The 56,882-nt window shown below is 65.7% G+C and carries 53 protein-coding genes (1 of these 53 cut by a window edge); 38 read left to right on the forward strand and 15 right to left on the reverse strand.

What is annotated here, in order from left to right; translation table 11 throughout:
• Positions 1–69 precede the first annotated feature (69 nt).
• From ACTJK0_RS10710 to ACTJK0_RS10745, 8 genes are all read left to right on the forward strand, one after another.
• Positions 70–759 (forward strand): GntR family transcriptional regulator, encoded by a 690-nt coding sequence (locus ACTJK0_RS10710; RefSeq protein ID WP_440745139.1) that lies wholly within the window; start codon positions 70–72, stop codon positions 757–759.
• A 132-nt stretch (positions 760–891) separates the two neighbouring features.
• Entirely contained in the window at positions 892–1,890 is a 999-nt protein-coding gene (locus ACTJK0_RS10715; protein WP_440745140.1) for a sugar phosphate isomerase/epimerase family protein, read from the forward strand.
• Between the two features lie 35 nt (positions 1,891–1,925).
• Positions 1,926–3,647, forward strand: coding sequence for a dihydroxyacetone kinase subunit DhaL (gene dhaL / locus ACTJK0_RS10720; RefSeq protein ID WP_440745141.1), 1,722 nt, complete (start codon positions 1,926–1,928; stop codon positions 3,645–3,647).
• 10 nt (positions 3,648–3,657) lie between these two features.
• A complete protein-coding gene (locus ACTJK0_RS10725; RefSeq protein WP_440745142.1) occupies positions 3,658–4,152 on the forward strand; it encodes a ribose-5-phosphate isomerase in 495 nt (164 codons plus the stop codon).
• The gene (locus ACTJK0_RS10730; RefSeq protein ID WP_440745143.1) at positions 4,149–5,102 is read left to right on the forward strand and encodes a 3-hydroxyacyl-CoA dehydrogenase family protein; all 954 of its coding nucleotides are present in this window, start codon (positions 4,149–4,151) and stop codon (positions 5,100–5,102) included. The genes ACTJK0_RS10725 and ACTJK0_RS10730 overlap by 4 nt, the downstream gene beginning before the upstream one ends.
• Positions 5,103–5,139: 37 nt before the next feature.
• Entirely contained in the window at positions 5,140–5,907 is a 768-nt protein-coding gene (locus tag ACTJK0_RS10735) for an SDR family NAD(P)-dependent oxidoreductase (RefSeq protein WP_440745144.1), read from the forward strand.
• Positions 5,908–6,008: 101 nt separating this feature from the next.
• Positions 6,009–7,355 carry an MFS transporter gene (locus ACTJK0_RS10740; protein ID WP_440745145.1) on the forward strand — a complete coding sequence of 449 codons (1,347 nt, stop codon included), beginning with the start codon at positions 6,009–6,011 and terminating at the stop codon, positions 7,353–7,355.
• Between the two features lie 29 nt (positions 7,356–7,384).
• The gene (locus tag ACTJK0_RS10745; RefSeq protein ID WP_440745146.1) at positions 7,385–8,194 is read left to right on the forward strand and encodes a triose-phosphate isomerase family protein; all 810 of its coding nucleotides are present in this window, start codon (positions 7,385–7,387) and stop codon (positions 8,192–8,194) included.
• On the opposite strand, the gene ACTJK0_RS10750 is transcribed toward ACTJK0_RS10745, so the two are convergent.
• Entirely contained in the window at positions 8,152–8,634 is a 483-nt protein-coding gene (locus ACTJK0_RS10750) for an SRPBCC family protein (protein WP_440745147.1), read from the reverse strand. The genes ACTJK0_RS10745 and ACTJK0_RS10750 overlap by 43 nt on opposite strands.
• The gene (locus tag ACTJK0_RS10755; protein ID WP_110543909.1) at positions 8,631–8,987 is read right to left on the reverse strand and encodes a metalloregulator ArsR/SmtB family transcription factor; all 357 of its coding nucleotides are present in this window, start codon (positions 8,985–8,987) and stop codon (positions 8,631–8,633) included. Before ACTJK0_RS10755 ends, ACTJK0_RS10750 begins: the two co-directional genes overlap by 4 nt.
• Positions 8,988–9,131: 144 nt before the next feature.
• Here ACTJK0_RS10755 and ACTJK0_RS10760 point away from each other — a divergent pair, with 144 nt between their 5' ends.
• The 9 genes from ACTJK0_RS10760 to ACTJK0_RS10800 all read left to right on the forward strand — a co-directional run bounded on the left by ACTJK0_RS10760 (position 9,132) and on the right by ACTJK0_RS10800 (position 19,701).
• A complete protein-coding gene (locus ACTJK0_RS10760; protein ID WP_440745148.1) occupies positions 9,132–9,536 on the forward strand; it encodes a tautomerase family protein in 405 nt (134 codons plus the stop codon).
• 186 nt (positions 9,537–9,722) lie between these two features.
• On the forward strand, positions 9,723–10,748 hold the full coding sequence (gene iolC, locus ACTJK0_RS10765) for a 5-dehydro-2-deoxygluconokinase (RefSeq protein WP_440745149.1): 1,026 nt from the start codon (positions 9,723–9,725) through the stop codon (positions 10,746–10,748).
• Complete coding sequence (locus ACTJK0_RS10770) at positions 10,745–11,683, forward strand: Cgl0159 family (beta/alpha)8-fold protein (RefSeq protein ID WP_440745150.1); 939 nt, start codon at positions 10,745–10,747, stop codon at positions 11,681–11,683. Before iolC ends, ACTJK0_RS10770 begins: the two co-directional genes overlap by 4 nt.
• A gap of 29 nt (positions 11,684–11,712) precedes the next feature.
• Positions 11,713–13,671, forward strand: coding sequence for a 3D-(3,5/4)-trihydroxycyclohexane-1,2-dione acylhydrolase (decyclizing) (gene iolD / locus ACTJK0_RS10775; protein WP_440745151.1), 1,959 nt, complete (start codon positions 11,713–11,715; stop codon positions 13,669–13,671).
• Between the two features lie 34 nt (positions 13,672–13,705).
• Positions 13,706–15,217: a CoA-acylating methylmalonate-semialdehyde dehydrogenase gene (locus tag ACTJK0_RS10780; RefSeq protein WP_440745152.1), complete on the forward strand. Its 1,512-nt coding sequence runs from the start codon at positions 13,706–13,708 to the stop codon at positions 15,215–15,217.
• 144 nt (positions 15,218–15,361) lie between these two features.
• Positions 15,362–16,273: a sugar phosphate isomerase/epimerase family protein gene (locus ACTJK0_RS10785; protein ID WP_440745153.1), complete on the forward strand. Its 912-nt coding sequence runs from the start codon at positions 15,362–15,364 to the stop codon at positions 16,271–16,273.
• 32 nt (positions 16,274–16,305) lie between these two features.
• Positions 16,306–17,319: a Gfo/Idh/MocA family protein gene (locus tag ACTJK0_RS10790; protein ID WP_440745154.1), complete on the forward strand. Its 1,014-nt coding sequence runs from the start codon at positions 16,306–16,308 to the stop codon at positions 17,317–17,319.
• 73 nt (positions 17,320–17,392) lie between these two features.
• Positions 17,393–18,268, forward strand: coding sequence for a sugar phosphate isomerase/epimerase family protein (locus ACTJK0_RS10795; RefSeq protein WP_440745155.1), 876 nt, complete (start codon positions 17,393–17,395; stop codon positions 18,266–18,268).
• Positions 18,265–19,701, forward strand: coding sequence for a sugar porter family MFS transporter (locus ACTJK0_RS10800; protein WP_440745156.1), 1,437 nt, complete (start codon positions 18,265–18,267; stop codon positions 19,699–19,701). The genes ACTJK0_RS10795 and ACTJK0_RS10800 overlap by 4 nt, the downstream gene beginning before the upstream one ends.
• Before the next feature lie 79 nt (positions 19,702–19,780).
• Here ACTJK0_RS10800 and ACTJK0_RS10805 read toward each other — a convergent pair whose 3' ends face one another.
• A complete protein-coding gene (locus ACTJK0_RS10805) occupies positions 19,781–20,230 on the reverse strand; it encodes a MarR family winged helix-turn-helix transcriptional regulator (RefSeq protein ID WP_440745157.1) in 450 nt (149 codons plus the stop codon).
• Positions 20,231–20,398: 168 nt separating this feature from the next.
• Here ACTJK0_RS10805 and ACTJK0_RS10810 point away from each other — a divergent pair, with 168 nt between their 5' ends.
• Entirely contained in the window at positions 20,399–21,619 is a 1,221-nt protein-coding gene (locus ACTJK0_RS10810; RefSeq protein WP_440745158.1) for an MFS transporter, read from the forward strand.
• On the opposite strand, the gene ACTJK0_RS10815 is transcribed toward ACTJK0_RS10810, so the two are convergent.
• Genes ACTJK0_RS10815 through ACTJK0_RS10825 form a run of 3 tightly spaced genes read right to left on the reverse strand, consistent with a single transcriptional unit; the run spans position 21,616 to position 24,331 of the window.
• Entirely contained in the window at positions 21,616–22,632 is a 1,017-nt protein-coding gene (locus ACTJK0_RS10815; protein ID WP_440745159.1) for a LacI family DNA-binding transcriptional regulator, read from the reverse strand. The two genes, ACTJK0_RS10810 and ACTJK0_RS10815, sit on opposite strands and share 4 nt — an antisense overlap.
• Positions 22,633–22,679: 47 nt before the next feature.
• The gene (gene iolB, locus ACTJK0_RS10820) at positions 22,680–23,573 is read right to left on the reverse strand and encodes a 5-deoxy-glucuronate isomerase (RefSeq protein WP_440745160.1); all 894 of its coding nucleotides are present in this window, start codon (positions 23,571–23,573) and stop codon (positions 22,680–22,682) included.
• 17 nt (positions 23,574–23,590) lie between these two features.
• Complete coding sequence (locus ACTJK0_RS10825) at positions 23,591–24,331, reverse strand: GntR family transcriptional regulator (RefSeq protein WP_440745161.1); 741 nt, start codon at positions 24,329–24,331, stop codon at positions 23,591–23,593.
• 296 nt (positions 24,332–24,627) lie between these two features.
• Here ACTJK0_RS10825 and ACTJK0_RS10830 point away from each other — a divergent pair, with 296 nt between their 5' ends.
• Positions 24,628–26,046, forward strand: a complete 1,419-nt coding sequence (locus tag ACTJK0_RS10830) for a sugar porter family MFS transporter (RefSeq protein ID WP_440745162.1) — start codon at positions 24,628–24,630, stop codon at positions 26,044–26,046.
• A gap of 129 nt (positions 26,047–26,175) precedes the next feature.
• Positions 26,176–27,312 (forward strand): LOG family protein, encoded by a 1,137-nt coding sequence (locus ACTJK0_RS10835; RefSeq protein ID WP_440745163.1) that lies wholly within the window; start codon positions 26,176–26,178, stop codon positions 27,310–27,312.
• Between the two features lie 36 nt (positions 27,313–27,348).
• Here ACTJK0_RS10835 and ACTJK0_RS10840 read toward each other — a convergent pair whose 3' ends face one another.
• Positions 27,349–28,488 carry a VIT1/CCC1 transporter family protein gene (locus tag ACTJK0_RS10840; RefSeq protein WP_440745164.1) on the reverse strand — a complete coding sequence of 380 codons (1,140 nt, stop codon included), beginning with the start codon at positions 28,486–28,488 and terminating at the stop codon, positions 27,349–27,351.
• Positions 28,489–28,752: 264 nt separating this feature from the next.
• On the opposite strand from ACTJK0_RS10840, the gene ACTJK0_RS10845 reads away from it, so the two are divergent.
• Positions 28,753–28,980 carry a hypothetical protein gene (locus ACTJK0_RS10845; protein ID WP_440745165.1) on the forward strand — a complete coding sequence of 76 codons (228 nt, stop codon included), beginning with the start codon at positions 28,753–28,755 and terminating at the stop codon, positions 28,978–28,980.
• Between the two features lie 104 nt (positions 28,981–29,084).
• On the opposite strand, the gene ACTJK0_RS10850 is transcribed toward ACTJK0_RS10845, so the two are convergent.
• Positions 29,085–30,593, reverse strand: a complete 1,509-nt coding sequence (locus tag ACTJK0_RS10850) for a sodium:solute symporter (protein WP_440745166.1) — start codon at positions 30,591–30,593, stop codon at positions 29,085–29,087.
• A 273-nt stretch (positions 30,594–30,866) separates the two neighbouring features.
• Here ACTJK0_RS10850 and ACTJK0_RS10855 point away from each other — a divergent pair, with 273 nt between their 5' ends.
• From ACTJK0_RS10855 to ACTJK0_RS10905, 11 genes are all read left to right on the forward strand, one after another.
• Positions 30,867–31,442: a helix-turn-helix domain-containing protein gene (locus ACTJK0_RS10855; RefSeq protein ID WP_440745167.1), complete on the forward strand. Its 576-nt coding sequence runs from the start codon at positions 30,867–30,869 to the stop codon at positions 31,440–31,442.
• Between the two features lie 253 nt (positions 31,443–31,695).
• On the forward strand, positions 31,696–32,760 hold the full coding sequence (gene speB / locus ACTJK0_RS10860; RefSeq protein ID WP_110543882.1) for an agmatinase: 1,065 nt from the start codon (positions 31,696–31,698) through the stop codon (positions 32,758–32,760).
• 3 nt (positions 32,761–32,763) lie between these two features.
• Positions 32,764–34,464, forward strand: coding sequence for a thiamine pyrophosphate-binding protein (locus tag ACTJK0_RS10865; protein ID WP_440745168.1), 1,701 nt, complete (start codon positions 32,764–32,766; stop codon positions 34,462–34,464).
• A gap of 157 nt (positions 34,465–34,621) precedes the next feature.
• Positions 34,622–35,116 carry a MarR family winged helix-turn-helix transcriptional regulator gene (locus ACTJK0_RS10870; protein WP_440745169.1) on the forward strand — a complete coding sequence of 165 codons (495 nt, stop codon included), beginning with the start codon at positions 34,622–34,624 and terminating at the stop codon, positions 35,114–35,116.
• Positions 35,109–37,334: an MDR family MFS transporter gene (locus ACTJK0_RS10875; protein WP_440745170.1), complete on the forward strand. Its 2,226-nt coding sequence runs from the start codon at positions 35,109–35,111 to the stop codon at positions 37,332–37,334. Before ACTJK0_RS10870 ends, ACTJK0_RS10875 begins: the two co-directional genes overlap by 8 nt.
• Before the next feature lie 148 nt (positions 37,335–37,482).
• A complete protein-coding gene (locus tag ACTJK0_RS10880; RefSeq protein ID WP_110543875.1) occupies positions 37,483–39,216 on the forward strand; it encodes an ABC transporter ATP-binding protein in 1,734 nt (577 codons plus the stop codon).
• Entirely contained in the window at positions 39,213–41,273 is a 2,061-nt protein-coding gene (locus tag ACTJK0_RS10885) for an ABC transporter ATP-binding protein (RefSeq protein ID WP_110543873.1), read from the forward strand. The genes ACTJK0_RS10880 and ACTJK0_RS10885 overlap by 4 nt, the downstream gene beginning before the upstream one ends.
• 38 nt (positions 41,274–41,311) lie before the next feature.
• Positions 41,312–41,728: a thioesterase family protein gene (locus ACTJK0_RS10890; protein ID WP_110543871.1), complete on the forward strand. Its 417-nt coding sequence runs from the start codon at positions 41,312–41,314 to the stop codon at positions 41,726–41,728.
• Between the two features lie 65 nt (positions 41,729–41,793).
• On the forward strand, positions 41,794–42,075 hold the full coding sequence (locus tag ACTJK0_RS10895; RefSeq protein ID WP_440745171.1) for a hypothetical protein: 282 nt from the start codon (positions 41,794–41,796) through the stop codon (positions 42,073–42,075).
• 71 nt (positions 42,076–42,146) lie between these two features.
• Complete coding sequence (locus ACTJK0_RS10900) at positions 42,147–44,378, forward strand: AAA family ATPase (protein WP_110543870.1); 2,232 nt, start codon at positions 42,147–42,149, stop codon at positions 44,376–44,378.
• Between the two features lie 28 nt (positions 44,379–44,406).
• Entirely contained in the window at positions 44,407–45,609 is a 1,203-nt protein-coding gene (locus tag ACTJK0_RS10905) for a 5-methylcytosine restriction system specificity protein McrC (RefSeq protein ID WP_110544044.1), read from the forward strand.
• Here ACTJK0_RS10905 and ACTJK0_RS10910 read toward each other — a convergent pair.
• Positions 45,587–47,242: a sensor histidine kinase gene (locus ACTJK0_RS10910; protein ID WP_440745172.1), complete on the reverse strand. Its 1,656-nt coding sequence runs from the start codon at positions 47,240–47,242 to the stop codon at positions 45,587–45,589. The genes ACTJK0_RS10905 and ACTJK0_RS10910 overlap by 23 nt on opposite strands.
• A gap of 94 nt (positions 47,243–47,336) precedes the next feature.
• Between ACTJK0_RS10910 and ACTJK0_RS10915 the strand changes: the two genes are divergently transcribed.
• A complete protein-coding gene (locus tag ACTJK0_RS10915) occupies positions 47,337–48,101 on the forward strand; it encodes a response regulator transcription factor (RefSeq protein ID WP_181422467.1) in 765 nt (254 codons plus the stop codon).
• On the opposite strand, the gene ACTJK0_RS10920 is transcribed toward ACTJK0_RS10915, so the two are convergent.
• The 5 genes from ACTJK0_RS10920 to bioB form a co-directional block, all read right to left on the reverse strand.
• Entirely contained in the window at positions 48,074–48,484 is a 411-nt protein-coding gene (locus ACTJK0_RS10920; RefSeq protein WP_440745173.1) for an Hpt domain-containing protein, read from the reverse strand. The genes ACTJK0_RS10915 and ACTJK0_RS10920 overlap by 28 nt on opposite strands.
• Before the next feature lie 200 nt (positions 48,485–48,684).
• Positions 48,685–49,143 carry a very short patch repair endonuclease gene (locus ACTJK0_RS10925; RefSeq protein ID WP_440745174.1) on the reverse strand — a complete coding sequence of 153 codons (459 nt, stop codon included), beginning with the start codon at positions 49,141–49,143 and terminating at the stop codon, positions 48,685–48,687.
• Positions 49,144–49,162: 19 nt separating this feature from the next.
• Positions 49,163–49,597, reverse strand: coding sequence for a pyridoxamine 5'-phosphate oxidase family protein (locus tag ACTJK0_RS10930; protein WP_110543863.1), 435 nt, complete (start codon positions 49,595–49,597; stop codon positions 49,163–49,165).
• Between the two features lie 52 nt (positions 49,598–49,649).
• Positions 49,650–49,925: a biotin synthase auxiliary protein BsaP gene (gene bsaP, locus ACTJK0_RS10935; protein ID WP_440745175.1), complete on the reverse strand. Its 276-nt coding sequence runs from the start codon at positions 49,923–49,925 to the stop codon at positions 49,650–49,652.
• Positions 49,922–50,941, reverse strand: coding sequence for a biotin synthase BioB (bioB, locus tag ACTJK0_RS10940; RefSeq protein WP_110543860.1), 1,020 nt, complete (start codon positions 50,939–50,941; stop codon positions 49,922–49,924). Before bioB ends, bsaP begins: the two co-directional genes overlap by 4 nt.
• 214 nt (positions 50,942–51,155) lie before the next feature.
• Here bioB and ACTJK0_RS10945 point away from each other — a divergent pair, with 214 nt between their 5' ends.
• The 4 genes from ACTJK0_RS10945 to ACTJK0_RS10960 all read left to right on the forward strand — a co-directional run bounded on the left by ACTJK0_RS10945 (position 51,156) and on the right by ACTJK0_RS10960 (position 55,875).
• A complete protein-coding gene (locus tag ACTJK0_RS10945) occupies positions 51,156–52,883 on the forward strand; it encodes a purine-cytosine permease family protein (protein WP_440745176.1) in 1,728 nt (575 codons plus the stop codon).
• Positions 52,884–53,094: 211 nt separating this feature from the next.
• Positions 53,095–53,760, forward strand: a complete 666-nt coding sequence (locus ACTJK0_RS10950; RefSeq protein ID WP_440745177.1) for a DUF6318 family protein — start codon at positions 53,095–53,097, stop codon at positions 53,758–53,760.
• Positions 53,761–53,891: 131 nt separating this feature from the next.
• A complete protein-coding gene (locus ACTJK0_RS10955) occupies positions 53,892–54,686 on the forward strand; it encodes a PKD domain-containing protein (protein ID WP_440745178.1) in 795 nt (264 codons plus the stop codon).
• Positions 54,687–54,804: 118 nt separating this feature from the next.
• On the forward strand, positions 54,805–55,875 hold the full coding sequence (locus ACTJK0_RS10960; RefSeq protein ID WP_440745179.1) for an alkene reductase: 1,071 nt from the start codon (positions 54,805–54,807) through the stop codon (positions 55,873–55,875).
• A 234-nt stretch (positions 55,876–56,109) separates the two neighbouring features.
• Here ACTJK0_RS10960 and ACTJK0_RS10965 read toward each other — a convergent pair whose 3' ends face one another.
• Entirely contained in the window at positions 56,110–56,427 is a 318-nt protein-coding gene (locus ACTJK0_RS10965) for a hypothetical protein (RefSeq protein ID WP_110543852.1), read from the reverse strand.
• Positions 56,428–56,555: 128 nt separating this feature from the next.
• On the opposite strand from ACTJK0_RS10965, the gene ACTJK0_RS10970 reads away from it, so the two are divergent.
• Positions 56,556–56,882: the beginning of a Tex-like N-terminal domain-containing protein gene (locus ACTJK0_RS10970; RefSeq protein WP_440745180.1), read on the forward strand. The gene runs 2,151 nt beyond the window's last position; the window shows 327 of its 2,478 coding nt (coding positions 1–327); its start codon is at positions 56,556–56,558; its stop codon lies off the right edge, out of view.

Genomic DNA, 56,882 nt, shown 5'->3' on the forward strand with positions numbered 1-56,882 from the left:
CCGGCGCGGGTGTGCCCGGACCAACCGACCCCGGCATTCCTGCACCTTTACCGGCTATAGGATTTCTACATGGCAACCAAGAACCCCGCCTCCGGCGGCGTGAGCAGGCAGGTCCTTGCCGACCACGTCTATGAAGCGCTCCTGGTTGCCCTGATGGATGGCCGGCTGGAGGCCGGCACGCCGGTCAGTATCGACGGCATGGCACGCGAGCTGGACGTTTCCCCGACGCCCGTTCGCGAGGCGCTCGCCCGGCTGGAAGCCACCGGCATGGTCCGCAGGATGGCCCTGCGCGGCTACCGGGTAGCGCCGCTGTTCACCCCCGATGAGTTGGCAGACCTGATGGACGCCCGGCTGGTGATCGAACCGGCCAACGCCTTCATGGCCTGCAAGCACGCAGGCCAGAAACTCACCGGGCAGCTCCAGCAGGCCATCGAGGATTTGAAAGCCGCGCCGCGCGGGCCGTCGTTCGCCGAATTCCGCTCGTATTGGGAAGCAGACGAACGTTTCCACCGGCTTATCGCCGAATCGGCAGACAACCAGTTCCTGCTGTCCGCCTACAATGCGCTGGGTGGCCAGGTGCAGCGTTTCCGCTTCTTTGGCGGCCTGGGCGTGACCGACGCCGATTACGCCATCGCGGAACATTCCGAGATTCTCCAGGCTTTTGAGGCCGGCGACGCTGAGCTGGCCCGACGGAAGATGATCGCCCACATCGAAGGCGTCAAGCAGCGCTCGCAGCACGACAGCGAAGTTCGCAGCTAGCCGTACCCCCTGGCGCTGCCCCTCGCGCCGCAATATCCTTGGCCTCCCAGTGAGGCCGCCACCAAGACCCTTGACAGGCCCACCTACAAGCATAGATCCTATAGGAAATGCGATTCTAGATCTGGAGTGACAATGCCGTACACCGCCGAAAACTGGCCCATCGCCGCCGCCCTGCTGCAGTTCCCCGGAACCCGGCCGGACGGAACCACTGTCCAGGAGGCCCCCGCCAGCGACTGGCAGCAGGTCTTCGAGGAAGTGGCCGACGCCGGTTTCACCAATGCCGACCTCACCGACAGCTGGGTCCGCCCCGGCGATCTTTCCAGTGCCCGGCTGGATGAACTGAAGGCCGCTGCCACCGCGGCAGGCCTGGGTCTTCCCTCCATCTCAGCCATCCGCCGCAGCGTGATCGAGGAAGGGAAGTGGGAGGAAAACCTGGCCTACACCCACCGCACCCTCGAAGCCGCTGCCCATCTCGGCTGCGAAGTTGTCTCCATCGGCCTGCACCAGGCCATTACCCGCGAGCAGCAGAAGCAGCTGTGGTTCTGGACCGTCGAAGGCCACAAGGACCCGGTGGGGGACAAGGAAATCTGGAACAACGCCGTCACCCGCATCCGCGAAGTGGGCAAGCACGCCGCCGAACTCGGCCTGTTGGTTTCGCTGGAAATGTACGAGGACACCTACCTGGGCACCGGAGATTCCTCCGTGCAGCTGGTCCAGGACATCGACCTGCCCAACGTCGGCCTGAACCCGGACCTCGGCAACCTGATCCGCCTGCACCGACCCGTCGAAGACTGGCGCGAATTGGTGCACAAGACGCTGCCGTACTCCAATTACTGGCACGTCAAGAACTACATCCGCGATGAGGACCAGGCCCGGGACTACTACGTCGCCATGCCGGCCCCCATGGAATCAGGCCTCATCAGCTACCGCGAAGCCTTCCAGTTCGCCCTGTCTGTCGGTTTCCAGGGCATCATCTGCACGGAGCACTACGGCGGGGACGGCCTGAGCGTCACCGCCGCCAACCAGGACTACCTGCGCCGCCAGGTCCTGCCCAAGCGGGACAGCTACGCACTGGGAACCAGCCTGGTGGCCCAGGGCAGGCAAACCCCGGCTGCCGTCCCGGCACACTAAGTCCCGCAATCACCCAAGCGGTTCAACGAGGAATCATGACAAAGATATTTGACGATCCAGCGCAGTTTGCCGACGACGCCCTCGACGGCTTCGTCGCAGCAAACGGCCAGTACGTTGCGCGTGTTGACGGCGGCGTGGTCCGCTCCACGGAATCTCCGGCGGGCCAGGTGGCACTGGTCATCGGCGGGGGCTCCGGCCATTACCCGGCCTTCGCGGGCCTTGTCGGCGCCGGACTCGCAGCCGGAAGCGCCTGCGGCAACATGTTTGCATCCCCCTCGGCAGGCCAGGTCTACCGCGTGGCCAAGGCAGCCCAAACCGGCGGCGGCGTCCTCCTCAGCTACGGCAACTACGCCGGTGACGTCCTCCATTTCGGCCAGGCACAGGACAAACTGAATGCCGAAGGCATCGAAACCCGGACCATCCTGGTCACTGATGACATCGCCAGCGCTCCCCTCGAAGAGATCGGCAAGCGCCGCGGCATCGCCGGCGACCTGACAGTCTTCAAGGTGGCCGGCGCGGCAGCAGAGGCGGGGCTGCCCCTGGACGAGGTGGAGCGCCTCGCCGTCAAGACCAACCACCACACCCGGTCGCTCGGCGTGGCCTTCGCCGGTTGCACCCTTCCCGGAGCAGCCGAGCCCCTCTTCACGGTTCCTGAGGGCATGATGTCGGTTGGGCTGGGGATCCATGGCGAACCGGGCATCTCCGAGCAGCCGCTGCCCACCGCACGTGAGCTTGCGCGGCTCCTGGTGGACGGCCTGCTCAAGGACAAGCCGGATGCGGCCGGGACCAGGGTGGTGCCCATCCTCAACGGTCTGGGAACGGTCAAGTATGACGAACTGTTCCTGCTGTTCGGCAGGATCGAGGCGCTGTTGACCGCTGCCGGACTGGGCATCGTTGAACCGGAATGCGGTGAACTGGTGACCAGCCTGGACATGTCCGGCCTGTCGCTGACCCTGTTCTGGCTGGACGACGAACTGGAGAAGTTCTGGTCGGCACCGGCTGACACGCCCGCCTTCCGCAAGGGCAACCTCGCTCCCCGCCGGGCACGGTCGGTCGAATCGCTGGCCGACGCGGATACCGCACCGGCATTGGCAGCCACAGCCGCCTCCACCGCCCTGGCCGCCACGGCCGTGGACGCGCTGAAGGAGGTGCGGGCCGTCGTCGTCGAACACGAGGAAGCGCTCGGAAAGCTGGACGCCATCGCCGGTGACGGCGACCACGGCATCGGTATGCGTCGCGGCGTTGACGCCGCCGTTGCGGCGGCCGAAAAGTCGCACGCCGCCGGAGCCGGACTCGAGGAACTCCTCGCCGAGGCGGGGGAGCAGTGGGCCGAACGCGCCGGCGGTACCTCGGGGGCCCTCTGGGGTGCGGCAGTGACCGCCGTCGGCAGGACCCTCGGCAGCAAGGACGCCTACACTGCCGCAGACGCCGCTGCAGCGGTCAACGCCCTCCGCGACGCCATCGTCACGTTGGGCAAGGCTGAAGCAGGGGACAAGACCATGGTGGACGCGCTCCTGCCGTTCGCCGACACCTTCAGCAAGGCCATTGACGACGGCGGCAGCCTGGCCGCGAGCCTTCGAACGGCAGCGGAGGCTGCGGCGCAGGCCGCTGACGCCACTGCCGCACTGAGCCCGAAGAAGGGCCGCGCCCGGCCCCTGGCCGAGAAGAGCCTGGGCCACCCCGACCCCGGCGCCGTCTCTTTCGGCCTCATCGCCCGCAGGGTGGCCGAGTACGCCGCCACTGTCGAAAGCCACTAAGGAGAATCACATGAGCGAGAACACCCAGCCAGGCTGGCGCATCGTCGTCGGCAACGATGAAGCCGGCGTGGAATACAAGAATGCCCTCCGCGCACTGCTCGAAGCGGACCCCCGCGTTGCTTCGGTAGAGGATGTCGGCGTCGGCGCCGACGACAGCACCGCCTATCCGCACCTCGCCGTCGCTGCCGCCCGCAAGGTGGCAGCTGGGGAGGCGGACCGTGCCCTCCTGATCTGCGGAACCGGATTGGGCGTCGCCATTTCCGCCAACAAGGTCCCGGGCATCCGGGCGGTCACGGCCCACGACAGCTATTCGGTGGAACGGTCAGTACTGTCCAACAACGCCCAGGTGCTAACCCTGGGCCAGCGCGTGATCGGCCTGGAACTGGCCAAGAAGCTCGTGGGCGAGTGGCTGGACCACCGCTTCGATGAAAACTCCGCATCCGCGGCCAAAGTAGACGCCATCTCCTCCTACGAGGACGCGTCGGAAGGACTTGAGGACAAATGAGCACACGCAACATCGCCGTCGTCGGCTCGGGCTACATGGGCGGCGGAATCGCCCAGGTCCTGGCGCTCGCCGGAGCACGCGTCGCACTGGCCGACGTTTCCGCCGAAATCGCCCAAAGCAATTACGCACGGCTGCTGAAGGAATCCGACGAGTTCGTCGCAGCAGGCCTCTTCCCGGCCAACGCCACCGACCTGCTCAAGGAAAACCTCTGGGCAGCCAAGGACATTGAAGAAGCGGTGGCGAACGCCGAGTACATCGAGGAAGCCGTGCCGGAGGTCCTGGAGATCAAGCACGCCACCCTTACCCGCATCAGCGCCGCAGCCCGGCCGGACGCCATCATCGGCTCCAACACGTCCACCATCTCCATTGCCAAACTGGCCGAAGTGGTGGATCATCCGGAGCGTTTCCTGGGTGTCCACTTCTCCAACCCCGCCCCGTTCATCCCGGGTGTGGAAGTCATCCCGCATGAAGGCACCTCTGAAGCCACCGTCCAGGCTGCACGCACGATCGTGGGGGAGACCGGCAAGGAGACGGCGACCGTGAAGGACGTCACCGGCTTCGTCCTCAACCGGCTTCAGTACGCCCTCTTCCACGAGGCCGCCCAGGTGGTGGAGGAAGGCATCGCCACCGCGGAAGACGTGGACACCCTGGTCCGCACCACCTTCGGCTTCCGGCTGCCGTTCTTCGGCCCGTTCGCAATCGCGGACATGGCCGGGCTGGACGTCTACGCCTTCTGCTACAAGTCCCTGCAGACCGGCTTCCCGGAGCGGTTCGCCACCCCGCGGATCCTCCAGGAGAAGGTGGACGCCGGCCAGCTTGGCACCAAGACCGGTTCCGGGTTCCTCGACGTTCCCGCCGAGCGGACCGCAGCCCTGGTTGCCTACCGGAACAAGGCATACGTGGCCATGCAGAAGCTCATCGAGGAACTGGGACCGGCTCCGCTGTCCTAGGCAACGCTGCCCAGATCCCTCCATGCAAAGGAAATCCATGACCTCATTTCCCACCGACCGCACGGTGATCGTTACCGGTGCCGTGTCCGAGCGCGGCATCGGCCGGGCCACCGCCGAATACCTTGCCGAGCGCGGCTGGAACATCGGCGTGATCGACCTGGACGACGCCGCCAGCAAGAACCTGGCCAAGGAACTTGCGGACAGGCACGGTGTCCAGGCCCACGGTGCCGGCGCCAATATAGGCGACGAGGCTTCCGTGCGCGCCGCCATCGACGAGATCGAGGCCGAGCTTCCCCAGCTGGTGGCCCTGGCAAACATCGCAGGCGTCAGCTCACCCGTTCCCTACCTGGAGCTCGATGGAGCCGAATGGGACCGCGTGGTCAACATCAACATGAACGGCGTCCACTACGCCACCCGCCGGGCGGCCGAATCGATGGCCAGGAACCGGCTGGGGCGGATCGTGAACATTTCGTCTGTGTCCGCGCAGCGCGGCGGCGGAACGTTCAGCAAGACGCCGTACTCCGTGGCCAAGGCCGGCGTCATCGGCCTGACCCGTGCCACCGCCCGGGAACTGGGCGAGTACGACATCACCGTCAATGCCATCTCGCCTGGCCCGATCGACACGGACATTATGGGCGGCACCCTCAGCGAGGAACGCAAGGATGAGCTCGTCAAGGACCTGGTGGTAAACCGGGTGGGCACCACGCGCGACGTCGCCGCGGCCATCTGCTTCCTCATCGGCGAAGACGCCGGGTACATCTCCGGACAGACGCTGAACGTCGACGGCGGGCTGTACATGCACTGACGGCGCCCACCTCCCGGCACCACAAGGCCGGGCGCCACAACAAACCCGCAGGCCGCCGGCCCGCCGGGCAACACCAACGTCACCACTCGAAGGAGAGTGTTGTGTCCGAAACCACTGCAACATCCAGGGAGCTTCTGGCCCGCCCGGTCCTGAAGTCCGCCATCTTCAAGGCGGCCCGCCGGCTGATGCCGATGCTGGTCATCCTCTACGTCGTTTCGTTCCTGGACCGCACCAACGTCGGCTTCGCCGAGGCGGCCCTTGGTGCGGACAAGGGGGTGTCCGCCGCGGCCTTCGCCCTGGGCGCGGGTATCTTCTTCATTGGCTATGCCATCTTCGAGATCCCCAGCAACCTGCTGCTCAAGAAGGTCGGCGCCAAGATCTGGCTGGCGCGCATCGCCATCACCTGGGGCATCGTCTCGGCATGCTTCGCCTTTGTGCAGGGTGAGACCTCGTTTGTGATCCTGCGTTTCCTCCTCGGCGTGACCGAAGCCGGACTGTTCCCCGGGGTGATCATGTACCTGGCCGAATGGTTCCCGAACAAGGTGCGCGTGCAGATGTTCGCCATCTTCTACTTGGCCCAGCCGTTCTCCCAGATGATCGGCAATCCACTCTCCGGCTGGCTGATCAACATTGGTGACCAGGTACCGGGCCTGCGCGGCTGGCAGGTCATGTTCTTCGTTGAAGGCATGCTCGCTGTCCTGGCAGGAATCGCGGCCTTCTTCTTCCTGATCAATGGGCCCGGGAAGGCCAAGTTCCTCAACCCTGAGGAAAAGTACGCCCTGAAGGAAGTCATGGCGCTGGAGGACACCATCAAGGACGAAACGGGGCCACGCGGCATCCTGGCCGCCATGCGCAACGGCCGCGTCTGGTACTTCACGGCCATCTACTTCTGCCTGCAGATCGCCGTCTACGGCGTGACGTTCTTCCTGCCGCAGCAGGTGTCCTCGCTGACCGGGCAGAAGGTTGGACTCGCCGTCGGCCTCCTGATCGCCGTGCCGTGGTTCTTCGGCATTTTCGCCTGCTACTTCATCGGCAAGGCCGCAGACACCGTGGCCAAGCGCCGCAAGTTCGGCACCATCCTGTTCCTCTCGACGGGCCTGTGCATCTTCGGCTCGGCCTGGGCAGGAACCAACCACCAGCCGGTCCTGGGCATGATCTTCATAACCTTGGCGGTCTGCAGCTTCCTGGCCGTCGGTCCCGTTGTCTGGTCCTATCCCACCGCATTCCTGGCCGGCTCGGCTGCTGCCGCAGGCATCGGCCTGATCAACTCGCTGGGCAACCTGGGTGGCTTCGTGGCGCCGATCCTCCGGACAGCCGTCAACGAGGCAACGCACTCGCCCACCGGATCCATGGGCGTCTACGCCCTGGGTGTCCTGCCCTTCGTGGCGGCGGCAATGATGTTCGCCACCAGACGGTTCAAGAACAAGGCCGACGACCTCCTCGACTGAGCCGGTCCCGGCATTTACCCAAGGAAATGATGAGCACCTCCGGCAGCAACACAGGCAACCGCCCCCTTTACATCGGTGTCAGCACCAAGATGTACATGGGCTACCAGGCGAGCCTGCGCTGGCTGTCGGAGGTTCGCTCTTTTGTCGATGACAGGCCCGGACTGGCCGCAAAGGATTCCCCGGTCCGGGTCTTTGTCATCCCGTCCTTCCCGGTCCTGGAACCCGCCGGGCGGATCCTGGCAGGCTCGCCCGTACTCCTCGGCGCGCAGAACTGCGCATGGGGTGACGGGCCGCTGACGGGTGAGGTCAGCCCCGGCATGCTGGCCGAACTCGGCGTCTCACTCGTCGAGATCGGCCATGCCGAACGCCGACGGCTTTTCGCTGAAGACGATGCCGTGGTGGCACGCAAGGTGCGTGCCGCCGTCGGCCATTCCCTTACCCCGCTGCTGTGCATCGGCGAGCCGGACAAGCTCGACGCCGGGGCTGCCGCGGACTTCTGCGTGGGGCAGGTCCTCGCTGCCACGGAAGGCGACTCCGCCCTGGCGGCGCGCCTTGTCCTGGCCTATGAACCGGTGTGGGCCATCGGCGCGCAGGAACCGGCGCCGCCGCAGCACGTCAACGCTGTCCTCACCCGGATCCGGGCTGCCCTGGGCCCGGGCTGCCCCATCATTTACGGCGGCAGCGCCGGACCCGGACTGCTCCCGCAACTGCCCGCCGCGGATGGGCTGTTCCTGGGCCGCTTCGCCCACGACGCAGCGAACCTGGCCCGCGTGCTTGACGAGGCCCTTCTCCTGCGTCAGACCGACGCGCCCGCCAACAGTTCGTCCAGCCGCTCATAGCCCTCGGACATGCCGCCCTCCATGCCTGAGTGCAGCATGCCGTTCCGCGCCTCCATGCTCTGGTACATGGCGTGCCCCCGCAACCGGCACCGGCCGCCGTCGAGCGCTTCAAAGGTCATGGATTCCAGGCTGACGGAGTCCGGATATCCGCCGAACTCGAAGGTCTGCAGGGCGAAGTCGTTCTCGCGCACTGTGTGGAAGATGCCGCGGAACTCGTACGGCACCCCGTCCGGGCCGGTGTGGATGTACCGGTAGCTCCCGCCGGTGCGGAAATCGTAATGGTCCATCTCCATCTTCATGCCCCGCGGGCCCAGCCACTGGGCCACCAGCTCCGGGTCCTTGTGCGCGCGGAACACATCCGCTACCGGAAAGTCGAACTCCCGCTCGAAGTCGATGTAGGGGAGACCCTCCGGTGCCGTAATTTTCAGTGGATTGCTCATTTCTCTTCCTTTGCCGTTGGCGCCGCTTGCCCGGCGCTGGATTCAAGCACGGCCTCCAGGCTGCGGAACTGCTCCTCACGGACCAGCCGGTATTGGCCAATCCAGGCAGTGAGCGCCTCCAGCCGTGCGGGGTTCAGGTGGACGGGCCTGCGCTGGGCATCCCGGGTACGGGTCACCAGCTGCGCCTGCTCGAGTACCTGGATGTGCTTCGAGACTGCCTGCTTGGAAATCTCGAACGGTTCCGCCAGCTCGTTCACCGTGGCCGGGCCCCGGCTCAAACGGGCAATGATGCTTCGCCGTACGGGGTCGGCCAGGGCGAGGAATGCGGAGTCCAATCCCGCGTCATCGGTCATGTCCGACCTCTAATCAACTGTCTTGTTTATCAACCTATCGGTTGATTAATACTAATCCTGTTCCTGTCAGTCTTCAAGGGTCTTGTTTCGGGAAAAGGCAGTTTGTTAGTATGTCAGGACAAACTATTCGAGGGAGAGACTTTCATGCCGCTGGTTCGTATCGACGTCAACGAGGGCCGCCCAGCGGAGGATCTGCAGAAGCTGAGCCGCGGGATCCATGACGCCATCCTTTCCGAGTATGGAATTCCGGAACGGGACTACTTCCACATCCTGACCGAGCACCCGCAGGGGCAGATTTTCGCCCAGGACGCCGGGCTGGGCTTCGAGCGCACCGGGGGTGTGGTCATGATCCAGATCTTCACCCAGGAGGGGCGTACGCAGGAGGCGAAGCAGCGGCTTTTTGCGGCAGTGGCCGAGAAGCTTGCCGCTATTGGCGTGGCAGGCGAGGACGTCTTTATCGGCTACGTCGAAAACAGTGCCGGCGACTGGTCCTTCGGCTTCGGCCGGGCCCAGTATATTACTGGCGAATTGGCGGTCCCGAAGAAGTAGTCGTACGCCCAACCATGGGGGATGGGCGGACGGAAAACCATGTTGTAAGTATGTCAGTACAAACCTTTGACAGGACATTAGATCTAGGGCAAAGTAGTGCCTGTGGCCCACACCACGGCCTGCCAGTTCCGGAGCTCCTGCCCCTCAAAGGATTCGAGTTCCACACCAGAAAGGTCCACGATTACCGTGACCCACGAGCTTCTTACGATCGGGCGCATCAGCGTTGATATCTACCCGAACGACATCGGCGTTGGCCTGGAGGACGTTGAGTCCTTCGGCAAATACCTTGGTGGTTCGCCGTCCAACGTCGCCGTCGCCGCCGCCCGCCACGGCCGGCGGACCGGCGTGATCACCCGTACCGGGGACGATCCTTTCGGCGCGTACCTGCATCGTGAACTCCACAAGTTCAACGTGGACGACGCCTTCGTCAGCCCGGTCAAGGACTGGCCCACGGCGGTCACGTTCTGTGCCATCAAACCCGCGACGGACGAGTTCCCGCTCTACTTCTATGGCCGCTTTCCCACCGCCCCGGACCTGCAGATAGCCGCGGAAGAGCTGGACCTGGACGCCATCCGCGGCGCCGGGATTTTCTGGTCCACGGTAACCGGCCTGTGCCAGGAACCCAGCCGCAGTGCCCACATCGCCGCGCACGAAGCCCGGCCCCGCACCGGCCTCGCCGAGGGACAGTTCACCATCCTGGACCTGGACTACCGGCCCATGTTCTGGACTTCCGAGCAGGAAGCCCGCGCGGAGGTCGCAAAGATCCTGCCGCACGTTACCGTTGCCATCGGCAATGACAAGGAATGCGCGGTTGCGGTCGGCGAGGGCACCCCGGACGAGCAGGCGGACCGGCTGCTGGCCGCCGGGGTCGAAATCGCCGTCGTCAAGCTCGGCCCCGAAGGCGTGATGGCCAAGACCCGCACCGAACGGGTGGTCTCCGCCCCCGTCCCGGTGGAAACCCTGAACGGCCTGGGTGCCGGTGACTCCTTTGGCGGCGCCTTCTGCCATGGCCTGCTCTCTGGCTGGCCCCTGGAACAGGTCCTGGATTACGCCAACGCCGCCGGTGCGATCGTTGCCTCCCGCCTGTCCTGCGCCGATGCGATGCCGACGCCGGAGGAGGTCACCTCGCTGCTGGCAGAACGGGGCCGGCCAGTTCCCGGCACCGGTGTTTCCGGCGCTTCGCAGCTTGCCACCGAAGGAGCAGCACTGTGACCCTCACACCCCTTGCCTCGAACAATGCCGTGGATGATGACCCGCGCCGTTATGAACACCTGAGCACCATCCGCCTCGAAGACCCGGACGCGGTGGCCCGCGCCGCCCAGTCCCGGCGCCGCCACCCAGGTCTGAAGTCCGGCCGGCAGAACTTCATCGTCGCCGCGGACCACCCGGCCCGCGGTGCCCTCGCCGTGGGCAACGATCCCGTGGCCATGGCCGACCGCCGGCAACTGCTGGACCGGCTCCAGGTCGCGCTGGCCAACCCGGCCGTGGACGGTGTCCTGGCCTCCCCGGACATCATGGACGACCTGCTGCTGCTGGGTGCCCTGGACGGCAAGCTGGTGTTTGGTTCCATGAACCGCGGCGGCCTGTCCGGGCTGGTCAACGAGTTCGATGACCGGTTCACCGGCCACACCGCCGCCGCTTTGGAAGCACTCGGCGCTGACGGCGGGAAGATGCTGACGCGGATCTGCCTGGGAGACCCCGACACGGTCGTGACGCTGGAAGCGGCCGCGAAGGCGATTGACTCGCTGGCGGAGCGGAAGCTGATCGCCATGGTGGAGCCGTTCCTGTCCGTCCGCGAAAACGGCCGTGTCCGCAACGATCTCTCCCCAAATGCCGTCATCAAGTCCGTCGCGATTGCCGAGGGCCTGGGTTCCACCAGCGCCTACACGTGGATGAAGCTTCCCGTGGTGGCGGAGATGGAACGCGTCATGGCCGCCACCACCATGCCCACCGTCCTGCTGGGCGGTGACCCAGACGGCTCCCAGGATGAAGTCTTCGCCACCTGGGGTGCCGCGCTGGCACTGCCCGGCGTGCAGGGGCTTACCGTTGGCCGCACCCTGCTTTACCCCTCCGACGGGGACGTCGCGGGCGCCGTCGCAGCGGCTGCCTCGCTCCTGCATCACACCACTGAAATCCCGGAGAACTAGCAATGGGCGCAACAACAGGAACGCGGAGAATGACGGTGGCACAGGCCGTCGTCGAATACCTTTCCCGGCAGTACACCGTCGACAACGTGGGTGGCGTTGACTACCGCGAACGGCTGATCCCGGGCACGTTTGGTATCTTCGGGCACGGCAACGTGGCCGGCGTGGGCCAGGCGCTGAAGCAGTACCAGCAGCAGGACCCCACCCTGATGCCGTACTACCAGGGCCGGAACGAGCAGGCCCAAGTCCACCAGGCCGTCGGATACGCCCGGCACACCCGCCGCCGCCAGACCTACGCGATCAGCACCTCCATAGGCCCGGGCTCGTCCAATCTGTTGACCGGCGCCGCGCTGGCCACCACCAACCGGCTACCGGTGCTGCTGCTGCCCTCGGACACGTTCGCCACCCGCGCCGCAGACCCCGTGCTGCAGCAGCTTGAGCAGCCCTACGCCTACGACATCACGGTCAATGATGCGTTCCGGCCGCTGTCCAAGTTCTTTGACCGGGTCAACCGGCCCGAGCAGCTGTTCTCCGCGTTCCACCACGGCCTGCGCATCCTCACCGACCCGGCCGAGACCGGCGCGGTGACCATCTCCCTGCCGCAGGACGTCCAGGCCGAGGCCTTCGACGTCCCCGAAGAATTCCTTGCCGAGCGGGAGTGGCGGATCCGCCGCCCCGACGCCGACGACGAGGACATCGCCCGCGCCGCCGCAGCGATCCGCGCTGCAAAGCGTCCGCTGATCATCGCCGGGGGCGGCGTCCTCTACGCCTACGCCAACGACGAACTCGCCAAACTGGCCGAGCTGACCGGGATTCCGGTAGGCAACACGCAGGCCGGCGTCGGCGTCCTGCCCTGGGACCACCAGTTCTCCCTCGGCGCCATTGGCTCCACCGGCACGACGGCGGCCAACGCCATTGCCGCCGAGGCGGACCTGATCATTGGCATCGGCACCCGCTACGAGGACTTCACCACCGCGTCCCGGACGGCATTCCAGAACCCGGACGTGAAGTTCGTGAACATCAACGTCGCCCCGATCGACGCCTACAAGCACGGCACCACGCTGCCGATCGTCGCCGACGCGCGCAAGGCCCTGGTCAAGCTCAACGCCGCCCTCGGCGGGTACCGCGTCGGTGCCGACCTGGAGCAGAAGATCGAGGCGGAGAAGAAGCGCTGGAACGCCACGGTCGACGAGGCCTTCGACACGAGGTTCACCCCGTTGCCGGCGCAGAACGAGATCATCGGCGCGACCAACCGGGCCATGGACGCCCGCGACGTGGTCATCTGCGCGGCGGGTTCGCTACCGGGTGACCTGCACAAGATGTGGCGCGTCCGGGACCCGTTCGGTTACCACGTGGAATACGCCTACTCCTGCATGGGCTACGAAATCCCCGGCGGCCTGGGCGTCAAGCGGGCAGCGATCGCCGAAGCAGCAAGCACGACGGCGTCAGGCGCCGTCGGTGGGGAAGCGGCCCAGGTGCGGGACGTCGTCGTGATGGTGGGGGACGGTTCCTACCTGATGATGCACACCGAACTGGTCACCGCCGTCGCCGAACGCATCAAGCTGATCGTGGTCCTGATCCAGAACCACGGTTACGCCTCCATCGGATCCCTCTCCGAGATGCTCGGTTCGCAGCGGTTCGGCACCCAGTACCGTGCCCTCGACGAGGAACAGCACAGCTTCGACGAGGGCGAGACCTTGCCCGTGGACCTGGCCCTGAACGCCCAGTCCCTGGGCGTGAAGGTCATCCGGATCGAACCCGGCGAGAAGGTCATCGCCGAACTCGAGCAGGCCATCCGCGACGCCAAGGCCGCACCTGAAAACAGTGGACCGATCCTGATCCACGTCGAGTCCGACCCGCTCCTGGACGCACCGTCCTCCGAGTCCTGGTGGGACGTCCCCGTCTCTCAGGTCTCCGAACTGGAGTCAACGAAACAGGCCTTCCAGACCTACGTCGACCACAAGAACCGCCAGCGCAAACTGCTCGGCTAAGCACCTCTCTTTTTACTACTCAAGGAAGAGTCCCATGACTGCCATCACCACCGAAACTGTCATCAACCACTTCATCAACGGCGCAGAAACTGCCGGCGAAGGTGACCGCACCACGAACGTGTACAACCCGGCCACCGGTGCCGTGTCCGCCACTCTGCGGCTGGCCAACCGCGCCGACCTCGAAACCGCTGTCGCAGCCGCCCGCAAAGCCGCCGACACCTGGGGCGACATCTCCCTGGCCAAGCGCACCGCGGTGTTGTTCAAGTTCCGCGAACTCGTCGCCGCGTACGTCGAAGAGCTGGCACAGTTGGTCACGGCCGAACACGGCAAGGTCATCTCCGACGCCAAGGGCGAGATCGGCCGCGGGCTGGAAGTCATCGAATACGCCTGCGGCATCCCCACCCTGCTCAAGGGCGACTACTCGGACCAGGTCTCCACCGGCATCGACGTCTTCAACTTCCGCGAGCCCCTCGGCGTGGTTGCAGGCATCACGCCGTTCAACTTCCCCGTGATGGTGCCGCTGTGGATGGCGCCGATGGCGATCGCCACCGGCAACGCCTTCATCCTCAAGCCCTCCGAGCGGGATCCCTCAGCCTCCCTGCTGCTGGCCAAGCTGTGGAAGGAAGCCGGCCTGCCGGACGGTGTGTTCCAGGTCCTGCACGGTGACAAGGAAACCGTGGACGGGCTGCTGACCCACCCGGACGTGGACGGCATCTCCTTCGTCGGCTCCACCCCGATCGCCCAGTACGTCCACGAAACCGCCACCAGGCACGGCAAGCGCGTCCAGGCCCTGGGCGGGGCGAAGAACCACGCCATCATCCTGCCCGACGCCGACCTGGACAACGCCGCCGACCACCTCGCCGCTGCCGCCTTTGGCTCCGCCGGCGAACGCTGCATGGCCATCTCCGTGGCCGTCGCCGTCGGAGAGGCCGCGGACCTGCTGGTCAAGAAGGTCGAAGAGCGGGCCCTGGCCGTGAAGGTCAACAACGGCACCGCACCCGACGCCGAAATGGGCCCTGTCATCACGCCGGCCTCCAAGGAACGCATCGTGCGGATCGTCACCGAAGCCGAAGCTGCGGGCGCCGCCATGGTGGTGGACGGACGCGATCTGGTGGTCCCCGGCCATGAGGACGGCTTCTGGGTCGGCCCCACCGTGATCGACCACGTCAAGACCGAAATGACTGCCTACACAGAGGAAATCTTCGGACCCGTCCTGGTGGTGGTCCGTGTGGACACCCTGGAAGAGGGCATCAAGCTGATCAACGCCAACCCCTACGGCAACGGCACCGCCATCTTCACCTCCTCCGGCGCCGCAGCCCGCAAATTCCAGCGCTCCGTCACGGTCGGCATGATCGGCATCAACGTGCCCCTGCCCGTCCCGGTGGCCTACCACTCCTTCGGAGGCTGGAAAGCCTCCCTCTTCGGTGACAAGCACATCTACGGCCCTGAAGGCGTCAGCTTCTACACCCGCGGCAAGGTTGTCACCTCCCGCTGGCCCGAAACCCACCACGCCTCCGGCGCCTCCTACAACTTCCCCTCCAACTAGTCCCCACCGCCTCCCTTACCTCGCAAGCTCGGCAAGGGAACCCGGGCGGCGTGGGCCCACCAACCCCCGTCGATTGCTCCGTAAACGTCGTTTTGAGCGTCCAAAACGACAACGACGGAGCAATCGATGCAAAGGAAAAGACAAATGACTGAGAACAAGCTGATCATCGGCACGGCACCGGACTCCTGGGGCGTTTGGTTCGCGGATGACCCCAAGCAGACCCCGTGGGAACGCTTCCTCGACGAGGTGGCCGAGTCCGGCTACAAGTGGATCGAGCTGGGACCCTACGGCTACCTTCCCACCGACCCCACCCGCCTGGCGGAAGAGCTGAAGCAGCGCGACCTGCAGATCTCCGCGGGAACCGTCTTCACCGCGTTCCACCGGGGCCTGGACCAGTGGGAATCCGCGTGGGAGCCGGCCCGCAAAGTCGCCGAACTGACCGCAGCCATGGGCGGCGAGCACATCGTCGTCATCCCCGCCATGTGGCGCGACGACGTCACCGGCGAAGCCGTGGAAAGCGGCACGCTCAGTGATAAATCCTGGAGCGACCTGTTCGCCGGTCACAACCGCCTGGGGAAAACACTGTTGGAGGACTTCGGCCTGAAGCAGCAGTTCCACTCCCACGCAGACTCCCACGTAGGCGCCCAGGAAGACATCGAGACATTGCTTGGCGCCACGGATCCGCAGTACCTGAACCTCTGCCTGGACACCGGACACGCCGAATACTGCGGCGCCTCCAGTCTTGACCTGATCAAGAACTACCCGGACCGCATCGGCTACCTGCACCTGAAGCAGATCAACCCGGAGATCCTGAAGAAGGTCAACGAGGAAAACATGACCTGGGCGGCAGCCAACCTGGCCGGCGTCATGACCGAACCCCCGAACGGCCTGCCGAACCTCCGCGCGGTCATCGAAGCGGTTGAGGCCCTGGACCGTCCCATCTTCGGCATCGTGGAACAGGACATGTACCCCGTGGCCTTCGACGTTCCCATGCCGATCGCCAAGCGCACCCGCAACTACCTGTTGTCCTGCGGATCCCGCACCGCCGTCAGCTAATCCCAGCCCACAGACACTAGAAGGACAGAACAATGACTGAAACCCTCCGCGTTGCCGTCATCGGTGCAGGCCGCATGGGCGCCGACCACATCCAGCGCCTCAACAAGCGCATCCACGGAGCCGAGGTTGCCGCCGTCGTCGACGTCGACCTCGCCCGCGCCCAGGCCGCCATCGAAGGCATCCCGGGCGCAGTGGCCCTTGCCGACGCCGACGAGGCCCTCAACAACGGCGACGTCAACGCCGTCCTGATCGCCACCCCTGGCTTCCTGCACGAAGACATCCTGCTCAAGGCCCTCGCCAAGGACATCCCGATCCTCTGCGAAAAGCCGCTTACCCCCGACGCCGAGTCCTCCTGGAAGATCGTCGAGTCCGAGGTGGCCCTGGGACACAAGCGCATCCAGGTGGGCTTCATGCGACGCTTCGACGCCGAGTACGCGGCACTGGGCTCGATCATCCGCAACCACGAACTGGGCGAACTGCTGATGCTGCATCACCAGCACCGCAACCCCAGCACCCCCGAGGGCTTCACCAACGAGATGCTCATCAACGACTCCGTGGTCCACGAGTTCGACGCCATCCGCTACTTCACGGGCGAGGAAATCACCAGCGTCCAGGTGCGCCTGGGCAAGGCCACCAGGAACGCCCCCTCCGGCCAGCACGACCCCCAGCACGTCCTGCTCGAGACCGAGTCCGGCGTCCTGGCCGACGTCGAAATCTACGTCAACGCCAAGTTCGGCTACGAGGTGGCCACGCAGGCCTCCTTCGAGGACGGCGTCGTCAGCATCGGCGGCGACAAGGGACCCTACACCCGCAGCGCTGGCCACTGGGGCGGCAACGTCACGCCCGGCTTCGAAGAGCGCTTTGGTGCCGCGTACGACGTCGAAATCCAGTCGTGGGTGGACGCGGCGCTTAAGGGCGAAATCGGCGGCCCCTCCGCCTGGGACGGGTACGCCACCGCTGCGTGCTGCGAAGCAGGCGTTGAAGCACAGAAGAACGGCGAGAAGGTCGCCGTGAAGCTGGCGGCAAAGCCCGACCTCTACAAGTAGGACCGGAAAGGGGGCGGAGCCATCCGTCCCCTTTCGTGTCCCCACCGTTCCTGATCCACAATGGAGTGTTTACGTGAAAATCGCACTTGACCCTACCCCGTTCCACCACTCGCACACCCTGATGGAGTTCCCCCGGGTGGTGGCGGACCTCGGCTACAAGTACATGCAGATGACCCCGCACGCGGACTTCATCCCGTTCTACAACCACCCCAAAGCGGACGATGAACTGGTAAGCCAACTGGGCAAGGCCTGCAAGGACGCCGGAATTGAAATCGCCTCCATCCTCCCTGTCCTCCGCTGGTCAGGCCCGGACGAGGACGCCCGCGAAGCTGCGGTTCGCTATTGGAAGCGTGCCATCCAGATCGCCGTGGACCTGGGCGTCAGCACCATGAACACCGAGTTCAGCGGCCGGCCGGAGAAGGCGGAGGAGTCCGAGCGGGCGTTCTACCGTTCCATGGAGGAACTGCTGCCGATCATCGAGCGTGAAGGCATCGATCTCCTGATCGATCCGCACCCTGACGACTTCGTGGAGGAGGGCCTCGCTGCCATCCGCGTGATCCGCGGCGTGAACTCCGAGAACGTGGGCATGGTCTACGTGGCCTCACACAGCTTCCACATGAAGAACAGCCCTTTGGACATTATGCGGGCGGCGGGGGATAAGCTCCGCCTGGTCCACGTGGCCGACACCATGGACCACCATGCATCCCACGGGCTGCGCTACATCACCAACCCGCCCGGCAACCCCGTCCGAGTGCACCAGCACCTTAAAGTCGGCGACGGCGACGTGAACTGGGACGAGTTCTTCGGCGGCCTGAAGGAAATCGGCTTCCTGGACCGGGACGACACCGTGATGGTGTCCAGCGTCTTCGCCGAGGACGAGAACGCCGAAGAGGTCTCCCGCTACCAGTTGGACACCATAAAGCAGTACGTCCAGAAGGTCAGCCTATGAGTTCGCCTGCCCCTGTGACCAAGGCCCCGCGGCCCGCCAACCACCAGCGGGCCCTGCGGACCGTCACCATCATCTCCACCTTCGGCGGCCTGCTGTTTGGCTACGACACCGGCGTGATCAATGGCGCCCTGCCCTACATGCAGGAAGACCTGGGCCTGACCCCGCTCACCGAAGGGCTGGTCACCTCGTCCCTCCTGTTCGGTGCCGCCTTCGGCGCCCTGTTCGGCGGACGCCTGGCGGACCGCAACGGCCGGCGCAGGATGATCATGGTGCTGGCTGTCGTGTTCCTGCTGGGCACCCTGGGCTGCACCTTCGCACCTAACACCGAAGTGATGATCGCCGCCCGGTTCATCCTGGGCCTGGCCGTGGGCGGTGCCTCAGTGACCGTCCCGGTATACCTGGCCGAGGTATCACCGAGCAGCCGGCGCGGCCGGATCGTCACCCAGAACGAACTCATGATCGTCACCGGGCAGCTGCTGGCGTTTATCTTCAACGCCTACCTGGGCAACTCCTTTGGCGAATCGCACGGCATCTGGCGCTGGATGCTGGTGATCGCCACGCTTCCGGCCATTGCCCTGTGGATCGGGATGAACTTCATGCCCGAAAGCCCCCGGTGGCTGGCCTCCATCGGCAGCTTCGGCGAGACGCTCAGCGTGCTGCAGCGGATCAGGTCGCAGGAGGAGGCGCGCAGGGAGTTCGAAGAAGTCAAAGCCATGGCCGTGGAGGACTACAAGTCCAAGATGGGCTCCTGGAAGGACCTGGGCATTCCATGGCTCCGGCGCATCTTTTTCGTCGGCCTGGGCCTTGCGGTGATCCAGCAGATCACCGGCGTGAACTCGATCATGTATTACGGCACGCAGATCCTGTCCCAGTCCGGCTTCGGCCGCGAAGCGGCACTCACAGCCAACATCGCCAACGGCGTCATTTCGGTCCTCGCCACGTTCGTGGGGATCTGGCTGCTGGGCAAGGTGGGACGGCGCAGGATGCTGATCACCGGCCAGGTGGGGACGACGACGGCGCTGCTGCTGATCGGACTGTTCTCCCTGATCCTGCCGGAAGGATCGGCCCGCGGCTTCACCATCCTGGCGTTGACCGTGACGTTCCTGGCGTTCCAGCAGGGCGCTATTTCGCCGGTGACCTGGCTGATGCTCTCGGAAATCTTCCCGTTGAAGATCCGCGGCCTGGGCATGGGGGCGTCGGCCTTCCTGCTGTGGATCGTGAACTTCCTGATTGGTTTCGGGTTCCCGCAGCTGCTGGCCGCCATCGGCATCTCCAACACGTTCTTCGTGTTTGCCGTCCTTGGCGTGGGGGCCATTGCCTTCGCCGCCAAGTACGTGCCCGAGACCAAGGACAAGAGCCTGGAGGATTTGGAGCACTACTTCAAGAACGTGGCCGGAAACCAAGCCCAGGCTGCCGAAGCCAAGGTCCCCTGACCGCACCAGCCCACAGCCCTGCAGGCAATGCCCCCGTGAAGATCCTTACGGGGGCATTGCCTGCTTACGGGCTGGTGGCCTACGTGCGGGCGTGCAGCCGCGGGAGGGCGTCCACCAGCGGTGCCAGCTCGGGGATGGCCATGGCCTCCTGGAGGGCACGCTCCAGCGTGGCGTCGTGGACCGGGCGCGCCTTTGCCAGCAGGCTGCTGCCGCTGGCGGTGAGCTCGGTGTAGATGCCGCGGCGGTCGTCGTCGCAGAGGATCCTGGTCAGGAGGCCGCGATCCTCCAGGCGGTTGACCAGGCGGGTGGTGGCGCTGGGGCTCAATGCCGTGGCGCGGGCCAGCTGCTGCATCCGCATGTGCCAGCCGTCCTGCCGGCTGAGGGCGTCGAGCACCGTGTACTCCACAACCGACAGCTTGGATTCGGCCTGGAGGGCGCGTTCGAGCTCATTCTCGATCAGCCCGTGCAGGGCAGCCAGGGTCCGCCAGCCCTGGGCGCGGACCTCGACGGCGTCGTCCTTAATGCCCATGCGTACTCCTTCGGGGCGGTCTCCATTAATGAAGGGCCGCTCGTTAGACAAAGATAGTTGCTTGCGCGCTATATTTGCATGTGCAACAATAAATACCGCGTCTGCAACTATCTTAGGCGCCTTCCCGCCACGGGGACAACCACACCTACAGCTCAAAGGAGCATTCGCATGCCTGTTGGCCTGATAGCACTCGCCCTGGGCGGGTTTGGCATCGGACTTACCGAATTCGTCATCGCCGGGCTCCTCCCGCAGGTCGCCGCGGACTTCGCCGTCAGTGAGGCCTCTGCCGGCTGGTTCATCTCCGGGTACGCGCTCTCCGTGGTGGTGGGGGCGCTAGGCCTCACGGCAGCCGTCACGCGGTTCCATCGCAAGCCGGTGCTCGGCGCCCTGCTGGTCCTGTTCATCGCCGGGAACCTGCTGTCCGCAACGGCGGACGGCTACTGGGCCATGATGGCCGGGCGCGTCATCGCCGCCCTCTCGCACGGCGCGTTCTTCGGTATCGGGGCCGTGGTGGCAGCCGGCATGGTTCCGGCCACTAAGAAGGCGGGGGCCATCGCGCTCATGTTCACCGGGCTCACTGCGGCCAACGTCCTGGGCGTACCCTTTGGGACTCTGCTGGGCCAGGCCGCCGGCTGGCGCGCAACCTTCTGGGCCATCACGGTCATCGGCGTCGCCGCGCTCGCCGGCATCCTGGCGCTCGTGCCCAAATCCGCAGGCGACACCGAAGGGGCGGCCAGCCTCCGTTCCGAGCTGCGTGCATTCCGCTCCGGACAGGTCTGGCTCTCGATCGTGGTGACCATCCTGGGCTTCGGCGGCATGTTCGGTGCCTTCACCTACATCGCCTATACCCTTACCGAGGTCTCCGGATTCGCTGCCTCCACCGTGCCATGGCTGCTCATCGTCTTCGGCGTGGGCCTCTTCGCCGGCAACACGCTGGGCGGCAAAGCTGCGGACAGGAATGTTGACCGCACTCTGCTGGTGGTGCTCGGTGCGCTGACAGTGGTCCTGGCGGGATTTGCCCTGGCGGCCACGAACCCCGTGCTGACAGTTATTTCCCTGGTCCTCATGGGCGGCTTCGGCTTTGCCACGGTGCCGGGTCTGCAGATGCGCGTCATGAAGTACGCCTCCGGTGCTCCCACCCTCGCCTCCGGCGCCAACATCGGTGCGTTCAATGTGGGCAACGCCCTTGGCGCCTGGCTGGGCGGCGTCACCATCACCGCCGGACTTGGCTACACCTCTCCGATCTGGGCCGGTGCGGCCATCACTCTGGCGGGCCTTGCCGTGATGGCCTTCGCAGCGGCAGGCGCAAAAAAGACCGGGCGTGGAAGCCGCAATACGGCTCGGGCAACACCGAAGGAACCAGCCCTGCGCCAGCCGACCCTCCGCTAAGCAGCGGGATCGGAGGAGCCGCGCACCATGAGGGCCGGCTCGAGCTTGCGGGTTACGGCCGGGCCGGCCGTGCCCGCAATCCGGTCCAGCATTGCCTGCGCCCCCACCCGTCCAAGCTCCCTGGCGTGCTGGTCGATGGAGGTCAGGCCGATCAGCGGGGAAGCGCCCACCTCGATGTTGTCGCAGCCGACGATCGCCACATCGCCCGGAACCGACAGGTCGCGGGCTTTCAACGCCTCCATGATGCCGATGGCGGTGAGATCATTGTGCGCAAAGACCGCCGTGGGGAGCGTGGCGCCCGAGTCCAGGAACTGCTCCATCACCGCCCGCCCGCCGCGTTCCGTCATATCGCTGTGGACCAGCTGGGGCTCCAGGCCGAACCGCCTCATCGCCTCCAGGTAGCCTTCCCGCCGGGCGGTGTAGGGGAGCCAATCGGAAATATCCACGTGCGCAATCCGCCGGTGCCCCAGCCCGTACAGGTGCTCCACGGCAAGTGCCCCCGAACGGAAGTCGTCGGTCAAAACGGAATCCACGCCGTCGACCTCCAGCTCCCGGGTGATGACGACGGCGGGCGTCCCGCGCAGGGCTCCGGCCAATTCCGCCGAGGTGCCGGTGTAGCCGGCCAGCAGGACGCCGTCCACCCGCAGGTCGACGAAGGAGCGGACCGCCTCCAGCTCCGTGCCCGGATCAGCGGAGCCGACGGCGACCATTACCTGGTTGCCGCTGCCCGCCAGCCCTTCGGTGATGCCGTCATAGATATCGGCGAAGACCGAGTTGTGCAGGTCGAGGAAGAGGACGCCCAGTGTGTTGGTCCGGTGGCTGGCCAGCCGGCTCGCCAGCCTGTTGGGGGAGTAACCCAGGGCGGCGGCGCTTTCCAGCACGGCTGCCCGCTTGGCAGGGGAGACCTTGGATGAATCGCGCATTACCAGGGATACCAGGGCACGGCTCACTCCGGCGTCGCGTGCCACATCCTCCATGGTCACCGACCGGGACGAAGGCGAAGTCTGTTTCACAAGACTCCACTATGCCAGCCGCCGCCGCCCGCCTGGTCGCGCCCGCGTCAGGCGCCGAACGGCAGCCGGGGGTCGATGTTCTGGCTTTCCCACGTCTGCCGGACCCAGCCGTGGTGCGGGTCATCGCTGATCAGCCACTCCCGTACCGGCCCGGGGCCCGCCATGACGTTGAGGTAGTAGAGGTCGTAGCCGGGTGCGGCCATGGCCGGACCGTGCCAGCCGTAGGGGACCAGGACAACGTCGCCCGTGCGGACCTCGGCGGAGACGTCGATGGGGCGTTCATCCGAGGCGTAGACGCGCTGGTAGCCAATGGCGTCGGCGTCACCGGGTGCGGCACCTCCGGCCGCTACCTGGGTTTCGAAGTAGTAGATCTCCTCCAGGGAGGTCTCGCCGTCCTTCTCCTCGTCATGCTTGTGCGGAGGATAGGAGGACCAGTTGCCGGCCGGGGTGAGGACCTCGCACACGATGAACCTGTCTGCCTCGAGCGCCGCCGGCGTGCCGAAGTTGTGGACCTGGCGAGAGCAGTTTCCCGCTCCGCGCAGCTCCACCGGGGTTTCCGCCGCGGACACCAAGCGCGTGGGATGGGACGCCTGTGCCGGCGCGGTTGCCACGGCGACCCGGCCGCCGTCGGCGGAGCTGATGCCCACGGCCCGCCCGGTGCCTGAATAGAGGACATCCGTGGGGCCGGCGAAGACAGAGGAGCGTCCTTCGAGGGGATAATCCGTGCCGTCAACGCTCACGCTGAAGGACCCGCTAAGGGGCACCACAATGCGTTCCTCGTCCGCGGCGGGAAGTTCGACGGCGGCGCCGGCCGGAAGGGTGGCAACCTTTAGTCCCGTATGGGCCCAGCCGTCCACGGCGAGAGCGGAATCGGAGGTTCCGATCGAAACGTCCCAGGTGCCGTCGGTGGCGGTGCCCAGGGGGTAGACCCAGTTGGTCATGGAGTTGGCTCCTTGGATTATCGCTGTACGAGAGTCATTTCAAAGCTGTAGGAATCGGCCCGGTAGACGTGGTGGCCGGTTTCAACGCGGCGGCCGGTATCGTCCATGGCCGTGCGTTCCATGGTGACCAGGGCCGACCCCGCCGGGGTGTCCAGCATGGAAGCCTGGTAGTCGTTGGCGTTCATGGCGCCGATGCGCTGCGTGGCGAGCCGGAAGTTCACGCCACCGCGGCGGAGGATCGAGTACAGGCCTTCCGCGCCCAGCATGGCCTCGTCCATCTCGGCGATATCGTCGCGCACCCAGTTCTCCATGAGGGCCAGGGGCTTACCGCCTACCCGCCGCAGCCTGGTGAAGTGGTAAACCTTCGATCCCGCGGGGAGCTGCAGCGTGGTGAGGGTGGCGTCGTCGGCCTCGACGTGCGAGAAGCTGAGGACCTCGGTGGTGGGCTTCTTGCCGTTGTTGGTGAGGTCGTCGTAGAGGCTGGAAAGTTCCAGCGGCCGGCGCACCTGGCTGGAGACCACCTGGGTGCCCACGCCCCGCTTCCGCACCAGCAGGCCGGAGCGGACCAGTTCGTCCATGGCCTTGCGCATGGTGGGACGTGACAGGTTGAGCTGGGCGGCGAGGTCGATCTCGTTGTCCAGCCGGCTCCCGGGTTCCAGCACTCCGCTGTAGATGGCCGCTTCTATACCCTGGACCACCTGGTGGTACAGGGGCACGGGGGAGGAGCGGTCAATGCTGAGTCCCAGGTTGTTCGCCACGGTGCGTTCCCTCGTCTTCGGTCCCTGCGCGTCCGTCCGGTCCGGACAGCCGCGCCTGCGGCCCATTTGCCGCTATATGTTCTCTTGATAGGACATACTTTCTTCCTCGATCGTAGCAGCAGGCGTATGCGGGTCAAGGGTACGGGCCTTGACCAATAGGGAACGCGGTCAAAATTTAAATTGTGCTGACATTAACACTTTCTCTTGACGGCATGCATTAGAGCGCTCTAAAGTCAGTGGCACGCATCACATTCCTGGCCGGTCTTCCGGTCCCCGAGAGAATCTGAGAGGCAACAATGCTGTTGCAGAAACAAACCCCCGGCGCATCCGGCACGCAGCGCCGCGGATACCTGGCCCGGCTCACCGTCATCTCCACCCTGGGCGGCCTGCTCTTCGGCTATGACACCGGCGTAATCTCCGGCGCCTTGCTGTACATGAACGACTCCCTCAACATGACCGCCGTCGAGGAAGCAACCGTGGTGAGCGCACTGCTGTTCCCGGGTGCCGCGGTCGGCGCCCTTACCGGCGGCCGCATGGCGGACAAGCTGGGCCGCCGCGGCTCCCTGCTCGTGTGTGCACTGCTGTTCCTGATGGGCGCCATCGGCTGCGCCCTTGCACCGAATGTCACCTTCATGATCGCCGCCCGCATCGTCCTCGGCCTGGGCGTCGGCGCCGCCGCGGTCACCTGCCCGTTGTACCTCGCCGAAATGGCACCGGCCCACCTGCGTGGCCGGATGGTGACCATCAACGAACTCATGATCGTGACGGGCCAGATGCTGGCCTTTGCCATCAACGCCCTCCTGGACGCCCTGATCCACGACACCGAAGTCTGGCGCACCATGCTCGGCATCGCCTCCCTGCCCGCCCTCGCACTGCTCGCAGGCATGCTGATGCTCCCCGAATCACCCCGCTGGTACGCCATCCGCGGCCGCCTCGAGGACAGCCGCCGCGTCCTGGACCTCAGCCGCAGCCCCCAGGAAGCAGCTGCCGAATTCGAGGAGATCGCCCGCGCGGCAAGCACCGCAAAGGAAGAGCGCGGCCACGCCCTGCGGGACCTGAAGAACAACCCCTGGATGCGCCGCCTGCTCTATATCGGCATCGGCCTCGCCACCGTCCAGCAGGCAACAGGCATCAACACCGTGAACTACTACGCACCCACCATCCTGGAAAAGAGCGGGCTCGGCGTCAGCGCGTCGCTCGTGGCAACCATTGGGGTCGGCGTCACCTCTGTGCTGATGACCATCCTGGGCATCTGGCTGCTGGGCTTCGTGGGCCGTCGCAAAATGCTGGTCATCGGCTTCTCCGGAGTGGTCGGTTCCCAGGCACTGCTGGCCATCGTCTTCCTCCTGCCGCAGTCGGACCTGGCCAGCTACACCATCCTGGCCGCCATGATGCTGTTCGTGGCCTTTGTCCAGTGCTTCATCGGCACCTGCGTCTGGCTCCTGCTCTCCGAAATGTTCCCGCTGGCCATCCGCGGCTTCGCCATGGGAATTGCGGTCTTCGCCCTGTGGACCGTGAACGCGGCCATCTCCTTCCTGTTCCCCATCGTGGTCAACGCACTGGGTTCTACCGGCACGTTCGGTCTGTTCGTCCTGGTGAACGTGGCATCCCTGGCCTTCGTCATCAAGTTCGTTCCGGAAACCAAGGGCCACTCGCTCGAGGACCTCGAAGCACACTTCCGTGACGGCGCCGTGCCGGCCACGGTCACCGCCTAGCAATATCCACAACGCAGCGCGGGGTCGGACCCATCTCTTCCGGTTTCAACCGGGCAGGTGCGGTCCGGCCCCGCGTCCGCGTTGGGTGGCCTAGGCTGGCTCCATGATGTGGAACCCGGGGCGGCAGCTGTGAACTTCGCCGGAAGCCTTGGTCCCCGCCCCCGCACCCTGGAAGTCCAGGACCTGGCCAGCTTTGACCGGCTGGTGGCAGACGGCGCCGACAACCTGCACGGCTGGCACGCGCAGTCGCTGGACCTGCGGGGCAGGTCCGCGGCTCTGAAGGGCGTCAGCGTCGAGGGCGCCATGTTCCTTGGCTGCCTCTTCGACGACGGCATGGAAGCCAACCTTCGCGGCAGGGGTGCCCTGATCTTTCCGCGGCTCGAAGGCGTCCCGTTCGACCCCTACCGCGCCTCGTTGTATTCGCCCGCCGAACTGTACGCCGGGCTGGCAACTTCCCCCTATGAGGCGCTGCCGGATGCCCGCATCTACCACTGGAGCATCCAGCCGGGCCAGCGGCACCGTGTGGACGCAACCCTGGCCTCGGCCCTGCACGACCATGCCATCGGGGACGCACTGGATGAGCTGACCGGGGCAGGGGACTGGGCCGCCCGCCCCATCGTCGGAGTCATGGGCGGCCATGCGGCGCCGCGGGGGAGTGCCGGCTTCGCCCAGGCCGCCCTACTGGGACGGCAGCTGGCGCTGGCCGGGTACACAGTGGCCACCGGCGGCGGTCCGGGAGCCATGGAAGCGGCAAACCTCGGGGCGTACCTGAGCCAGGCATCCGACGGTGACGTAGAGGCAGCGCTCTCAGCCCTCGCCGCCGTTCCAGGCTTCCGGCCCTCGGTGTCCGCGTGGGCACGGGCGGCCGCCGCCGTCGTCGAACGCCATCCGGGCGGGACGCCGTCGCTGGGCATCCCCACCTGGTTCTATGGGCATGAGCCGCCCAACTACTTCGCCACGCACATCGCCAAGTACTTCGCCAACGCCATCCGCGAGGCCATCCTGCTGGAACTGTGCCACGGCGGCATCGTCTTCCTGCCCGGGGCTGCAGGCACCGTCCAGGAGATCTTCCAGGATGCCTGCGAGAACTATTACGGCGCCCGTGAGAAGGTGGCACCGATGGTGCTGGTGGGCAGGCGCCACTGGGAGCTGGAATACCCGGCGTGGCCCATGCTGCGCTCCCTTGCCGCCGGCCGTGCCATGGCGGATTACATCTTCCTGGTGGACACCGTGGAGGAAGCAGTGGAGGTCCTGCAGCACCGCTGACGGCACCGCAGAACCTCCATGGCTGGGAGTTCCCGGCTAGCCTACGGCCGTGCCGAACAGCAGTCCCAGCAGGTACGTGATGGCTGCCGCGCCCAGGCCGATGGCCAGCTGGCGCAGGCCCCGGGTCAGCGGGGACGTGCCGGACAGCAGGCCGACGGCGGCACCGGTCGCCAGAAGTGCGATGCCCACCAGGACTCCTGCCACCACCAGCGCGGCCACGCCGGTCAGGCCGAACAGGAACGGCAGGATGGGGACGATGGCGCCCGAGGCGAAGAAGCAGAAGCTGGACAACGCCGCGCCCCACGCCGAGCCCACGGCCTCATGCTGGTCCTCTTCCTCCGGCAGGTCGGGCTGGAGGGACAGGCTGGGGTCGCAGTCGCAGGACAGCAGCCCCATCCGCTCGGCCACCCGGTGCTCCGCCGCTTCCCGCGACATCCCGCGGGCCAGGTACACCAGGAGGAGTTCGTTGTGTTCCAGGTCCAGCTTGGGCGCGGCCGCCAGGGTGATCTGGGTGGGCCGGGTGGCGGCCAGCAGTTCGCGCTGGGAGCGGACGGAAATGAATTCGCCGGCGCCCATGGACATGGCGCCGGCCAGCAGTCCGGCGATGCCGCTGAGCAGCACCACGCTGCTGGCCACGCCGGAGGCTGCCATGCCCATCACCAGGGACAGGTTGCTGACCAGGCCGTCGTTTGCGCCGAACACGGCGGCGCGGAACGTGCCGGCCAGGCGGTTGCGGCCACGGGTGGCAAGCCCACGGACCACTTCCTCGTGGATCTGCTCGTCGGCGGCCATGGCCTCGGTGGCGTTGGGATCCTTGGCGTAGGGGGACCGGCCCTCGGCGCGCTGGGCCAGGGCCAGCACAAACACGGAGCCGAAGTGCCGGGCCAGGAAGCCAAGGAACCGGCTCCGCGCGGACGCTTTCTTCGGTTTGCCGGCGTGGTCACCCAGCAGGGCCAGCCAGTGAGCTTCGTGCCGGCCTTCCGCTTCGGCCAGGGCCAACAGGATGTCCCGTTCCTCGCCCTGGCGGTTCTGAGCGAGGTCGCGGTAGACGGCGGCTTCCGCGCGTTCGTCGGCCAGGTACTGGCGCCACCGCTTGATGTTCGACGCCGAGGGCTGGGGCGCGCCGGCGGCCTCCGGGGGCGTGGCGTGGGAATGGGAACGGGCGTGCTGCGACACTGAAACTCCTGGACTGGAAAGGGCATGTACTCGCGCCTTTGCCCTGCCAGCCTACTGCGGATCTCCGCGGATTTTTGGCTGGCAAACCTCGCTGCGAAGTTTCGGTTTGCCTTAAATCCGAGGCTCCTGCCGCTGCCCGTCAACGTTCCGCCGAGCGCTGTGACGGCTCTTGACCCGTCCGGTGGGCGGTGCTGTGATGAAGGGGTGGCGCGGCCTGCGCCCTCACAGAAAGAGCACGTCAGGCGAACTTACGGAGGTTCAATCATGAGCACCACCGGACAGCACCCGGACATGCCGCACCTTGACGCGGTGGAGGCGGATCCCGCCTACGACTACGCGGAAGATTCACCGGTAGACGATGCGGACTGGGACGCCGAGGACGCGTTGATCGACGAGGAAGAACCGGTGGTCCAGGCGCCGCCGGTCGTCATCGACGCCGAGGACCGCGAGGTCCCCCTGGATGACGACGAGCCCCGCGACACCGAAGGCTAGAAACACAGGCCGCAGGACTGACGACGGCGGCACCTCCTTTCGCTGTCACGCGAAAGAAGGTGCCGCCGTCGTACTTTTAATCGCTGGCCTCCAACCCTGCGGGGTCAGCGTCCGGCGAGGACTTCCTCCGCGGCCTGGCCCGAGACCCGGCGCTGCCACGCCTGCATGACGGCGGGGTCGGTGGGCGGGGTGAACAACGACGCCGCAATGTAGACAACTGCCGAGGCAATCAGCCCGTAGTAGATGGGCTCGTTGGCGTAAATGCCGTCCAACGGTTCCTTGGCATTGACCTCCAGGATGATCATGGTTCCCAGCGTCACCACCGAACCGACGGCCATGGACGCCGCCGCCGCCATGCCGGTGCCGCGCTTCCAGAGCAGGCCGCCAAGGATGGCCACCAGGAGGCCGCCCACCAGGATGTCGTAGGCGATGGTCAGGGCCGCCACGACGTCCTTGGTGATGATGGCGATGACGATCGCGACGACGCCCAGCACCAGGACCCAGATGCGGTTGGCCCTGACGTCGTGCTCCGGGTTCCCGCTGTCCCCGGCGTCGACCTTCTTGCCGAACCAGCCGGCCACGAATGGCAGGACGTCCGCGCGGGCCACCGTCGCGGCGGCAATGAGGGCACCCGACGCGGTGGACATCATGGCTGCCACTGCGGCGGCGAGGACCAGTCCGCCGATGCCGATCGGGAGGATGTTCTGGGCAACCTCGGCGTAGACGTCATCCTTGGCGGCGATCTTGACGTTGGACAAGGCCACGTTGGCGGCCATGCCGATCAGGGCGCCGGCCACGCCGTAGAGGATGCAGTAGATGCCGGCCGTGGCGCCGCCCCAGCGGGCAACCTTCGGCGTCTTGGCAGTGAACACGCGCTGCCAGATGTCCTGGCCGATCAGCAGGCCCAGGGTGTAGACCACGAAGTAGGTGATGATGGTCTGGACCCCGATGCCGTCCATCTGGAAGAAGCTGGCATCCACGCGGCTGCGGATGCCGTCCAGGCCGCCGGCTGCGTTCAGGGTGAACGGGAGCATGAGGAAGAAGATGCCCACCGTCTTGATGACGAACTGGACCTGGTCAGCGAGCGTGATGGACCACATGCCGCCAACGGTCGAGTAGACCAGCACGATGACGCCGCCGATGGCAATGGCCAGTGCCCGGTCCAGGCCGAAGAGGACCACGAAGATGGTGGCGTAGGCGCCGGTGGAGGTGGCGCAGAGCATCAGGGTGTAGGCAAGCATGACGACGCCGGAGGCTTCGGTTGCCTTGCTGCCATAGCGCAGGGTGAGCATCTGGGACACCGTGTAGATTTTCAGCTTCTGGATGGTGCCGGCAAAGAGGAGGCTCAGCAGCAGGACGCCGGTGCCGATAGCCACCACCAGCCACATTCCCGAAATGCCGAACTTGTAGCCCAGCCCGACACCGCCCACGGTGGAGGCGCCGCCCAGGACGACGGCCGCCATGGTTCCGGTATAGAGGAAGGGTCCAAGGCGGCGGCCGGCCACCAGGAAGTCGCTGTTGTTTCGGGTGCGGGACTTTCCCCACCAACCGAAGGCCAGCATTGCGAGCAGGTACACCACCACAATGGCGATGTTGATGGCACTGGCATCCATAGATGGCTCCTTGGAGCTGTTGTGAGCCGGCGGTGCGGCCGGGTGCGGGGCGCCCGGAACTGCCGGGACGGACGGAGAGGGATCCTGTCATTGCCTGGAGGATTATTGCCCTATAGGCAACAGGCGTTTCCAAAGATAGGGTGTGACGGCTGCAACAGTCAAGGTTGGGGAAATGCTGCAGCTGCGACATGTGCCATGGACGCGTCACAAAAGCGGCGCCCATTAGTATGGCTCCAGAGCGGAGCCGCGCGGCCGGCCATGAAAGGTTCGTTAATGAAGGCACTGCCAGTTGAGCCCAGCAACGTCCCGGTTGCCATCGGGTCCCGGATCAGGGCCGCGCGGCAGTCCCAGCGGCTCACCATTGAGCAGGTGGCCGATGCAACCGGGCTGACCAAGGGATTCCTCAGCCGGGTGGAGCGGGACCTGACCTCGCCGTCCGTCGCCTCGCTGGTAACACTGTGCCAGGTGCTGTCCATTTCCATCGGTGACCTGTTCGCGGCGCCGGAAACCCATCTCACGCGGCGGAACGACGGTCCCCGGATCTCGCTTGGCGGCCAGGGCATCGTGGAGCGGCTCCTGACTGCACGCTCCGAACGCCGGGTCCAGATCATCCAGGCCGTGATCGAGCCGCACGGCCGCGGTGAGTCCGAACTTTACGCCGTCGACTGCGATGTCGATGTGCTGCACGTGGTCAAAGGATCCATCAAGCTGATCCTCACCAACGAGGAATACGACCTCAGTACCGGTGACACCGTCACCTTCCCGGGCCGCGAGCCCCACACGTGGGTCAATCCGACGGACAAGCCGGTCGAGGTGCTCTGGGTCCTGGTGCCGGCCGCCAGCCGCTAACCCGGTTCCTGGGTGTGCAGTCCTGCCCGAGTTCGAGTCAGCGTCACGCAGGGCAGACTTTCGCGGACTCGGCGCCCGCGCCCTCCTGCAATGGCGGCCATCCTGCCGCCCCCGCCTGCCCAAAGAGTGCTCTGCGTGACGCTGCCATGCCCGGAGGTAGAGCGCGAAGGTAAACAGCTGATGCTTCTAAGGAAACAAGAGTGTATGATGGCAGTCACAGAAGTCCCCCAACTCCTCGAAGGAGAGGCCTCCATTGGAAGAGCTGCGCATTGAAGCCAACGGCAACCTTGGCCCCATCGATTCATCCCGGATTCCCCGCTACGCCGGGGCCGCCACGTACGCCCGGCTGCCGCGCCTGGACCAGGTGGACAAGGCTGATGTGACGGTGGTGGGCGTGCCCTTCGACTCGGGTGTTTCCTACCGCCCGGGGGCCCGCTTCGGCGCCAACCACGTCCGCGAGGCCAGCCGCCTGCTGCGCCCCTACAATCCGGCCTGGGATGTCAGCCCGTTCGAGAACATCCAGGTTGCCGATGCCGGCGACATGGCCGTCAATCCGTTCAACATCAACGAGGCCATCGAGACCATCCAGCAGAACGCCCTGGACCTCACCGCCGCGGGGAGCAGGCTGCTGACCCTGGGCGGGGACCACACCATCGCCCTGCCGCTGCTGCGCGCCGCGGCCGAGCGTGCCGGGGAACCCATCGCCATGCTCCACTTCGACGCCCACCTGGACACGTGGGACACCTACTTCGGCGCTGAATACACGCATGGCACACCCTTCCGCCGCGCAGTGGAGGAAGGCATCCTGGACACGGAGGCCATCAGCCACATCGGCACCCGGGGCCCGCTCTACGGCAAGAAGGACCTCGACGACGACCACCGCTTTGGGTTCGGCATCGTCACCTCCGCGGACGTCTACTACCAGGGCGTCCTGGAAACCGTGGCCAAGGTCCGTGACCGCATCGGCAACCGCCCGCTGTACATCTCCGTGGACATCGACGTCCTGGATCCCGCCCATGCACCGGGCACCGGCACGCCGGAAGCGGGCGGCATCACCAGCCGTGAACTCCTGGAGATCATACGCGGGTTCCGCGGCATGAACCTGGTGGGCGCCGACGTCGTGGAGGTTTCCCCGGCCTACGACCATGCCGAGATCACCGGCGTGGCTGCCAGCCATGTGGCATACGAGCTGGTCACGCTGATGGCGGACAACGCCCTGCCGGGGGACCGCTTCGGCGCGGAGACCGGGTACCAGGCACAGGCCCTGGGCCAGGAAGCCCGCCGGCCTGCCGGTTTCGCTGCAGCCACCAAGGAGTAGGCCGTGACCGAATCAGGCGCGACCGCCCCCGGGGTGGAGGGGGGTCCGCGCAACGGCGGGGACCTCGTCGTCGAGACCCTCGAGGCGCTGGGAGCGAAAACTGTCTTCGGCATCCCGGGCCAGCATGCCCTGGGGCTCTTCGACGCCATGGGCCGCGGCAACCTCCGGTTTGTCTCTTCCCGGATCGAGAACAACAGCGCCTTCGCCGCTGACGGTTACTCCCGCGCCACCGGCGAGGTGGGCGTCCTGTTCCTGTCCACCGGCCCCGGGGCCCTGACGTCGCTGGCAGGCCTCCAGGAGGCGTACGCCACCGGCGTTCCCATGGTGGTGGTGGCCAGCCAGATTCCCCTGGAAGGCCTGGGCGCACGGCGCAAGGGCATGCTGCACCAGCTCGATGACCAGAAGGCCTCGGCCGCCAACGTCACCAAGAGCCAGCGGCTGATCCAGCACGCCTCCGGAATCCCGTCGGCGATCCAGGATGCCTGGACCGAGGCGATCTCGTCCCCGCAGGGTCCGGTCTGGCTGGAGATCCCGCAGAACGTGCTCCTGGATCCCATCATGGTCCCGCCGGTGGAGGATGCCCTGGCGGAGGCGGCAGACAACCCACCGCGGGTCGAATTGGTGCGCGAGGCCGTGAAGTGGCTGGAGGCAGCCAAGCGCCCGGCCATCATCGCCGGGGGCGGCACCCGCCGCGGAAAAGCGGAAAAAGCGCTGCTCTCCATCGCGGAAAAACTGCGCGCCCCGGTGATCTGCACACCGGGCGGCAATGGCGCGTTCCCGTGGAACCATGAGTTGTCGCTGCAGGCATGGATCGAGGACCGGTACATGACCGACGTCTTGGAGGACGCTGACGTGCTGCTGGTCATCGGGTCATCTTTGGGGGAAGTCACCTCCAACTACTTCACCTTTGAGCCGCGCGGGCGCATCATCCAGATCGACGCCGAGCCCCGGGTCCTCGAATCGAACCGGCCCGGCCTGGGCATCCGGGCCGACGCCGGCCAGGCCCTGGCGGCGCTGGATGCGGCGCTGGTGCCTGACTCATCCCGGACTGCTCCGGACTGGCATGGGGTGGCGCCGGAAACCCTGGTAAAGGAGTCCCTCGCCAAGGTAAGGGCCCGGCTTGAATCGCAGGACCTGGCCAAGGAACTCAAGTTCATGGCCGACATCCGCGAAGCGGTCCCGGCAGGCATGCAGACCTTCTGGGACATGACCATCGCCGCCTACTGGGGCTGGTCCTGCTGGGACGCCCGGGACGGGCAGTTCCACTCGGCCCAGGGTGCCGGTGGCCTCGGCTTCGCCTTTCCGGGTGCCATTGGCGCAGCCGTGGGGCTGGAAACGCTGGGCAAGCCCACCGGCTCCGCCCGGGTCCTCGCAGTTTCCGGTGACGGTTCGGCCATGTACTCCATCGCCGAACTGGCCACTGCCAGGCAGCACAACGTTCCGGTCACCTGGCTGATCGTGGACGACGGCGGCTACGGCATCCTTCGCGAGTACATGGTGGGCGCGTTCGGCAAGGCCACCGCCACCGAACTTGCCCGCCCCGACTTCGTGAAGCTGGCGGAATCCTTTGGCGTGCCTGCCACCCGGGTCGCCCCCGGGGACGTGGGGGACGCGCTGACGGCGGGATTCGCTGCGGACGGGCCCAACGTCGTCGTGGTTGAAACCCTGCTGAAAATGTTCAGCCCCACGCATCTGGACGGCTGACTCCGGCCCGTCCGAATAGACGCTCCCTCACTTCCTGCCGCACCAGCCGGGAGTGGGGGAGCGCCGTGATTTAAGCCCTCAATCCAAGAACTTCGTTTCCCTAAGCAACCTTTTTCTGATAATGTTGCTTGCAGCAACTAATTCATTAGGGAGGGTCATGTCTGTCGCACCGGCCACTGCAGCCGATCTCGTCAGCCACATCTACGACCTCCAGCGCGCACTGCGCTGCGTCACCATGGTCAACGTCAAGGGCCAGGACACCGGCATCGCCCTGCAGGGCGTGCTGAGGTTCATCGGCGAAGGGGAGACCCGCGCCGCGCACCTGGCCGAGCGCCTGGGGGTAAGTCCCCCGGTGCTGAGCCGGCACGTGGCCGAACTGGCGGATGCGGGCCTGGTGGTCCGCACCCCCGACCCCGACGACGGCCGGGCGCAGCTGCTGGCCCTCTCACCGAGGGGCAAGGAAAAACTGGCGGAACTGGTGCGGCACCGGGCGGAAACGCTGCAGGCATACCTCGCCGATTGGAACGAGGACGACGCCGTGGCCACCGCCGCGATGCTGAACAAACTCACCACATCCCTGAAGAATTCCATCCGGGCAAGGGCGGCCGGAACCACCATCGAACACACCACGCAGGAGTCCATCAATGGCTAACGTCACCGCCGCCGCGGACCAGGAGCAGGAGCGCCATCGCCAACGCTCCGTTAAACAGGAGTCGCGGCAATCCAAGCGCCACGAACCCGGCGCGCCCATGAACCACCGGCAGATCATGGAGGCCCTGACCGGCCTGCTCGCCGCCTTCTTCACCGCAATTCTCAGCAGCACCATCGTGGCCAACGCGCTGCCCACCATCATGTCCGAGCTCAAGGGCACCCAGACGGACTTCGCGTGGGTCATCACCGCAGCACTGCTGGCCAACGCAGCCACCACCCCCATTTGGGGCAAGCTCGCCGACCTCTTCGACAAGAAGGTCCTGGTCCAGCTGAGCATCGTGATCTTCGTAGCCGGCTCGGTCATGGCAGGCTTCTCGGAAAACATCCCGTTCCTGCTGACTGCCCGTGTAATCCAGGGCATCGCCATGGGCGGCCTCACCGCGCTGGCCCAGGCGATCATCGGCTCCATCATTCCGCCGCGTGAACGCGGGAAGTACTCCGGCTACATGGGCGCCGTCATGGCCGTGGGCACCGCCGGCGGCCCGCTGCTGGGCGGTTTCATTGTGGACAGCTCGCTCGGCTGGCGCTGGACGTTCTTCGTCTGCGTGCCGCTTGCCGTCGTCGCGCTGATCCTGCTCCAGGTCACGCTGAAGATTCCGCACGTCAAGCGTCCTGCCAAGATCGACTGGTTCGGTGCCATCCTCCTCACTTCCGGCGTTAGCCTGCTCCTGATCTGGGTCTCCTTCGCCGGCAAGGCCGACTACTACGACTGGTGGTCCTGGCAGACAGCGGTGATGGTGGGCGGCGGCGTCCTCCTGCTCGCACTGCTGGTGCTGGTTGAATCCAAGGTCTCCCAGCCGATCATCCCGCTCAAGATCATCTCCGAGCGCACCACCGCCCTGGCCATCGTGGCCTCCGTGGCCGTCGGCGTCGCCATGTTCGGTTCCTCCACCTTCCTGGGCCAGTACTACCAGGTGGCCCGCGGCGCCACGCCCACCGAGGCCGGACTGCTGACCCTGCCCATGATCGCCGGCAACCTCATCGGTTCCGTCGTCTCCGGCCAGCTGATCAGCCGCTACGGCAAGTGGAAGCGCTTCCTGATCGGCGGCACCATCCTGCTGATCGGCGGCCTGGCGCTCGCCGGCACCATGGACCACACCACCGAGCTCGGGCTGACCGGCCTCTACACCGGCATCTTCGGCATCGGCCTGGGCATGCTCATGCAGAACCTGGTCCTCGCCGTCCAGAACACCGTCCAGGCCAAGGACATCGGCTCCGCCAGCGCCTCCGTCGCCTTCTTCCGCTCGGTGGGCGGTGCCATCGGCGTATCCGTCCTGGGCGCCGTCATGGCAAACCACGTCAAGGACCTGGCCACCGATGGGCTGGCGAAGCTGGGTATCCAGGCCACTGGAGACGGCGGTGCCAGCATGGACCTCAAGGACCTGCCGGCCCCGATTGCCGACGTCATGCGCGCCGCCTACGGTGACGCCACAGCGGGCATCTTCATGATCTCCGCCGTGGTGAGCGCCGTAGCCCTTCTCGCCGTGATCTTCATCAAGGAAGTACCGCTGCGCAAGACCGTCGATATCACCCCCGAGACCACATTGCAGGCCAATGCGGCGGGCGAAGCGGGGATGACGGCCATGACGGGCCAGCTTCCCATGGTTTCCGGCGAAGCCCGGGACGGGGACGTTCGCGCCGCTGCACGGACGACCGCCCACGGTCCGGTCCTGCCCACGGCCCCTGCGAAGACGTACGACGGCGGGGCTGCCGCCGCCGCCGCGGTTTCGGGGCGGGTGGCAACGGAGGACTTCGAGGAGGCCTTCGCACGGAGCTTCCGCTCCGAAGACCTGGACCTGCGCCCCGCGTACCAGATCGAGGCGGACCAGCTGGAGGCGGACCGGACCGGGAAGGCTGCCGACGCCGTGGCCAGTGCCGCCGCCACTTTGCAGAAGCTGCAGGACACCCAGCACCTGCTGGCCCGGCAGCAGGCTGAGCTGGGCGGCCTGGTCCTGAACATCCAGGAACAGCTGCGCTCGCAACAGGAGGTGGCGGCCAAGCAGGCGGCCACGGCGGCAGAGCTCAGCAGGCTGCAGCGCAAGCTCCTGAAGGAACGCAAGATCCAGGCCGCAGCCGCGCTGTACCTGGCCGGCCACGGCCGGCACAGCGCCGCCGCACCCTCCGCCGGTGACAGCACTGAACCCAGCCAGGGGCAGTAGCCAGCCATAGAGCAGCATCACGAGGGCCGCAGCCCGCACCGGACAGCCGGAGGCGGGCTGCGGCCCTTGTGCTTATTCTGTCTTGCCGGGCAGGAAAAGTACCTTCGATGGGGCTTCAATGTCGGTGGGCATCACTAGAGTTGGGTCCATGCTCCTCACCCTTATACGGCGCTACTCCAAACCGTATGCGCCGTACATCCTGGCTGTCGTTGTTTTCCAGCTCGCATCCACCATTGCAGCCCTCTACCTGCCCAGCCTGAACGCCCAAATCATCGATGAGGGTGTGGCGCGGGGGGACACCGACTTCATTTGGCGCACGGGTGCCGTGATGCTGCTGGTGGCCTTCGCCCAAGTGGCTGCAGCCATCGCCGGCGTCTATTTCGGCTCCAGGACCGCAATGGCCGTGGGCAGGGATCTGCGCCGTGCGGTCTTCCGCAAAGTCACCAGCTTCTCCGCCAAGGATGTCAACGCATTCGGGGCGCCCACCCTGATTACCCGTGGCACCAATGACGTGCAACAGGTCCAGATGCTCCTGCTGATGGGGCTGAACTTCATGGTGGCCACGCCCATCATGTGCATCGGCGGCATCATCATGGCCCTCCGGGAGGACATCAACCTGTCCTGGCTGGTCTGGGTGTCCGTTCCCTTGCTGGCAGTGGTGGTGGGGTACCTGGTGGTCCGGCTGATGCCGCTGTTCCGTTCCATGCAAAGGAAGATCGACCGGATTAACGCCGTGCTGCGTGAGCAGATCATCGGTATCCGGGTGGTCCGGGCGTTCGTGCGTGAACCCTACGAGACGGAACGCTTCGGCGGCGCCAACAAGGAACTGACGGACGTTTCGCTGCGCATCGGCGCGCTGTTCGTGCTGATGTTCCCGGCCATCAGCATGATCCTGCACCTGTCCACGGCGGCGGTTCTGTGGTTTGGCGGCCAGCGGGTGGACGCCGGCGCCATGCAGGTTGGCTCGCTCACCGCCTTCCTGCAGTATCTGCTGCAGATCCTGATGGCCGTCATGATGGGCACCTTCATGGCCATGATGATTCCGCGCGCCTCGGTCTGCGCGGACCGCATCGGCGAGGTGCTCGGCGTCGAGCCCTCCATCCACGACCCCCGTGACCCGGAGGCGCCGGCCGCGCTGGAAGGGATGGTGGAGTACCGGAACGTCACTTTCGCCTATCCGGGAGCCGAATCCCCGGTGCTCAGCAACATCAGCTTCACTGCCCGTCCCGGCCAGACCATCGCCATCATCGGTTCAACGGGCGCCGGCAAGACGTCGCTCCTGTCCCTCCTGCCGCGGCTGTACGACCCCGCGGAAGGCCAGGTACTGCTGGACGGCGTCCCCGTGGACCGGCTGGACCGTGCCGAGATCACCAAGCGCGTGGCCCTGGTGCCGCAGCGTCCCTACCTGTTCTCCGGCACCATCGAGCACAACCTCCGGTTCGGCAAAACCGAGGCAACGGAGCAGGAACTGTGGGAGGCCCTCCGGGTAGCCCAGGGCGACTCCTTTGTGCGCGACAAGAAGAACGGCCTGGAATCCCGGATCTCCCAGGGCGGGACCAACGTCTCCGGCGGCCAGCGTCAGCGGCTCTGCATTGCGCGGGCCCTGGTGACCAAGCCCCGTGTCTACCTCTTTGACGACTCCTTCTCCGCCCTGGACGTCGCCACGGATGCACGGCTGCGGGCCGCGCTGAAGAGCACCACGGCCGATGCCACCGTCATCATCGTGGCGCAGCGGATCTCCACCATCACCGGCGCGGATCAGATTCTGGTGCTGGACAACGGCCGGATCGTGGACCGCGGCACACACGAGGAACTCCTGGAAACCTCGCCCACCTACCAGGAAATTGTCGAATCCCAGCTCAGCGTGGAGGAAGTGGCATGAGCCCCCGCAAGAAGGACGCCACCGCAGTGGAAGCCCAATCCGGTGCCGTAGGGTCCGGTGCCGCCGGGCCTGCGGATGACGATTTCGTCGAAGAGGAGTTCCAGCCCACCGAGGCCGACGGCGGCATGTTCGGTGCCATGCCTGCCAAGAAGGCCGAGCACTTCTGGCCGTCTGCGAAACGCCTCATGGGCCTGCTGAAGCCCGAGGCCTTGGGAATCTACGCCGTGGTGGGCCTGGTGGTCGTCTCCGTGGTCCTGAACGTCATTGCCCCGAAGATCCTTGGCCAGGCCATGGATGTCATCTTCGCCGGGGTGGTAGGCAGGCAGCTTCCGGCCGGAGCCAGCAAGGAACAGTTCGTCGCCGGCCTCCGCCAGCAGGGCCAGGATAACTTCGCGGACATGGTCTCCCGCATGGAACTGGTGCCCGGCACGGGGATCAACTTCGACAAGCTAACCATGCTGATCGCCATCGTCCTGCTCATGTATTTCGTATCCAACATCTTCATGTGGCTGCAGGGGTATGTGCTGAACCGGATTGTCATGAAGGTCATCCGCCGGCTGCGCGACGATACCGAAAACAAGCTGAACCGCCTCCCCCTGAACTACTTCGACACCCGGCAGCGCGGCGATGTCCTGTCCCGGGTGACCAACGACGTCGACAACATCCAGCAGGCCCTCCAGCAGGCCTTCGCCCAGCTGGTCAACTCCGTGCTGACCGTGGTGGGCATTGTGATCATGATGTTCATCGTCTCCTGGCAGCTGGCCCTGATCGCCCTGGTGGCCCTCCCGCTGTCCGGGGTGGCCGCCGGAATGATCGGCGTCCGCAGCCAGAAGCTCTTTGCCGCCCAATGGAAGAACACCGGATCACTGAACGGCCAGATTGAGGAATCCTTCTCGGGGCACGACCTCGTGCGTGTCTTCGGCCGCGATGCCGACATGCTCTCACGCTTCGACGAACGCAACGAGGCACTCTACAAGGCCAGCTTTGGAGCGCAGTTCGTCTCCGGCATCATCTTCCCCGTGATGCAGTTCGTCTCCTACCTCAGTTACGTAGGCATCGCAGTCGTGGGTGGCCTCCGCGTGGCCTCAGGCGCCATGTCCCTGGGCGATGCCACCGCCTTCATCCAGTACTCCCGTGAATTCACCCAGCCGCTTGGCCAGATGGCGGGCATGGCCAACATGCTCCAGTCCGGTGTTGCCTCCTCGGAGCGGGTCTTCGAGTTCCTTGACGCCGAGGAACAGGACACCGAAACTGCCACCGAGCACCTGCCGGCCAAGACCGATGGCCACGTGGACTTCAAGAACGTCACCTTCAGCTACACCCCGGACAAGCCCCTCATCGAGAACCTGTCGTTCACGGCGGAGCCGGGAAACACCGTAGCCATCGTGGGTCCCACCGGCGCCGGCAAGACCACGCTGGTGAACCTGGTGATGCGGTTCTACGAGCTCAACGCGGGCGCCATCCTGCTCGATGGTGTGGATATCACCCACCTCAGCCGGTCCGAGCTGCGCTCCAAGGTGGGCATGGTGCTGCAGGACGCGTGGCTGTTCGGCGGCTCCATCTATGACAACATCCGGTACGGCAACCTGCAGGCCACAGAGGAGCAGGTCATGGCGGCGGCGAAGGCCACCTTCGTGGACCGGTTCGTCCGCGCCCTGCCCGATGGCTACAACACCGTTATTGATGAAGAGGGCAACAACGTCAGTGCCGGCGAGAAGCAGCTGATCACCATCGCCCGGGCCTTCGTGGCCAACCCGTCGCTGCTGATCCTGGACGAGGCCACCAGCTCCGTGGATACCCGCACCGAACTGCTGGTACAGAAGGCCATGGCCGCCCTGCGCTCCGACCGGACCAGTTTCGTGATCGCGCACCGGCTCTCGACTATCCGCGATGCCGATACGATCCTGGTTATGGAGAACGGACGGATCGTGGAACAGGGCAACCATCAGGTGCTGCTCGCGGCCGGCGGGGCATACCACCGCCTCTACATGTCGCAGTTTGCAGGTGCCGACGCCGGGGAACTGCCGGTGGATGATTCGACGGCGGTCCACAGCTGAGCGCGCACGGCGGCCAGCGGATCGAAGTCCTGGTGCCGATGCGATGGGGGGACATGGACGCCTATGGCCACATCAACAACGTCCAGATTGTCAGGATGCTGGAGGAGGCAAGGATCGCCGCCTTCGGACCACCGCGGGGCGCCGGGCTTCCCGGGGTGGAGCCGCCGGTGTCCCTGTTCAATGACGTCCCCGAGGGAACCCTGGCATTGGTGGTGGACCACAAGATCCGCTATGTCCGGACGCTCGAATACCGCAATGTTCCGGCCGTGGTGCAGGTATGGATTGGTGCCGTTAAGGGGGCCAGCTTTGACATCCACTACCTCCTCCAGGACCCCCTCACGCGTGAGGACTGCGTGAAGGCGAGCAGCCATCTGGCCTTCGTCGACGAGGCAACGGGCCGCGTGCAAAGGCTCAGCCAGGAACAAAAAGACCGGATGGCCCCCTACAGGCACTAAGACTCTGGTCAGGACGCCATCGGACGACTGGACTGGAACAACGAGCCACAGCGAAAGGAAGCCCCATGGCCAAGAACAGGATGGCAATGAACAAGAGCCGCATGACCCGTGCCCGCAGGCAGAAGAAGACCTGGAAGGAGATGTCCCCGTCGGGCAAGGCAGGAATCATCTTCACCGCCATCGTCCAGATGTCGCTGCTGGTGGCCGCGCAGCGCGATATCTCCCGCAGGCCCGCCGCGCTTATCAACGGGCCCAAGGCGGCGTGGCGGGCGGCATCATTCATCAATTTCATCGGTCCCATGGGGTACTTCGTCTTTGGCAGGAAGAGGTCCGCCACCGGCAAGTAGGCCGGGCTGCAGTCAGGTAGTCCAAGGCGGCGTGGAGCGGGCGCCCAGCTTGACCCTGTAAATTTGAGGGCATGACCCCCACTGCCACTGCTGCCATGACCCGCGCCCTCGGCATCTCCAAGGAGATTGAGGATGCGGCATGGTTTGTGCTGGGGCCGGGCCTCCTGGGCAAGGCGTCGCCATTGGACGGCCGCACCAGGACGTGGTCTGTTCCGGCGGCCGTGGAGCTGCTGGACCGCTTGGACAGGGGCATCGCCGACCCCAAGGCGCCGATGATGACCAACCTCCGGGAGAACCTGGAGGGCGCCACCCGCGGGGCCAAGCAGCTGGCTGTGGAGCTGCTCTTCCTGCAGTCCCTCCCGCTGGCCCACGAAGTGAAGTCGCTGAAGGTCAAGCGCGCCCGCGTGGCCGAGGCCGCGGGCTGGCTGGAACCGCCGCTGGAGCTCCCCGAGGAGCTGTATGCGGGCATGACCGACCACGGCGTCATCCGTGACCGGACGGCAGAATTCAACTGGACCATCTGGGACCACCTCAAATGGCTCTGCCGCTTTGTCCGGAACGTCGCCCAGCGGCCCGCCGCCGTGGTCCAGGCAGCCATCAACGATCCGCTGCAGTTCCACCGCCTGGCCGCATCCACACCGGACGACCAGCCCGCCATCCGGCGCAGCATCGAATTCCTCGCCTGGCCCAGCTACTTCGAGCCCGTGGTTGCGGACGTCGAGCGGCAGGAGATCCGGGATGCCTTCGCCTCCCTGGTGGGCGGCGCCAAAGGCGACACCGAAGAGGACATCACCGCGGACATCCACCGTATCCGCCGGCATCTGGACGAGCAGGCGGGCCAGCGCATCGACTGGTACTCCCGGCAGCTCGTCAGCCAGTGGCGCAAAGTGGGCGACCCAGGGCGCCGGGCCTGGCTGCTGCGCACGCACAGCGACCAGGCCGACCTGCTCATCGCCTGGCACAACGAGGAGAAGGTGACGCTCGACGTCGAACATCTCCGCCACCTGGACCATGGGGTTCCCGCCGGCCTGGTCCAGCACGCGGTGGATGAGGACTACAAGCACCTTGGTTACGTGGAGCGCGAGGACACCAAGACCGCTGTGTTTGCCTTCCTCACGGTCATGAAGCCCGGGGATCTGGTGCTCTACCAGCACGCCGGGAGCGTGCGGCTGGGCGGCGTGCTGGGGGAACCCGAGTACAACGACGACAACCGCCGGCTGCGGCGGAAGGTGCGCTGGTTCGACGACGGCCACACCACCACCAGCCTTCCCCGGCACGTCCAGCGCCAGCTCGCAACCCCGGGCATCGTGGTGGACGTGACCCGCGTGGTCCAGGCGCTGCAGGCGCTGCTGCCTGCCGAGGCAGAAAACGAGCCGGACGCCGACACGGACGCGGCCGCCGTCGTCCCGCCTGTCCAGGAGGGTTTCCGCCCGCTGACGCAGGAATTTGCCGAATCCCTGCACATGGAGCTGGAACCGCTCCAGGAGATCGCCGACCTGCTGGAGGAGAACCGGCAGCTGGTCCTCTACGGACCGCCCGGCACCGGCAAGACCTACCTGGCCAAGCACCTGGCGGCGGAGCTGGCGGATGACACCACGGACGAGCGCGTGAAGCTGGTGCAGTTCCACCCGTCCTACGCCTACGAGGACTTTTTCGAGGGCTACCGGCCGGACAAGACCGACGGCGGCCAGGTGTCCTTCAAGCTGGTGGCGGGGCCCCTGCGCCGGTTGGCGGAGGAAGCCGCCAAACCGGGTAACGAGAAGAAGCCATACTTCCTGATCATCGATGAGATGAACCGGGCCAACCTTGCGAAGGTCTTCGGCGAGCTGTACTTCCTGCTGGAGTACCGCGACGACAGGATCTACCTGCAGTACAGCCCCAACGAGCCGTTCACGCTGCCGGACAACCTGTACATCGTCGGCACCATGAACACCGCGGACCGGTCCATCGCCATGATGGATGCCGCCATCCGCCGCCGCTTCTCCTTCATCGAGCTGCACCCGCAGACCGAACCGGTCAAGGGTTCGCTGCTCCGGTTCCTGCAGGCCCGGCAGCTCGATCCCACCCCGGCGCTGCTGCTGGACGCCCTCAACGCAGCTATCGATGAGTGGGACCGGGACCTGATGATCGGGCCCTCCTACTTCATGAAGCCGGCGGCGCAGACCCCGGCGGGGCTGCGACGGATCTGGAAGTACGAGCTGATGCCGCTGCTGGAGGAGCACTACCATGGCCAGCTCACCCGGGCGCAGCTGGAGGAACGCTTCGGGCTGGACCAGCTGCTGGGACGCATTGCAGCGCGCTGACCCGCGGGCCTCCGTGCGGCACCTGGTCCTGGACGAGCTGTCCGGCGGCCTGGTGGACCGGCTGGATGCGCCAACAGCTTCCTTCCTGAACTCCAGTGGCCTGGCCAAGGCATCGCCCATGGGCATGGGGCTGTACCGGATCGAACCGGTGGGCAAAGTGGGATCGGTACGGACGGCCACGCTTCAGCTCGACGTCCGGCCCAAGGACCGGCTGGGGCTCAGCCGGCTCCTGTTCCTGCTCAGTTATGCGGGGGAGCAGGGCTTCCGGCCGGACCTGGTGGCCGCTGATGAAGAGCGGGACCTGTGGAGCGCGCTCGCGGAGTCGCTGGCGCAGCTGGCCGAGCGGGCGCTTGCCCGCGGTGTCCTGCAGGGCTACCTCACCGTGGATGAGTCGCTGCGCACCGTGAAGGGACGGATCCGGATTTCGGACCAGATCTCCCGCCGCCCCGGCATGCTGGTTCCGCTGGAGGTTTCGTACGACGAGTTCACCGAGGACATCGCCGAAAACCGGATCCTGCGCGCCGCCCTGGAACGCATGGGCCAGGTGCCCGGTGTCCGGCCTGAGGTGCTGGGCCGCCTGCGCCAGCTGAAGGGAAAGCTCGACGGCGTGACGCGCCTTCCGGCCGGTGCCCCGGTTCCGCCGTGGAAGGCCACCCGGATGAACCTCCGCTACCACGCCGTGCTGCGTCTGGCAGGGCTGGTCCTGCGGAACGCGTCCGCCGAAGCCGGTGAGGGCCGGCAGCAGACGGCCTCGTTCGTGGTGGACATGGCGCAGGTGTTCGAGGACTTTGTTGGGACGGCGCTGCGCCATGCGATGGCTTCCTACCCGGGAGAGCTGCGGTTGCGCTACACGGCCCTGCTCAGCGAGGCGGTGAACGATTCCGACCGGCTGTCCGTGCGGCCGGATGCGGTGCACATGCTGGGGGGACGCCCTGTGGTTGCCTACAACGCAAAGTACAAGGCGGCCTTCGATGCCGGCGCCTCGCTCACCGCGGACCACTACCAGATGCTCGCCCACTGCACGGCCCTCGCCGTGCCCACCGCCTGGCTGGTGTACGCCGGGCAAGGCGAGATGAAGCTGCGCCGGATCCTCAACACGGACATCGACATCGTGGAGTATCCGCTGGATCTCAGCCAGCCGCCGTCGGCCATCCTGGCTTCGATCCAGGAACTCGCCCGCCAGTCCTGGGGCGAAGTAGTGCGGGCTGCTAGACCGGCACCCGAAAGGTAAAGGTCGTCCCCTCGCCCAGCGTGCTGTCGACGTCGATGGTCCCGCCGTGCGCCTCCACGATCGCCTTGCTGATGGGCAGGCCCAGGCCCACGCCCGGTATCGCCGTGCGCCGGACGCTGCTGGTGCGGAAGAACTTGGCAAACACCTCGGAGGAGTCCTCGGGCGTCATGCCCATGCCGGTGTCTGTGACGCGGCAGGCCAGATGCCCGTCCTCGCGGGCCAGTGATACCACCACCTCTCCGCCGCCGGGGGAGTACTTGATGGCGTTGGACACCAGGTTGTCCAGGACCTGGGAGATGCGCGCGCTGTCCACATGGGCTTCCAGCCTGTCCGGGATGTCGGCCCGCAGCTCCACACCGGCGGCGGCGGCCCTGGGCATGGCCGAGGACACGCTGCCGCGCACCAGATCGGCCACATCAACCGCGTGGGGCGTGACGATGAGCTGGCCATTGCGGCTCGACAGCAGGTCTGAGACGAGGGTCAGGAGCCGCTCGGAATTGCGGCGGATGATTTCCAGCATGTCCCGCTGGGAATCCTCCAGTTCGTCCGCGAGCAGGATTTCCACATAGCCCAGGATCGACGTCAACGGGGTGCGGAACTCGTGGGACACGCTGGAGACGAAGTCGTCCTTGGCGGTGAGCGCATTCACCAGGTCGGTGACGTCGCTGAAGACAATCACCGAGCCGGTGAAGTTGCCGTCGGCATCCTTCATGGGGCGGGCCGTGGTCACCAATGCCCGCTGTTCCTTCCCGTCGCCCAGCCACACCAGGTAGTCGGTGAAGGTTTCCCCCAGGACGGCGCGGCGCACCGGCCGCTCCTCGACGGGGACCAGGGTCTTCCGGTCCGCCCCGTACACCAGCAGCTGGGACTCGTTGGGGTCGGCGATGTCCTTGGGCCTGGCCAGTTCATGGTTGGCGCGCTGTTTCCGGTTCATCAGGACGTCGTGCCCGCCGGCGTCAACGGCAAGGACGCCAAGATGCACCGTGTCCAGCACCGTGTTCAGCAATGCCTCCTGGCGCTTGCTGGTGCGCAGGCTGGCCCTCAGCTGCTCGTCTTTTTCCTCCAGCTGCTTTTGTTGGCGCATCATGCTCAAGGTCAGTACGCTCACGGACACGCCGATGCCCAGCATCATGACGGGCAGCAGCAGGGACCGGGCAAAGTCCCGGGGTGTGGAGTTCCCGTTCAGCAGCAGCGGCACCCAGATGATGGCCAGCGGTCCCAGGAACGAAAACCACAGCGCAGCCCGTGGGTAGTACCCGGACGCACACAGCCAGATGACAGGGAAAACGGCCAGCAGGCTGATCCCCGCGAGGCTGTCCTGGCCGCCTTCCCTGCCCAGCGCAATCGAGATGAAATCCAGGAGGGGGACGGCCAGGAAACTCGTGTACGGCAGCTTCTCCCACGGAACGATGTAGCAGAGTGCCATGAGGACCAGCTGGGATACCAGGAACGTGACGAACAACGGGTTGTCCATGGTTTCGGAGAAGAACGCCCACACCAGGAAAGCTGTCAGGAGGGTCGTCACGAACAAGGGCATCTGGCTCAGCGCCACCCGGTCCGTCAGCCGGTACTCGTGGAAAGGCCGCTTGAAGAACCGCAGGCGTCCCGAAGACCAGGCCGTGGGATTGCTCATGGGGTGCAGGACGCGGACGTCGGGGTGTGCGGGACCATACCAGCAGGATATCCGCAGCCAGCTATACTTCTGACGTTGGCACTGAGGGGGCTCTATGAGTGAGGCACGTGTGGGTCTGGTCATCGAGGATGACCACGACATTCGGGAACTGGTTCGCACTGTGCTGACCCAGGCTGGTTTCGACGTCTCCGTCGCCAGCGGCGGCGCTGAGGGCGTCCTGATGGCGAAGAGCCTGAACCCTGACGTCATTACCCTTGACCTGGGGTTGCCGGACATTGACGGCTTTGAGGTGTCGCGGCAGATCCGGGAGTTTTCGGACGCCTACATCGTGATGCTGACGGCGCGCACCGAGGAACTGGACACCCTGATCGGGCTCGAATCCGGGGCTGATGATTACCTCACCAAGCCGTTCCGGCCCCGCGAGTTGCGTGCGCGGGTGGCCGCCATGATGCGCCGGCCACGGTCCGTTCCGGACCCGGCCGAGGTCGCTGTTGATCCGTCACCGGACGGCGCGGCCCACCCGGAGCGGGGAAACTTCAGCCACAACGGGCTTGAGCTCAGCTACGCCTCACGCACCGTCAGCGTGGACGGCAGGGAAATGAACCTGACCCGCACGGAGTTCGAGCTTCTGTATGCACTCCTGGAAGCCGGCCGGACGGTGCGGACCAAGTCCGACCTGGTGCGGCGGCTCCGGGACGAGGATTACGACGTCGGCAGTTACATCAGCGAGGCCGACGAACGTTCCGTGGAGGTCCACATGGGGAACCTGCGCAAGAAGCTTGGCGATTCGCCCCAGCAACCGCGGTGGCTGCAGACGGTCCGCGGGGTGGGTTACCGCTTGGCTCCGGGACAGCACTGAGCCTGCAGCCGGTGCGTGGTCTGCCGGCTGCACTGGGTGATGGGCCGGAGGTAGGTGGCGGCCAGCCTGGGCAATGCCACCGTCATGTCGGCGTGGCGGGCTTCGGCCCGGATCTCGTTTTCCAGCTCCAGGGCCAGCCCCGCCAGGCGCTCGGCGCCGACCATCTGGCTTGAGGTCTTGAGGCTGAGGACTGCGTCGATGGAGCCCTCCAGGTCGCCGGTGGTCATAGCCAGCCTGAGCCGGTCCAGCCGTTGGGGCAGGTACTCGATGAAGTTCCCCACGAAGACCTGGGTGTACCCCTCTTCCTCCTCCAGTTCTTCCCGCAACCGGTCCAGGACGGACTGGTCCACCAGCGGCCTTGGCGCCTCGTCTGACGTGCTCATGACACTCCTTTCTGCTGGAGTTGGGGACCCGAAAACAGGACGGTTATGCGGGGAGTTGCTTGCTGATTTTCAGGTTAGGACCGTTCCTCCGGGCACGCAGAAGACTCGGCAAGAATTGCGGTTTTCTTGATCGGAGTCCCGAATTTTGCCCACAAAATCGAGGCCGGTGCGTTCGGCATTGACATCAGCTGCGGGCTTGGTCAGGCCCCGGCCTCCAGGAAGTGCACAAGCTGCGCTTCGAGGGCAGAACGGTCCTTCAGCTCGCATTCCCAGACCGTCAGCACTTCCCAGCCGGCATCTTCCAGCTGCCGGCGTTGGCCGGCGTCGCGCTCCCGTGTCCGCGTGCGCTTCGCGGCCCAGAAGTCCGCGTTGGCTTTCGGTGCGTGCCGGCCCACCCGGCAGTCGTGGAAATGCCAAAAGCAGCCGTTCACGAAAATCACCTTGTGCCGGCCGGCGAAGACGAGGTCCGGATTGCCCGGCAGCCTCCGGCCGCCCGACCTGCCGTGCAGGCGGTAGCGGTAGCCCTTGGCATGCAGGAGCCGGCGGACCAGCAGCTCGGGCTTGGTGTTCTTGCCGCGGATCCGGGACATGTTCCAGCTGCGCTGCTCGGGGGTGAGCCTGTCAGCGGTGGCCTTCTCGACGCTGGAATTGTCCGGCATTCCTCCAGTCTAGGAGTGCCTAGATTTCGCGCTCCGGTTGTTCGCCGAACACGAAGTGCCGGCCGCTGACCGACTTTGGTTCGATCTCCACGTAGAAGTCCTTCAGCGTGGGCACCCAGGTCTTCAGGCCGAGCCCTTCGATGGCGGCGAGCTCATCGGAGTTGCTGAGGACCCGCGCCGTGCCCCGAAGGATGACGGACCAGGCTTCCTGGGACAGGATGCCGTCGGTTTCGAAAAGTACGCGGTCGTTGATGGTCAGTTGCGCGAGCTTGTTTCCGGGTGCTGTGCGCAGGTAAAGCATCCGGTGGGAGGTCACGTAATTTACCGGAAAGATGTCTGGTTCCCCGGCTACGGAAACCACCAGGCGGCCATGTTGGGTGGCAGCCAGGAGGCGCCACGACTGCTCATCGTCGAGTTCCAGGACGGGATTGCCGTCTGCATGTTCAAACATCATGCGGCCATTCTTCCCAGCCGGACCGGAACGCACCAGAGGCCGGAAGGCCCCTTTATGACGCGTTCACTCCGTGCCGGCTGCAGCTGGCCCACCAGCCCATCGGGGAGACCTGGACCTTCAGCCTGCGTCCGCAGGTGCCGCAAAAGCGCGGGGGTTCCAGCTGGAGGAGGTCAGCGCACCTGGAATGAAGGTACGACGGCGGTGCGTGGCCGCCGTCGTGCTTGTCCTCCTGGGGTGTGTCCTTCTGCGGTGGGCGAGGCTCCAAGGGAAGGCCGCAGAGTTCGCAGTACGGAGTGTGGGCCGCCGGCGGCAGGGATGGGGTGCTCATAGCGTCTTCTGCAGTTCCTTGATGGGCATGTTCAGGTCCACCAGCAGGTTCAGGTCGGCCGTGGCGGGGCGGCCCAGGGTGGTGAGGTAGTTGCCGACGATGACGGCGTTGATGCCACCCAGCAGGCCGTCGCGGGTGCCGAGGTCGCCGAGCGCGAGTTCCCGGCCGCCGGCGTAGCGCAGGACGGTCCTGGGCATCGCCAGCCGGAAGGCGGCGATGGCGCGCAGGGCGTCTTTCCCCTTCATGATCGGCTGGTCCTGCAGGGGTGTGCCTGGCCGGGGATTAAGGAAGTTCAGCGGAACCTCGTGTGGTTCCAGGGCCGCCAGCTGGGCGGCGAGCTCGGCTCGCTGCTCCAGGCTTTCACCCATGCCGATCAGGGCGCCGCAGCACAGCTCCATGCCGGCGTCCTTGACCATGGCGCAGGTTTCCAGCCGTTCCTCGTAGGTGTGGGTGGTGACCACCCGGGGGAAGTAGCTGCGCGCCGTTTCCAGGTTGTGGTTGTAGCGGTGGACGCCCCAGGAGGCCAGCTGGTCCACCTGGCGCCGGGTCAGCATGCCCAGGGAACAAGCGATGTTGATGTCCACTTCCTGCCTGATGCGGTCGATGGCGAACTTGACCTGGTTCATGAGTTTGATGTCCGGCCCGCGGACGGCGGCGACGATGCAGAACTCGGTGGCACCAGCGGCGGCAGTTTCCTTGGCCGCTTTGACCAGTTCCGGGACGTCCAGCCAGACGCCGCGGACAGGGGAGTCGAAGACCCCGGACTGGCTGCAGAAGTGGCAGTCCTCGGGGCAGCCGCCGGTCTTGATGGAGATGATGCCCTCCACCTCAACCTCTTCCCCGCAGTGCCGCAGCCGGACCTGGTGGGCCAGTTCCAGGATGTCCGGGAGTGCGTCGTCGGGGAGGCGGAGGACGTCCAGCAACTGTTCCTCAGCCAGGCCCTCACCCTGGTCCAGGACCTGCCGCCGTGCAGTTTCCAGGATCGAGCGGTCCTGCAGTGGAAGGGAGGTTGTCATCGCTGTCCTTTGGCTCGCCGTCGTGTCTCTTTCCGACGCTAGTTCCACTGCCGCCGCCGTTTTTTGTCGGCTCTCCACAACGGAGGTCCGAAGGCTTTGTTGACAAAAACAGTCAATGCTTAACGCCCTTGAAACAGTGCCGTGACCGCCCTGTCGTTTCCGCTGGTTACGGTCGGTTCCAGATCTTCCCCTTCCACCGAGAAAAGGCAGGCGTATGAGCCAGGACCTGGATACCCCGCAACTGATTGAAGGGGCGGCACCCGCTGGTGGCGCCGCCGTCGGGCTTTCTCCCGCATCTCCGCCCGCGGGCAACGCCGCCGCGCTCAACGCCACCAAGGAAAGCCTGGAGGATTACACACTGCGCTTCGCCCCGCGCTCCTACCGAAAGTGGAGCGCCGGGGTGGTGGCCACCAGCGCACTGGGTGGCATCGCCTACCTGGCGGACTTCTCCATTGGAGCCAACATCGGCATCTCGTACGGCACGGTCAACGCGATCCTGGGGATTGTGGTGGCCGCGGTGGTCATCTTTGCCACCGGTTTTCCCCTTGCCTACTACGCAGCCCGGTTCAACATCGACCTGGACCTGATCACACGTGGTTCAGGCTTCGGCTACTACGGATCGGTGGTCACCAACGTCATCTTTGCCACCTTCACGTTCATCTTCTTTGCGCTGGAGGGCTCCATCATGGCGCAGGGGCTGGAGTTGGGGCTCGGCGTGCCGCAGTGGCTGGGATACGCGGCGTCCACGGTGATCATCATTCCACTGGTCATTTACGGCATGAACACGCTGGCCAAGCTTCAGGTGTGGACCACCCCGCTGTGGCTGCTGCTGATGGTGGTGCCTGTGGGGTACCTGCTGGTCACGCACCCCGAAAGCATTGACAGCTTCTTCGCCTACACGGGCGCGTCCGGCGACGGCGGGCCGAACCTGGCATCCGTCATGCTGGCCGCCGGCGTTTGCCTGTCCCTGATGGCGCAGATCGCCGAGCAGATCGACTACCTCCGGTTCATGCCGCCACGGACCGCTGCCAACCGGGGCGCCTGGTGGCGCGCCGTGATCCTGGCCGGACCCGGCTGGGTGATCTTCGGCGCGATCAAGCAGACCGTGGGCCTGTTCATCGCCATCTACCTCATTGCAACACTTGATCCCGCCGCATCTGCCACGGCCAATGAGCCTGTGCACCAGTTCCTGGGCGTGTACCAGGAGATGATGCCGGCGTGGCTGGCCATGACGCTGGCTGTGGTGCTGGTGGTCATCTCCCAGATCAAAATCAACGTCACCAACGCCTACTCCGGCTCGCTGGCGTGGACCAACTCCTTTACCCGCATCACCAAAACCTACCCGGGGCGGATGGTGTTCGTGGTGGTGAACCTGCTGATCGCGCTGGTCCTGATGGAAGCCAACATGTTCGACTTCCTCAACACCATCCTGGGCTTCTACGCCAACTGCGCCATGGCCTGGGTGGTCACCGTGGCGTCCGACATCGCCATCAACAAGTACCTGCTGAAGATCTCCCCGAAGGTGCCTGAGTTCCGCCGCGGCATGCTGTACGCCGTGAACCCTGTTGGCTTCGTGTCCATGCTGGTGTCCGCCGGGGTTTCGATTGCCGTGTTCTTCGGGGCGTTCGGTCCCGCCATCCAGCCCTATTCGCCGATCTTCGCCGGGGGCCTGGCGCTGGTCCTGCCACCGGTGCTGGCCGTCGTGACCCGTGGGCGGTACTACCTGCGGCGCACTGACGACGGGATCGACCTGCCCATGTTCGACGGCGACGGCAACCCCAGCGACGCCAAGCTCCTGTGCCACGTCACGGGTTTGGAGTTTGAACGGCCGGACATGGTGCGGTCGGCCCAGGACGGGCCCGACGGCGGCCCCCAGTATGTCTCGTCCCTGGCCTTGTCCACGGACAAGACAGGGAAGTTGGTGCTGCCCAGCCAGAAATAGGAGTTCAAACTTTTCCCTTTGGGGATTCAGGAAGCCGGTGCACCTTTGATGCGCCGGCTTCCTTTGTGACTTCTTTTGTCGCATTCCCGATGTTAGAACCCGGACGGGATTTCGCCTGTGGATAAGTTTGATCGCCCTATTGTGGCCTGGGCTACCCTTAAGTCACTGTTCGGAGCAAGCCGTCTTGAAACTACTGGGGGAATAGCGGCCCATGACATCACAGAACATCTTTTCGTCCGGCGCTGCGCGGTCGGGTGCCGTGGCCATAGCTATCGGCCTGTCCCTGGCTTTGGCCGGCTGTAACTCCGGTGGCTCGCCCGGCCCCGGCGCAAGTTCTTCCCCTGTCGCTGCGGAGACCCCCACAGCTACTGCGACGCCTACCCCCACACCCACGCCGAGCGCCGTGTATAAACCCGCCGACGCCACTGGGCCAGCCCAGAACGTGCCGGTCCCCGTGCTGCCGGAGGTGGCCAAGACGGAGACGAAGGAGGGCGCCGAGGCGTTCACCAAGTATTGGTTTTCGGTTTTGAGCTATTCCTATGAAACCGGGGATGCATCCCTGTTTGAGAGCATTTCACCAACTCCTTGCGAAGCTTGCCAAAAAGTAAGCAAGGTTGTGAAGGACTGGCACTCGGAAGGGCGGTGGTTGGTCGGTGGGAAGATATCTACACCCGTCGCAAATACAACGTTTATCAAGGCCGAGAACGGCACCTACCAAATGGCGGTACAGGTTCATCAGGAACCCTTGTCGTACATACGAGCTGATGGGACCGTGGCTCGAACAGACCCTCAAGCGGCGGATCAAGGGAACCTACTCGTCCTCAAGTACCGTGGGGATGGCTGGTCGGTTGTTGAGCTCGGAAACATAGTTGGATAGTCATGCCTTTCCCGCGCCCGTTCTCCGTCCTTCTCGTGGCTTTTGTAGCTATAGGGGTTTCTGCTTGGCCAGCGCAGGCTGAGGCCGGCGACGATCCAGAATTTGGGGGTTCTTGGGCCCCCGGACTGACGATGGCCGGACATACTTGGGACCCCGGACGCAACCAGTTTGTTGTGTTGGATCCCAGTGTTCCTCCGACCGACCCCAACGAGTACAAGTACGAACTCCAGTGCCATCTCGGCGGCGGCGACTTCGATACGCCTTGCCTTGCACACCAACTCGACTGCAGGGACCGGGAGGACGGTGCCAAGGGCATTCCTGTGATCTGGCTTTCGCGGCCCAGGGGTGTCCCCGGCGCGGTCTGGGCACATCACTCCGGACCCACCTGCCTGTACGATCCCAAGCCTGAGGATCTGCTGCCCCGGATCGCGGCGGACATCCAGCGCCAGTTCCAGAACCTTCCGGTGAACGCGGGCAAGGTTGTGGCCCAACCCAGCCCGAACACCCTGCGCGGCGCAGAAACCAACTTCTATGCCGAAGCACTGGAACAGCAGTTCGATGTCACGATGTTCGGCCAAAGGATCCACGTAGTGGCGACACCAGTGCAGTACACGTGGAACTACGGTGACGGCACGGTCCTTGGTCCCCAGCCGTCAATGGGCGGTGCCCTGCCGCAGGACCGGTGGGGTGAAAAGACCCGGACCAGCCACGCCTACGCATCCACGGGGGATTTCCAGGTTGTCCTGACCACCTCTTTCCAGGGCACCTACTCCGTGAACGCCGGACCGCCGCTGCCTATCCCGGGACAGGGCCAGTTCAGTTCCCCGCCGCAGACCATCAGCGTCTGGCGGTCCCTCACCCGCAACTACGCCGATGACTGCAACACCAATCCCCAAGGCCAAGGATGTCCAGGGGCTGCGCGGTAACCGCAGGACGAGGGGGCCCGGACGTGATCCGCGTCCCACCGGGACAAACAAGGAATAGTTGCATGCGCCCCACAGTTGGCAGAGGCAGTACGTCTTCAGCCTTCGAAAGGAACTGCGCATGCTGTTTTCCCCACTCACCCTCGGCGAACTGGAACTCCCCAACCGGCTGGTGATGGCACCCCTGACCCGGCTCCGCGCGGGAGAGAAGGGTATCCCCGGGCCGCTTGTCGTCGAGCACTACCGCCAGCGCGCTTCCCTTGGGCTCATTGTCAGCGAAGGTATCTACCCCACACCTGCGGGGCAGGCGTACCCCGGCCAGCCCGGCATCGTCACCGAGGAACAGGTTGCCGGCTGGAAGAAGGTCACCGACGCCGTGCACGCCGAAGGCGGCCGCATGTTCGCGCAGATCATGCACGGCGGCCGGGTTTCCCATTCGGACATCACCGGCGGCGTGCCCATCGTCGCCCCCAGCGCCGTAGCCATCGACGGTGTCGTCCGGACTCCCGCAGGCAAGCAGCCTTACCCCGTGCCTGAGGCCCTGGCCACCGACGAACTTCCTATGGTCATCCAGGAGATCGTCAACGCCTCGCTGAACGCCATCGAGGCAGGCTTCGACGGCGTGGAACTGCACTCAGCCAACGGCTACCTGCTGCACGAATTCCTCGCACCCAACTCCAACGTCCGGACCGACAGCTACGGTGGATCGCCGGAGAACCGGGCACGCTTTGTTATCGAAACCGTAAACGCCGTGGTGGCAGCCCTCGGAGCGAACCGCGTGGGCCTGCGCATCTCGCCCGAACACAACGTCCAGGGCATCGCCGAGACCGACGCCGCGGACGTCCGTGCCACTTACGAAGTCCTCGTGGACAGCATCGCGCCGCTCAACCTGGCCTACCTGAGCATCCTGCACCACGACCCCACCGGCGACCTCGTCCAGGATCTCCGCACACGCTTCGGGGGTACCTTCCTGGTCAACACGGGCTTTGGCGTCGTCACCACGCGGGAAGAAGCCGTAAACCTTGTGTCCGAAGGACACGCGGACGCAGTGGTGGTGGGCCGTCCCGCCATAGCGAACCCGGACCTTGCCCGCCGCTGGAAGGAAAGCCTTCCGCTCAACGAGCCCGACGCGTCCACCTTCTACGCCGAGGGCGCCACCGGCTACACCGATTACCCGGCCTACCAGGGCTAACCGGCGGCTCGGCCAAGCCGCGGCAAAACGACGACGGCGGCACCCATCAGGGGTGCCGCCGTCGCTGGCTGGCCGGGGTGCTGGTCCCGGGCAGCAAGGCCGGGAGGCCATCCGACGACCCCCGGCTGAAGACTAATATTGGCCCGCCGGACTCCAGCGGAAGCCGGCGGTGATCAGATGATACTCCATCGAATGGACTCTTACCATAGGTACTTTTGCGGCCCCTGGAACGGCCTAAAGCACGGCTTCACGGCCGGTGCCTTCCTTCATGCGCAGCCGCCCGTCCTCGATGGACACCAGCACGCTCTTGGGCCGTCCGCTGACCTTGGTGATGGCCTTCAGACCACGGTTGGTAACCTCCACTCCCACCTGCGCGCCCTTCGCCGGCAACTCCACCGACACCTCTGTGGCGATTCCGAGCAACGGGTTGGTGGACACGCCAAGATCCCTGCGCACCTCCTTCCCGTTGACGGTCACCGTGATGTTGGCGTCGTCGAACCCCTCCTGAAACACCACAAGCAATTCACGCATGACGGCCTCTTCCTTGAGCATCGGCGCCGGTAACGGCATGACCACTACAGCACTTTGATGGCCCCAAAGGAATACCTCCCCGCCCTGTTGCACTTCTGCGGCCACGTCCTCCGGTGGAGCCGGGAAGGCCTGTAGGGCAAGATGTTCTGGTGACCCAACAGCCTGCACCTTCCCCCGCTTCCATCCCCTCCGGCGCATCAGGGGAGGACGCGGTCCTCGCCCAGATCGCTGCCGAACTGGGTGTCAAAGCCTGGCAGGTAAAGGCAGCGGTTGGCCTGCTCGACGGCGGGTCAACAGTTCCGTTCATCGCCAGGTACCGCAAGGAAGCCACCGGGACGCTGGACGACACCCAGCTTCGTGACCTGGAGGAGCGGCTCCGCTACCTCCGCGAACTGGCGGACCGCCGTCGTGCCGTCCTTGAGGCGATTGAGACGCAAGGCCAGCTGACTCCGGAACTGCGCAAGGCGATCCTGGCG

The sequence above is a fragment of the Paenarthrobacter sp. 22069 genome (assembly GCF_052046035.1).
Lineage (GTDB): Bacteria > Actinomycetota > Actinomycetes > Actinomycetales > Micrococcaceae > Arthrobacter.

Bases quoted from the DNA above. Each gene is read 5' to 3' on its own strand.
- ACTJK0_RS10710 (WP_440745139.1), top strand. From the start codon at position 70: ATGGCAACCAAGAACCCCGCCTCCGGCGGCGTGAGCAGGCAGGTCCTT.
- ACTJK0_RS10715 (WP_440745140.1), top strand. From the start codon at position 892: ATGCCGTACACCGCCGAAAACTGGCCCATCGCCGCCGCCCTGCTGCAG.
- dhaL (WP_440745141.1), top strand. From the start codon at position 1,926: ATGACAAAGATATTTGACGATCCAGCGCAGTTTGCCGACGACGCCCTC.
- ACTJK0_RS10725 (WP_440745142.1), top strand. From the start codon at position 3,658: ATGAGCGAGAACACCCAGCCAGGCTGGCGCATCGTCGTCGGCAACGAT.
- ACTJK0_RS10730 (WP_440745143.1), top strand. From the start codon at position 4,149: ATGAGCACACGCAACATCGCCGTCGTCGGCTCGGGCTACATGGGCGGC.
- ACTJK0_RS10735 (WP_440745144.1), top strand. From the start codon at position 5,140: ATGACCTCATTTCCCACCGACCGCACGGTGATCGTTACCGGTGCCGTG.
- ACTJK0_RS10745 (WP_440745146.1), top strand. From the start codon at position 7,385: ATGAGCACCTCCGGCAGCAACACAGGCAACCGCCCCCTTTACATCGGT.
- ACTJK0_RS10750 (WP_440745147.1), bottom strand. From the start codon at position 8,634: ATGAGCAATCCACTGAAAATTACGGCACCGGAGGGTCTCCCCTACATC.
- ACTJK0_RS10755 (WP_110543909.1), bottom strand. From the start codon at position 8,987: ATGACCGATGACGCGGGATTGGACTCCGCATTCCTCGCCCTGGCCGAC.
- ACTJK0_RS10760 (WP_440745148.1), top strand. From the start codon at position 9,132: ATGCCGCTGGTTCGTATCGACGTCAACGAGGGCCGCCCAGCGGAGGAT.
- iolD (WP_440745151.1), top strand. From the start codon at position 11,713: ATGACGGTGGCACAGGCCGTCGTCGAATACCTTTCCCGGCAGTACACC.
- ACTJK0_RS10780 (WP_440745152.1), top strand. From the start codon at position 13,706: ATGACTGCCATCACCACCGAAACTGTCATCAACCACTTCATCAACGGC.
- ACTJK0_RS10785 (WP_440745153.1), top strand. From the start codon at position 15,362: ATGACTGAGAACAAGCTGATCATCGGCACGGCACCGGACTCCTGGGGC.
- ACTJK0_RS10790 (WP_440745154.1), top strand. From the start codon at position 16,306: ATGACTGAAACCCTCCGCGTTGCCGTCATCGGTGCAGGCCGCATGGGC.
- ACTJK0_RS10800 (WP_440745156.1), top strand. From the start codon at position 18,265: ATGAGTTCGCCTGCCCCTGTGACCAAGGCCCCGCGGCCCGCCAACCAC.
- ACTJK0_RS10805 (WP_440745157.1), bottom strand. From the start codon at position 20,230: ATGGGCATTAAGGACGACGCCGTCGAGGTCCGCGCCCAGGGCTGGCGG.
- ACTJK0_RS10810 (WP_440745158.1), top strand. From the start codon at position 20,399: ATGCCTGTTGGCCTGATAGCACTCGCCCTGGGCGGGTTTGGCATCGGA.
- iolB (WP_440745160.1), bottom strand. From the start codon at position 23,573: ATGACCAACTGGGTCTACCCCCTGGGCACCGCCACCGACGGCACCTGG.
- ACTJK0_RS10830 (WP_440745162.1), top strand. From the start codon at position 24,628: ATGCTGTTGCAGAAACAAACCCCCGGCGCATCCGGCACGCAGCGCCGC.
- ACTJK0_RS10845 (WP_440745165.1), top strand. From the start codon at position 28,753: ATGAGCACCACCGGACAGCACCCGGACATGCCGCACCTTGACGCGGTG.
- ACTJK0_RS10850 (WP_440745166.1), bottom strand. From the start codon at position 30,593: ATGGATGCCAGTGCCATCAACATCGCCATTGTGGTGGTGTACCTGCTC.
- ACTJK0_RS10855 (WP_440745167.1), top strand. From the start codon at position 30,867: ATGAAGGCACTGCCAGTTGAGCCCAGCAACGTCCCGGTTGCCATCGGG.
- ACTJK0_RS10870 (WP_440745169.1), top strand. From the start codon at position 34,622: ATGTCTGTCGCACCGGCCACTGCAGCCGATCTCGTCAGCCACATCTAC.
- ACTJK0_RS10875 (WP_440745170.1), top strand. From the start codon at position 35,109: ATGGCTAACGTCACCGCCGCCGCGGACCAGGAGCAGGAGCGCCATCGC.
- ACTJK0_RS10880 (WP_110543875.1), top strand. From the start codon at position 37,483: ATGCTCCTCACCCTTATACGGCGCTACTCCAAACCGTATGCGCCGTAC.
- ACTJK0_RS10885 (WP_110543873.1), top strand. From the start codon at position 39,213: ATGAGCCCCCGCAAGAAGGACGCCACCGCAGTGGAAGCCCAATCCGGT.
- ACTJK0_RS10890 (WP_110543871.1), top strand. From the start codon at position 41,312: ATGCGATGGGGGGACATGGACGCCTATGGCCACATCAACAACGTCCAG.
- ACTJK0_RS10895 (WP_440745171.1), top strand. From the start codon at position 41,794: ATGGCCAAGAACAGGATGGCAATGAACAAGAGCCGCATGACCCGTGCC.
- ACTJK0_RS10900 (WP_110543870.1), top strand. From the start codon at position 42,147: ATGACCCCCACTGCCACTGCTGCCATGACCCGCGCCCTCGGCATCTCC.
- ACTJK0_RS10910 (WP_440745172.1), bottom strand. From the start codon at position 47,242: ATGAGCAATCCCACGGCCTGGTCTTCGGGACGCCTGCGGTTCTTCAAG.
- ACTJK0_RS10915 (WP_181422467.1), top strand. From the start codon at position 47,337: ATGAGTGAGGCACGTGTGGGTCTGGTCATCGAGGATGACCACGACATT.
- ACTJK0_RS10920 (WP_440745173.1), bottom strand. From the start codon at position 48,484: ATGAGCACGTCAGACGAGGCGCCAAGGCCGCTGGTGGACCAGTCCGTC.
- ACTJK0_RS10925 (WP_440745174.1), bottom strand. From the start codon at position 49,143: ATGCCGGACAATTCCAGCGTCGAGAAGGCCACCGCTGACAGGCTCACC.
- ACTJK0_RS10930 (WP_110543863.1), bottom strand. From the start codon at position 49,597: ATGATGTTTGAACATGCAGACGGCAATCCCGTCCTGGAACTCGACGAT.
- bsaP (WP_440745175.1), bottom strand. From the start codon at position 49,925: ATGAGCACCCCATCCCTGCCGCCGGCGGCCCACACTCCGTACTGCGAA.
- bioB (WP_110543860.1), bottom strand. From the start codon at position 50,941: ATGACAACCTCCCTTCCACTGCAGGACCGCTCGATCCTGGAAACTGCA.
- ACTJK0_RS10945 (WP_440745176.1), top strand. From the start codon at position 51,156: ATGAGCCAGGACCTGGATACCCCGCAACTGATTGAAGGGGCGGCACCC.
- ACTJK0_RS10950 (WP_440745177.1), top strand. From the start codon at position 53,095: ATGACATCACAGAACATCTTTTCGTCCGGCGCTGCGCGGTCGGGTGCC.
- ACTJK0_RS10955 (WP_440745178.1), top strand. From the start codon at position 53,892: ATGGCCGGACATACTTGGGACCCCGGACGCAACCAGTTTGTTGTGTTG.
- ACTJK0_RS10960 (WP_440745179.1), top strand. From the start codon at position 54,805: ATGCTGTTTTCCCCACTCACCCTCGGCGAACTGGAACTCCCCAACCGG.
- ACTJK0_RS10965 (WP_110543852.1), bottom strand. From the start codon at position 56,427: ATGCTCAAGGAAGAGGCCGTCATGCGTGAATTGCTTGTGGTGTTTCAG.